47 protein-coding genes and 4 pseudogenes (1 of these 51 cut by a window edge) are annotated in these 55,841 nt (G+C 72.7%); 24 read left to right on the top strand and 27 right to left on the bottom strand.

Going from position 1 to position 55,841, the window contains the following annotated elements; all coding sequences use genetic code 11:
- Nucleotides 1-1,337 carry the 5' portion of a dihydrolipoyl dehydrogenase family protein gene (locus tag SSQG_RS34645; RefSeq protein ID WP_003994649.1) on the bottom strand. Its footprint begins 94 nt before the window's first position, so the window shows 1,337 of its 1,431 coding nt (coding positions 1-1,337); it begins with the start codon at nt 1,335-1,337; its stop codon lies beyond the left edge, outside the window.
- 118 nt (nt 1,338-1,455) lie between these two features.
- On the opposite strand from SSQG_RS34645, the gene trxA reads away from it, so the two are divergent.
- Nucleotides 1,456-1,842, top strand: coding sequence for a thioredoxin (gene trxA / locus SSQG_RS34640; protein ID WP_003994648.1), 387 nt, complete (start codon nt 1,456-1,458; stop codon nt 1,840-1,842).
- 36 nt (nt 1,843-1,878) lie between these two features.
- Here trxA and SSQG_RS34635 read toward each other — a convergent pair whose 3' ends face one another.
- The 3 genes and pseudogenes from SSQG_RS34635 to SSQG_RS34625 all read right to left on the bottom strand — a co-directional run bounded on the left by SSQG_RS34635 (nt 1,879) and on the right by SSQG_RS34625 (nt 5,392).
- Complete coding sequence (locus tag SSQG_RS34635) at nt 1,879-3,315, bottom strand: benzaldehyde dehydrogenase (RefSeq protein ID WP_003994647.1); 1,437 nt, start codon at nt 3,313-3,315, stop codon at nt 1,879-1,881.
- A gap of 275 nt (nt 3,316-3,590) precedes the next feature.
- A pseudogene (locus tag SSQG_RS34630) lies at nt 3,591-4,629 on the bottom strand (LacI family DNA-binding transcriptional regulator).
- Nucleotides 4,630-4,723: 94 nt separating this feature from the next.
- Nucleotides 4,724-5,392 carry a TetR/AcrR family transcriptional regulator gene (locus tag SSQG_RS34625; RefSeq protein ID WP_039935642.1) on the bottom strand — a complete coding sequence of 223 codons (669 nt, stop codon included), beginning with the start codon at nt 5,390-5,392 and terminating at the stop codon, nt 4,724-4,726.
- A 131-nt stretch (nt 5,393-5,523) separates the two neighbouring features.
- On the opposite strand from SSQG_RS34625, the gene SSQG_RS34620 reads away from it, so the two are divergent.
- The gene (locus SSQG_RS34620; RefSeq protein WP_003994643.1) at nt 5,524-6,087 is read left to right on the top strand and encodes an NAD(P)H-dependent oxidoreductase; all 564 of its coding nucleotides are present in this window, start codon (nt 5,524-5,526) and stop codon (nt 6,085-6,087) included.
- Between the two features lie 120 nt (nt 6,088-6,207).
- Here the strand turns inward: SSQG_RS34620 and SSQG_RS34615 are convergent, their stop codons facing one another.
- Genes SSQG_RS34615 through SSQG_RS34600 form a run of 4 tightly spaced genes read right to left on the bottom strand, consistent with a single transcriptional unit; the run spans nt 6,208 to nt 10,979 of the window.
- Nucleotides 6,208-7,344 carry an XdhC family protein gene (locus SSQG_RS34615; protein WP_003994642.1) on the bottom strand — a complete coding sequence of 379 codons (1,137 nt, stop codon included), beginning with the start codon at nt 7,342-7,344 and terminating at the stop codon, nt 6,208-6,210.
- A complete protein-coding gene (locus SSQG_RS34610) occupies nt 7,337-9,451 on the bottom strand; it encodes a xanthine dehydrogenase family protein molybdopterin-binding subunit (RefSeq protein ID WP_003994641.1) in 2,115 nt (704 codons plus the stop codon). Before SSQG_RS34610 ends, SSQG_RS34615 begins: the two co-directional genes overlap by 8 nt.
- Complete coding sequence (locus SSQG_RS34605; protein ID WP_003994640.1) at nt 9,448-10,440, bottom strand: FAD binding domain-containing protein; 993 nt, start codon at nt 10,438-10,440, stop codon at nt 9,448-9,450. Before SSQG_RS34605 ends, SSQG_RS34610 begins: the two co-directional genes overlap by 4 nt.
- Nucleotides 10,437-10,979: a (2Fe-2S)-binding protein gene (locus SSQG_RS34600; protein WP_039934255.1), complete on the bottom strand. Its 543-nt coding sequence runs from the start codon at nt 10,977-10,979 to the stop codon at nt 10,437-10,439. Before SSQG_RS34600 ends, SSQG_RS34605 begins: the two co-directional genes overlap by 4 nt.
- 238 nt (nt 10,980-11,217) lie before the next feature.
- Between SSQG_RS34600 and SSQG_RS34595 the strand changes: the two genes are divergently transcribed.
- Complete coding sequence (locus SSQG_RS34595) at nt 11,218-11,796, top strand: TetR/AcrR family transcriptional regulator (RefSeq protein ID WP_003994638.1); 579 nt, start codon at nt 11,218-11,220, stop codon at nt 11,794-11,796.
- 55 nt (nt 11,797-11,851) lie between these two features.
- On the opposite strand, the gene SSQG_RS34590 is transcribed toward SSQG_RS34595, so the two are convergent.
- Nucleotides 11,852-12,757, bottom strand: coding sequence for a LysR family transcriptional regulator (locus SSQG_RS34590; RefSeq protein ID WP_003994637.1), 906 nt, complete (start codon nt 12,755-12,757; stop codon nt 11,852-11,854).
- 117 nt (nt 12,758-12,874) lie between these two features.
- On the opposite strand from SSQG_RS34590, the gene SSQG_RS34585 reads away from it, so the two are divergent.
- The 3 genes and pseudogenes from SSQG_RS34585 (at nt 12,875) to SSQG_RS34575 (ending at nt 15,235) form a co-directional block, all read left to right on the top strand.
- On the top strand, nt 12,875-13,114 hold the full coding sequence (locus SSQG_RS34585; RefSeq protein WP_052310386.1) for a hypothetical protein: 240 nt from the start codon (nt 12,875-12,877) through the stop codon (nt 13,112-13,114).
- A gap of 601 nt (nt 13,115-13,715) precedes the next feature.
- Nucleotides 13,716-13,940, top strand: a pseudogene (locus SSQG_RS34580) (helix-turn-helix domain-containing protein); the annotation flags it as partial.
- A 104-nt stretch (nt 13,941-14,044) separates the two neighbouring features.
- On the top strand, nt 14,045-15,235 hold the full coding sequence (locus SSQG_RS34575; protein WP_003994633.1) for a CaiB/BaiF CoA transferase family protein: 1,191 nt from the start codon (nt 14,045-14,047) through the stop codon (nt 15,233-15,235).
- A 69-nt stretch (nt 15,236-15,304) separates the two neighbouring features.
- Here the strand turns inward: SSQG_RS34575 and SSQG_RS34570 are convergent, their stop codons facing one another.
- The gene (locus tag SSQG_RS34570) at nt 15,305-15,949 is read right to left on the bottom strand and encodes a phosphoribosyltransferase (protein ID WP_039935638.1); all 645 of its coding nucleotides are present in this window, start codon (nt 15,947-15,949) and stop codon (nt 15,305-15,307) included.
- A 32-nt stretch (nt 15,950-15,981) separates the two neighbouring features.
- Entirely contained in the window at nt 15,982-16,638 is a 657-nt protein-coding gene (locus tag SSQG_RS34565) for a dienelactone hydrolase family protein (RefSeq protein WP_039934250.1), read from the bottom strand.
- Nucleotides 16,639-16,784: 146 nt separating this feature from the next.
- On the opposite strand from SSQG_RS34565, the pseudogene SSQG_RS34560 reads away from it, so the two are divergent.
- From SSQG_RS34560 to SSQG_RS34545, 4 genes and pseudogenes are all read left to right on the top strand, one after another.
- A pseudogene (locus SSQG_RS34560) lies at nt 16,785-17,817 on the top strand (GlxA family transcriptional regulator).
- Nucleotides 17,814-18,416, top strand: coding sequence for a DJ-1/PfpI family protein (locus tag SSQG_RS34555; protein WP_003994629.1), 603 nt, complete (start codon nt 17,814-17,816; stop codon nt 18,414-18,416). Before SSQG_RS34560 ends, SSQG_RS34555 begins: the two are co-directional and overlap by 4 nt.
- 57 nt (nt 18,417-18,473) lie before the next feature.
- On the top strand, nt 18,474-18,929 hold the full coding sequence (locus SSQG_RS34550; RefSeq protein ID WP_003994628.1) for an archease: 456 nt from the start codon (nt 18,474-18,476) through the stop codon (nt 18,927-18,929).
- 33 nt (nt 18,930-18,962) lie between these two features.
- A complete protein-coding gene (locus SSQG_RS34545) occupies nt 18,963-20,069 on the top strand; it encodes a CapA family protein (protein WP_003994627.1) in 1,107 nt (368 codons plus the stop codon).
- Between the two features lie 43 nt (nt 20,070-20,112).
- Here the strand turns inward: SSQG_RS34545 and SSQG_RS34540 are convergent, their stop codons facing one another.
- On the bottom strand, nt 20,113-21,132 hold the full coding sequence (locus SSQG_RS34540) for a sigma-70 family RNA polymerase sigma factor (RefSeq protein WP_003994626.1): 1,020 nt from the start codon (nt 21,130-21,132) through the stop codon (nt 20,113-20,115).
- 116 nt (nt 21,133-21,248) lie between these two features.
- Here SSQG_RS34540 and SSQG_RS34535 point away from each other — a divergent pair, with 116 nt between their 5' ends.
- Nucleotides 21,249-21,701 carry a YbhB/YbcL family Raf kinase inhibitor-like protein gene (locus SSQG_RS34535; RefSeq protein ID WP_039934248.1) on the top strand — a complete coding sequence of 151 codons (453 nt, stop codon included), beginning with the start codon at nt 21,249-21,251 and terminating at the stop codon, nt 21,699-21,701.
- Nucleotides 21,702-21,928: 227 nt separating this feature from the next.
- Nucleotides 21,929-23,194 carry an MFS transporter gene (locus SSQG_RS34530; RefSeq protein ID WP_003994623.1) on the top strand — a complete coding sequence of 422 codons (1,266 nt, stop codon included), beginning with the start codon at nt 21,929-21,931 and terminating at the stop codon, nt 23,192-23,194.
- Nucleotides 23,195-23,257: 63 nt separating this feature from the next.
- Here the strand turns inward: SSQG_RS34530 and SSQG_RS34525 are convergent, their stop codons facing one another.
- Together SSQG_RS34525 and SSQG_RS34520 are read right to left on the bottom strand one after the other, a co-directional pair.
- Nucleotides 23,258-24,367 (bottom strand): hypothetical protein, encoded by a 1,110-nt coding sequence (locus SSQG_RS34525; RefSeq protein WP_244299351.1) that lies wholly within the window; start codon nt 24,365-24,367, stop codon nt 23,258-23,260.
- A gap of 113 nt (nt 24,368-24,480) precedes the next feature.
- Nucleotides 24,481-24,909 (bottom strand): VOC family protein, encoded by a 429-nt coding sequence (locus tag SSQG_RS34520; RefSeq protein ID WP_003994621.1) that lies wholly within the window; start codon nt 24,907-24,909, stop codon nt 24,481-24,483.
- 261 nt (nt 24,910-25,170) lie between these two features.
- On the opposite strand from SSQG_RS34520, the gene SSQG_RS34515 reads away from it, so the two are divergent.
- Complete coding sequence (locus SSQG_RS34515; RefSeq protein ID WP_003994620.1) at nt 25,171-26,400, top strand: GNAT family N-acetyltransferase; 1,230 nt, start codon at nt 25,171-25,173, stop codon at nt 26,398-26,400.
- Nucleotides 26,401-26,460: 60 nt separating this feature from the next.
- Here the strand turns inward: SSQG_RS34515 and SSQG_RS34510 are convergent, their stop codons facing one another.
- Nucleotides 26,461-27,147 carry a B3/B4 domain-containing protein gene (locus SSQG_RS34510; RefSeq protein WP_003994619.1) on the bottom strand — a complete coding sequence of 229 codons (687 nt, stop codon included), beginning with the start codon at nt 27,145-27,147 and terminating at the stop codon, nt 26,461-26,463.
- Nucleotides 27,148-27,444: 297 nt separating this feature from the next.
- Here SSQG_RS34510 and SSQG_RS34505 point away from each other — a divergent pair, with 297 nt between their 5' ends.
- The 3 genes from SSQG_RS34505 to SSQG_RS34495 all read left to right on the top strand — a co-directional run bounded on the left by SSQG_RS34505 (nt 27,445) and on the right by SSQG_RS34495 (nt 28,933).
- Entirely contained in the window at nt 27,445-28,020 is a 576-nt protein-coding gene (locus SSQG_RS34505; protein WP_039934247.1) for a helix-turn-helix domain-containing protein, read from the top strand.
- A 101-nt stretch (nt 28,021-28,121) separates the two neighbouring features.
- On the top strand, nt 28,122-28,502 hold the full coding sequence (locus tag SSQG_RS34500) for an SH3 domain-containing protein (RefSeq protein WP_003994617.1): 381 nt from the start codon (nt 28,122-28,124) through the stop codon (nt 28,500-28,502).
- A gap of 56 nt (nt 28,503-28,558) precedes the next feature.
- Nucleotides 28,559-28,933 (top strand): peptidase M23, encoded by a 375-nt coding sequence (locus SSQG_RS34495; protein WP_244299348.1) that lies wholly within the window; start codon nt 28,559-28,561, stop codon nt 28,931-28,933.
- Between the two features lie 215 nt (nt 28,934-29,148).
- On the opposite strand, the gene SSQG_RS41590 is transcribed toward SSQG_RS34495, so the two are convergent.
- Nucleotides 29,149-30,069: an SCO2400 family protein gene (locus SSQG_RS41590; RefSeq protein ID WP_003994615.1), complete on the bottom strand. Its 921-nt coding sequence runs from the start codon at nt 30,067-30,069 to the stop codon at nt 29,149-29,151.
- A gap of 354 nt (nt 30,070-30,423) precedes the next feature.
- On the opposite strand from SSQG_RS41590, the gene SSQG_RS34485 reads away from it, so the two are divergent.
- Complete coding sequence (locus SSQG_RS34485; protein WP_039934246.1) at nt 30,424-30,873, top strand: hypothetical protein; 450 nt, start codon at nt 30,424-30,426, stop codon at nt 30,871-30,873.
- A 51-nt stretch (nt 30,874-30,924) separates the two neighbouring features.
- Here the strand turns inward: SSQG_RS34485 and secD are convergent, their stop codons facing one another.
- From secD to SSQG_RS34470, 3 genes are all read right to left on the bottom strand, one after another.
- Nucleotides 30,925-33,201, bottom strand: a complete 2,277-nt coding sequence (gene secD, locus SSQG_RS34480) for a protein translocase subunit SecD (protein WP_003994613.1) — start codon at nt 33,199-33,201, stop codon at nt 30,925-30,927.
- A 502-nt stretch (nt 33,202-33,703) separates the two neighbouring features.
- Complete coding sequence (locus SSQG_RS34475) at nt 33,704-34,369, bottom strand: response regulator (RefSeq protein WP_003994611.1); 666 nt, start codon at nt 34,367-34,369, stop codon at nt 33,704-33,706.
- The gene (locus SSQG_RS34470; protein ID WP_003994609.1) at nt 34,366-35,319 is read right to left on the bottom strand and encodes a HAMP domain-containing sensor histidine kinase; all 954 of its coding nucleotides are present in this window, start codon (nt 35,317-35,319) and stop codon (nt 34,366-34,368) included. Before SSQG_RS34470 ends, SSQG_RS34475 begins: the two co-directional genes overlap by 4 nt.
- A 206-nt stretch (nt 35,320-35,525) precedes the next feature.
- Between SSQG_RS34470 and SSQG_RS34465 the strand changes: the two genes are divergently transcribed.
- Both SSQG_RS34465 and SSQG_RS34460 read left to right on the top strand, forming a co-directional pair.
- Nucleotides 35,526-35,846 carry a TraR/DksA family transcriptional regulator gene (locus SSQG_RS34465; RefSeq protein ID WP_003994608.1) on the top strand — a complete coding sequence of 107 codons (321 nt, stop codon included), beginning with the start codon at nt 35,526-35,528 and terminating at the stop codon, nt 35,844-35,846.
- Between the two features lie 13 nt (nt 35,847-35,859).
- On the top strand, nt 35,860-36,237 hold the full coding sequence (locus SSQG_RS34460) for a TraR/DksA family transcriptional regulator (protein WP_039935634.1): 378 nt from the start codon (nt 35,860-35,862) through the stop codon (nt 36,235-36,237).
- Here the strand turns inward: SSQG_RS34460 and SSQG_RS34455 are convergent.
- The 6 genes and pseudogenes from SSQG_RS34455 to SSQG_RS34430 all read right to left on the bottom strand — a co-directional run bounded on the left by SSQG_RS34455 (nt 36,230) and on the right by SSQG_RS34430 (nt 46,962).
- Nucleotides 36,230-38,704, bottom strand: a complete 2,475-nt coding sequence (locus tag SSQG_RS34455; RefSeq protein ID WP_003994606.1) for a SpoIIE family protein phosphatase — start codon at nt 38,702-38,704, stop codon at nt 36,230-36,232. The genes SSQG_RS34460 and SSQG_RS34455 overlap by 8 nt on opposite strands.
- Before the next feature lie 60 nt (nt 38,705-38,764).
- Nucleotides 38,765-43,039, bottom strand: coding sequence for a HAMP domain-containing protein (locus tag SSQG_RS34450; RefSeq protein ID WP_003994605.1), 4,275 nt, complete (start codon nt 43,037-43,039; stop codon nt 38,765-38,767).
- Nucleotides 43,040-43,239: 200 nt separating this feature from the next.
- Nucleotides 43,240-43,758: a hypothetical protein gene (locus tag SSQG_RS34445; RefSeq protein ID WP_003994604.1), complete on the bottom strand. Its 519-nt coding sequence runs from the start codon at nt 43,756-43,758 to the stop codon at nt 43,240-43,242.
- Nucleotides 43,759-43,871: 113 nt separating this feature from the next.
- Nucleotides 43,872-45,770, bottom strand: a pseudogene (locus SSQG_RS34440) (diguanylate cyclase domain-containing protein); the annotation flags it as partial.
- Between the two features lie 119 nt (nt 45,771-45,889).
- Nucleotides 45,890-46,147, bottom strand: a complete 258-nt coding sequence (locus tag SSQG_RS42265; RefSeq protein ID WP_039934245.1) for a hypothetical protein — start codon at nt 46,145-46,147, stop codon at nt 45,890-45,892.
- A complete protein-coding gene (locus tag SSQG_RS34430) occupies nt 46,144-46,962 on the bottom strand; it encodes a phytanoyl-CoA dioxygenase family protein (RefSeq protein ID WP_003994602.1) in 819 nt (272 codons plus the stop codon). Before SSQG_RS34430 ends, SSQG_RS42265 begins: the two co-directional genes overlap by 4 nt.
- Before the next feature lie 73 nt (nt 46,963-47,035).
- Here SSQG_RS34430 and SSQG_RS34425 point away from each other — a divergent pair, with 73 nt between their 5' ends.
- Complete coding sequence (locus SSQG_RS34425) at nt 47,036-47,815, top strand: helix-turn-helix domain-containing protein (protein ID WP_003994601.1); 780 nt, start codon at nt 47,036-47,038, stop codon at nt 47,813-47,815.
- Nucleotides 47,816-47,825: 10 nt separating this feature from the next.
- On the opposite strand, the gene SSQG_RS34420 is transcribed toward SSQG_RS34425, so the two are convergent.
- Complete coding sequence (locus SSQG_RS34420) at nt 47,826-50,261, bottom strand: SpoIIE family protein phosphatase (protein ID WP_052310385.1); 2,436 nt, start codon at nt 50,259-50,261, stop codon at nt 47,826-47,828.
- 123 nt (nt 50,262-50,384) lie between these two features.
- Entirely contained in the window at nt 50,385-51,773 is a 1,389-nt protein-coding gene (locus SSQG_RS34415; RefSeq protein ID WP_003994599.1) for a glycoside hydrolase family 43 protein, read from the bottom strand.
- Nucleotides 51,774-52,008: 235 nt separating this feature from the next.
- Between SSQG_RS34415 and SSQG_RS34410 the strand changes: the two genes are divergently transcribed.
- The 4 genes from SSQG_RS34410 (at nt 52,009) to SSQG_RS34395 (ending at nt 55,765) form a co-directional block, all read left to right on the top strand.
- On the top strand, nt 52,009-53,433 hold the full coding sequence (locus tag SSQG_RS34410) for an amidase (protein WP_003994598.1): 1,425 nt from the start codon (nt 52,009-52,011) through the stop codon (nt 53,431-53,433).
- Nucleotides 53,434-53,453: 20 nt separating this feature from the next.
- A complete protein-coding gene (locus tag SSQG_RS34405) occupies nt 53,454-53,672 on the top strand; it encodes a hypothetical protein (RefSeq protein ID WP_244299344.1) in 219 nt (72 codons plus the stop codon).
- Between the two features lie 133 nt (nt 53,673-53,805).
- Complete coding sequence (locus SSQG_RS34400) at nt 53,806-55,275, top strand: SPFH domain-containing protein (protein ID WP_052310384.1); 1,470 nt, start codon at nt 53,806-53,808, stop codon at nt 55,273-55,275.
- Nucleotides 55,276-55,327: 52 nt separating this feature from the next.
- Nucleotides 55,328-55,765, top strand: coding sequence for a type II toxin-antitoxin system PemK/MazF family toxin (locus SSQG_RS34395; RefSeq protein WP_425315025.1), 438 nt, complete (start codon nt 55,328-55,330; stop codon nt 55,763-55,765).
- Nucleotides 55,766-55,841 lie beyond the last annotated feature (76 nt).

The raw sequence follows: 55,841 nt of genomic DNA, 5'->3' as shown, positions 1-55,841 counted from the left end.
TGGCCGGCGACGGCGATGGTCGCGGAGTGGATGAGTTCGCTCACGCCCGGGCCGACGAGGGTCACGCCGCGCAGGATCTCGTCCTCGAGGTCGACGACCATGCGGGCACGGCCCTTGTAGCCGTCGGCGTACAGGCCCGCGCCGGAGACGGCGGACAGATCGACGTCGACGGCCCGCACCCGGTGCCCCGCCTGTTCCGCTTCGGCCAGGGACAGGCCCACCGCGGCCGCCTCGGGGTCGGTGAAGACGACCTGGGGGACGGCTGCCCGGTCGGCGGTGGCGGCATGGGCACCCCACGGCTCGGCCAGGAGGGTCTCCCCGGTGGCCCGGGCGGCGATGGCGGCGCCCGCGATGCGGGCCTGGTATTTGCCCTGGTGGGTGAGCAGGGCGCGGTGGTTGACGTCGCCGACGGCGTAGAGCCAGTCGTGGCCGGTGACGCGGAGGCTGTCGTCGACCGGCAGCCAGGAGCCGGGGTCGAGGCCGATCGTCTCCAGGCCGATGTCGTCGGTGCGCGGCGCGCGGCCGGTGGCGAAGAGGATCTCGTCGCCCTCGACACGGTCGCCCTTGTCCGTGACGGCGACGACCGTGCCGTTCTCACGGGTCACCGACTCCACCGAGGTGCCGGTACGGACGTCCGCGCCCGCCCCGGTGAGCGCCTCGGCGACGAGTTCTCCGGCGAACGGCTCCATCCGGGGAAGCAGGCCCTTGCCCCGGACCAGCACGGTGACCTGCGCGCCGAGGGCCTGCCAGACGGTGGCCATCTCGGTGGCGACGACACCGCCGCCGACCACGATCAGCCGACCGGGCACGCTCCCCGAGCTGGTGGCCTCCCGGCTGGTCCACGGCTTGACGGTGTCGAGTCCGGGCAGGCCGGGCAGGGCCGCGCGGCTGCCGGTGCAGACGGCGACGGCGTGCCGGGCGGTCAGGACGCGCTCGCCGCCGTCCGGGCCGGTGACCGTCACGGTGCGGGGCCCGGTGAGGCGTCCGTGGCCGCGGTACAGGTCGGCGCCGATGGAGTCGAGCCACCCGACCTGGCCGTCGTCCTTCCAGTGGGAGGTGTAGTAGTCGCGGTGGGCGAGGACCGCGGAGGCGTCGAGGGGGCCCTGCACCGACTGGCTCAGGCCGGGCACGCGGCGGGCGTCGGCGCGGGCGATGACCGGCCGCAGCAGGGCCTTGCTGGGAATGCACGCCCAGTAGGAGCACTCGCCGCCGACCAGTTCGCTCTCCACGACCGCGGTGGTCAGGCCGGCCGCGCGGGTGCGGTCGGCGACGTTCTCCCCCACGGGCCCGGCCCCGAGCACCACGACGTCGTACGCGTTGGTTTCCGTTTCCGTCATGAGGTCAGTCTGGTGGGTGGTGTGCGCCCTGGCCACACGGGTAGGGGCGCGGAATACCTACCAGGTCGGCCGTGTTGTGCCGACGGCTTGACCCACACCAGGAAGAGGGATTTACGCCATGAGCAGCACCGTGGAGCTCACCAAGGAGAACTTCGACCAGACGGTCACGGACAACGAGTTCGTCCTGATCGACTTCTGGGCGGACTGGTGCGGGCCGTGCAAGCAGTTCGCACCGGTTTACGAGAAGGCGGCGGAGGAGAACCCGGACCTGGTGTTCGGCAAGGTGGACACCGAGGCGCAGCCGGAGCTGGCCGCGGCCTTCGGTATCCAGTCGATTCCCACGCTGATGATCGTCCGCGACCAGGTCGCCGTGTTCGCCCAGCCGGGCGCCCTGCCCGAGGCCGCCCTGACGGACGTCATCGGGCAGGCCCGGAATCTGGACATGGACGACGTCCGCAAGGCGATCGCCGAGCAGCAGGCCCAGCAGCCGCAGCAGAGCGAGTGACCCGCCCAGGGGCACCAGGTGCCCCTGCGGACCTCCTCAGAACGGATACGGGGCCACGTCTCCGCGTACCGTCGTCCAGCGCAGCTCGGTGAAGGCCTCGAGGTTGGCCTCGCCGCCGAAGCGGGCGCCGGTGCCGGAGGCGGCCACTCCGCCGAAGGGCGCCACGGCCTCGTCGTTCACGGTCTGGTCGTTGATGTGGACGATGCCGGTGGGGATGCGTTCGGCGAGGTCCAGGCCGCGGGCCGGGTCCCTGGTGACGATGCCCAGGGAGAGGCCGTAGGGACTCCGCGCGGCCAGGGCCGCCGCCTCGTCTGCGGTGGTGAAGGAGCGTACCGGGGCCACGGGGCCGAAGACCTCCTCCGTGTACGCGGGGGTGTGGTCGCCGACGTGGGCGAGGACCGTGGGCCGGTAGAAGAGCCGGTCGTACGTGCCGCCCGCGACGACCTTGGCGCCGGCGGCCTTGCTGGACTCGACCAGGCCGTTGATCTTGGCGAGCTGGCCGGAGTCGATGATCGGACCGAGGTGGACATGGCCGCGGTACGGGTCGCCGACCGCGAGCGAGTCGGCCTTGGCGGCCAGCCGCTCGACGTACTCGTCGTACAGCGAGGCGTGCACCAGGTGGCGTCCGGTCGTCATGCAGATCTGGCCCTGGTGGAAGAACGAGCCCCAGGCGGCCGTGGAGATCACCGCGTCGAGGTCGGCGTCCTCCAGCACGATCATGGCCGAGTTGCCGCCCAGTTCCAGGTGGGCCCGCTTCAGGTGACGGCCGGCCGCCTCGCCCACGGCCCGTCCCGCGGCGGTGGAGCCGGTGAAGGAGATGATCGGCACGCGCGGGTCGGCGACGAGGGCCTGTCCGGCGTCGGGGCCGCCGGGGAGCACGTGCAGCAGGTCCTGCGGCAGGCCGGCGGCGGCGAACACCGCGGCGAGGGACAGTCCTCCGCAGACGGCCGTGCGCGGGTCGGGCTTCAGGAGGACCGCGTTGCCGAGGGCCAGGGCCGGGGCGACGGAGCGTATGGACAGGATCAGCGGGGCGTTGAACGGGGAGATCACGCCCACCACGCCGGCCGGTACGCGGCGCGTGTACGACAGGCGCGGCGCCTCGCTGGGCAGGACCTGCCCGGCCGGGCGGGAGGCGAGCGCGGCGGCCTCGTAGCACTCCTGGGCGGCGACGTGCAGTTCGAAGTCGGCCTTGCCGGGGACCGAGCCGGACTCGCGGACGAGCCACTCGCGCAGTTCGGCGGCGTGCGCCGTGAACAGGTCGCCCGCCTTGCGCAGGACGGCTGCCCGGGTGAAGTGCGGGGCGCGTGCCCACTCGCGCTGGGCGGTGGCGGCGCTGCCGGCGGCGGCCGTGACGTCCTCGGGGGTGGCGAGGGTGAGGGGGCCGAGGGCTTGGCCGGTGGCGGGCTCGGTGACGGTGTACCCGGGCCCCGTGAGGGTGCGGGGCTGCCAGGTCCTGGTGTCGAGCAACGGCATGACGGCTCTCCGATCGATCGGTCACCGGCTGACGGGGTGAGCGCAAGTCCCCTGCGTGCGCGGCCGGTTCGGCGGTCACATGGCGGGACGCCCGGCCGGGCGCGGCGGTGTGTGCCGCGGCCGGTGTTCTGACGCGTCCCCATTTTGTTGAGCGTGCAACATCCTAGCCGTGCCGCCGGGTGCCGATCGGAGGGTGTTCCGTCACCGGCCCGCCAGATCCGGTCCTCCGCCGGGGAGTTGTGCCGTGCCGGCTCCCCCGCCCGGCCTCGGAGGGCTCAACTGGACTCGCGGTGCAGCACCGTGGCGCCCATCACCTTGTGCGTCTCGGGCTCGGCGCCGGGCCTGCGTACCGCGCGGTCGACCAGTTCGGCCAGTTCGCGGCCGGAGGGCAGCCGCAGCCGGACCGTGCTCAGCCGCGGCCGCAGCAGCCGGCCGAGCACCAGGTCGTCGGCGCCGATCACGGCCGTCTCCTCGGGGATGCGGATGCCCTCGTCCTGCAGGGCCCGCATCAGCAGCATCGCGTACTCGTCGTTGTAGGTGAACACGGCGTCGAGCCCGAGGGTCCGCCAGCGGGCGGCGAGGCGTGCGGCGTCCTCCTCGTCGTACGCGAGGGGCAGTTCGGTCACGGCGGCGTCGGTGCCCCGCACGGACTGGCGCACTCCGTCCAGCCGGGGCGCGGAGAACGCCTCCAGGCCGGGTTCCTGCGGGACGACGACGCCGATCCGGCGTCTGCCGCGGTCGTAGAGGTGCGCACCCGCGCTGTGGCCGACGACATCGTGGTCCATGAGCAGGGCGTGTGCGCCCTCGATGGTCTCCGGACCGAGGGTGACCACCACCCGTGCCCCCGAGCGCTTGAGCACCGCGACCCCGCGCGGGCCGAGCCCGGAACCGGGCACGAGGACGGCCACGGGCCGCAACTCCGCCCAGGCGCGGGCGGCTTCGTCGCCGTGCGGCGCCGCCGGTGCCGTACTGCACGACCGTGTAGTCCATGCTGCCGAGCGTCGCCTGCAGTCGGTTGAGGATCCCGGCATGGAGCGGGCCGACGGGGAAGGTCGGCGCGGGGATCAGCACCATCCGGCTGTGCCCGGCACGCAGGCCGCGGGCCGCCGCGTGCGGGACGTACCCGAGTTCCTTCGCGGCGTCGTGGACCCGGCGACGGGTGGGCTCGCTGATCCGTACGGCGCTGGTGTTGTTGAGGACGTAGGAGACGGTCGCGCGCGAGACGCCGGCCAGGCGGGCCACATCGGCGCTCGTGGGCACGGAGCGCGACGGTGCGGGGGACGGGGGCGCGGGCGTTTTCGGTATCTGCACCATGACGTACGGCATCTTGGCAGAAGCCTCAATGCGCCCTTCGGGCGGGGGAGTTGTGAGGATGCCGTGAGCGGTCACGGCGATCCGCGCGGTCGCCTCAGCGGGCCGGGGCCTCGCCCGTCACCCGGTCGACCAGGTCGACCCACGCGTCCTCCAGGCGGGCGAGGGGCATCCCGCACTGCTCGGTCAGGTGGTGGATCAGGGCCGGGTCGAGCTGGCCCATCAGGGTGTGCGAGAGGAGCTCGCAGTCCGCTTCGGGGACGGCCTGGCGCAGCAGCATGGCCACGTGATGGCGCAGCACGCGGCGGGGCGGGGCGGTGAAGCGGCGGTTCGCGCCCGGCTCGGCCGCCAGCTGGAGCTCCAGCTCGTCGTGCGACCGGCGCAGCATCGCACGGCCGAACGCACGCAGCCGCTCCACCGGGGGCGCTCCGGGCCCGAGGGGCGGGGGCCCGGCGAGGAAGGCGGCCTGGAACTTCTTCTCGGAGTGGTCGAGCAGCGCCGTCAGCAGGCCGGTACGGTCACCGAACCGGCGGAAGACCGTGCCCTTGCCGACACAGGCCGCGGCGGCCACCGCCTCCATCGTGACGGCGTCCGCGCCGCGCTCCGCCACCAGCCGGGCGGCGGCCTCCAGCAGGCGGGCCCGGTTGCGGGCGGCGTCGGCCCGCAGGCACGGCTCGTCGGCCTCCAGGGCGCTGCCGAGCTGGATCAGCTCGGGGTGGCCGACGGGCTCCTGGGGCGTCGGGAAGGGCGGCGGGGCGGCGGACATGAAGCCAGCGTAAAGCATCGGGAACAAAACTGGACCGCGGTCCGGTTAGAGTGCTAGAAACGTTAAGCGGACCCCGGTCCGGATTGTAACGGCGGTGTTTCGGAGCCGCCCTTCACTACGTGGGAGTCACCATGTCTGTTCGTATCCTCGCCCTCGTCGGCAGCCTCCGCGCCGGTTCGCACAATCGCCAGCTCGCCGAGGCGTCCGTCAAGCTCGCCCCCGAGGGCGCGGAGGTGGAGCTGTTCGAGGGCCTGGCCGAAATCCCCTTCTACAACGAGGACATCGACGTCGAGGGCAGTGTCCCGGCCGTGGCCGCACGGCTGCGCGAGGCCGCGAACGCCGCCGACGGCCTGATCCTCTTCACGCCCGAGTACAACGGCACCATCCCGGCCGTCCTGAAGAACGCCATCGACTGGCTGTCCCGCCCGTACGGCGCCGGTGCTCTCAGCGGCAAGCCGGTCGCCGTGGTCGGCACCGCGTTCGGCCAGTACGGCGGTGTCTGGGCGCACGACGAGACCCGCAAGTCCGTGGGCGTCGCCGGCGGCAAGGTGCTGGAGGACGTCAAGCTGTCCATCCCCGGCTCCATGACCCGCTTCGCCGAGACGCACCCGGCCGACGACGCCGAGGTCGCCGGGCAGCTCACCGAGGTCATCGCCCGCCTGCACGGCTTCGCCACCGAGCCGGCCGCGGCCTGACCCGCGCGCCCGGCGCCCTGAGGACCGCGCTCCCGGACGGATCGCGGTCCCGGTGCCACGGAGGGGCCGCAGCCCGAAACGGCTGCGGCCCCTTCTGCGTGCCGTCGGCGCGACGGCCGCTCAGACGGCCTGGGGCAGCTGACCGGCCTCCCGTCCGGCCCGGTGGATCGGTGTGGCCGAGCCGGTGAGCGGATGCCCCGTACCGCCGTGCCGCGCCGCGATGATCTCCGCCGCTATGGACACCGCGGTCTCCTCGGGCGTACGGGCACCCAGGTCGAGGCCGATCGGCGACCGCAGACGGGCCAGCTCGCGCTCGCTCACACCCGCTTCCCGCAACCGCCGGCCGCGGTCCTCGTGGGTGCGACGCGAGCCCATGGCGCCGACGTAGGCGACCGGCAGCCGCAGGGCCTCGGTCAGCAGCGGCACGTCGAACTTGGCGTCGTGGGTGAGCACGCAGAGCACCGTGCGCCGGTCGGTCTCCGTCCCCCGCAGGTAGCGGTGCGGCCAGTCGACGACGATGTCGTCGGCCTCGGGGAAGCGGGCCCGGGTGGCGAAGACGGGGCGGGCGTCGCACACGGTGACGTGGTAGCCGAGGAACTTGCCCGCCCGGACGAGCGCGGCCGCGAAGTCGATCGCGCCGAAGACGATCATGCGCGGCGCGGGGACGGCCGACTCGACCAGCAGGGTGAGACCGCCCGGGCAGTGCGAGCCGTCCTCGGAGAGCTCGACCGTACGGGTGCGGCCGGCGTCCAGCAGGGCGCGGGCCTGGTCGGTCACCGTGCGGTCCAGTTCGGGGTGACCGCCGAGACCGCCCTCGTGCGAGCCGTCCGGACGGACGAGCACCGCCCGGCCGAGCAGGTCGTCGGGCCCCCGGACCACCCGGGCGAGCGCCACCGGTTCGCCCTGGGCGGCGGCCGACAGTGCGGCCGCCTGGGGTGCCTGCGAGGCGTCGTACGGGGTGACCATGACGTCGATGGTCCCGCCGCAGGTCAGTCCGACCGCGAAGGCGTCCTCGTCGCTGTAGCCGAACCGCTCGACCAGCGGCCCGCCGTCCTGGAGGGCCTGGAGGCACAGGTCGTAGACGGCTCCTTCCACACAGCCGCCGGAGACCGATCCGATCACCGTGCCCTCGCTGTCGACGGCCATCGCGGCGCCGGGTGGGCGCGGGGCGCTGCCGCCGACGGCGACGACCGTGGCGACGGCGAACTCCCGGCCCTCCTCGACCCATGCGCGCAGTTGTCCGGCCAGGTCAAGCATCGCCGCCCGCCATCAGCACACGGTCGGGCCGGATCGGCAGGTTCCGGTGCCGTACGCCCGTCGCGTGCCACACCGCGTTGGCGACCGCCGCCGCGGCCCCCACGATGCCGATCTCGCCGATGCCCTTGATGCCGACCGGGTCGTCCGGGTCGGGGTCGTCGACCCAGTCGGCCTCGATGTGCGGTATGTCGGCGTGCGCCGCCACGTGGTAGCCCGCGAGGTCGGCGCCGTAGAGGCCGCCGGAGGTGCGGTCGCGGACGGCTTCCTCGTGCAGGGCCATGGAGATGCCCCAGATCATGCCGCCGACGAGCTGGTTGCGGGCGGTGAGCGGGTTCACGATCCGGCCGGCCGCGAAGACGCCCAGCATGCGGCGCACCCGGACCTCGCCGGTGGCGGGGTCGACGGCGACCTCGGCGAACTGGGCCCCGAAGGAGTGCCGTTCCTTCTGGGCGAGGGCGCCGACGGCCTCGGCCGTGTTCGACCGTACGGTGATGCCCTCCGCCGGGATGTCGGCGCCCGGCGCGAGGCTCTGGCGCAGTTCGGCGGCGGCGGTCGTGACGGCCCACGCCCAGGAGCGGGTGCCCATCGAGCCGCCGGCGAACATGGCGGGCCCGAGGTCGCTGTCCCCGATCCGCACCCGCACCCGGTCCGTCGGCACCTCGAGCGCGTCGGCGGCGACCACGGTGAGTGCCGTCCTGGCTCCGGTGCCGATGTCCGCGGCGTTGATCCGCACCGTGAAGGTGCCGTCCGCCTCGGCGGTGACGGCCGCCGAGGAGGGCATGGCTCCCGCGGGGAAGGAGGCGGCGGCGGTGCCCGTGCCGAGCAGCCAGCGCCCTTCCCGGCGCACACCGGGACGCGGGTCCCGGTCCGCCCAGCCGAACCTGCGGGCGCCCTCCTGGAAGCAGGCGGCCAGGTTGCGGCTGCTGAACGGCAGCCCCGACACCGGGCCCACCTCGGGCTCGTTGCGCAGGCGCAGCTCGATCGGGTCGATGCCGCACCGCTCGGCGAGTTCGTCGAACGCCGACTCCAGCGCGAACGAGCCGGGCGCCTCCCCCGGTGCGCGCATCCACGTCGGGGTCGGTACGTCGAGCCGCACGATCCGGCTGGCCGTGTGGTGGGCTTCGGCGCCGTACATCGACCGTCCCGCCGCGGCGCTCGGCTCGACGAACTCATGCACGGACGAGGTCTGGTTCAGCGACTGGTGCTCCAGAACGCGCAGCCGCCCGTCCGCGTCGGCGCCGAGCCGGACCCGCTGGGCCGTGGGGCTGCGGTAGCCGGTGAGCGAGAACATCTGCCGGCGGGTCATGACGACCCTGACCGGGCGCTGCAGAACGGTCGCGGCCATCACGGCGGCCACCTGGTGCGCCCGGACACCCTTGCTGCCGAAGCCGCCGCCGACGTGCTCGGACCGCACCCGCACGGACGCCGGGTCGAGGGAGAACAGGTTCGCGAGCTCGCCGGCGATCCAGGTGGTGCCCTGGTTGGAGTCGACGACCTCGAGCCGGCCGCCTTCCCACAGGGCCGTCGCCGCGTGCGGCTCCATCGGGTTGTGGTACTCCTCCGGAGTGGTGTACTCCGCGTCCAGCACGACGGCGGACGCCGCGAGCCGGTCCTCCAGATCGCCCTTCTCGACCACGCCCGGCATGTGGCCGTCCAGCGCGTACGCCTCGGACTGCCGCTCGGCGGAGAACGCGACGTCGTGCGGCTCCTGGTCGTAGTGCACCACGAGGGACTCGGCGGCCTCCCGGGCCTGTTCGGACGTCTCGGCGACGACCAGTGCCACCGGCCAGCCCAGGTGGGCCACCCGCTCCTGCTGGAAGAGGGCGATACTCGGGTCCGGCGACATGCCCATCAGGCCGACGTAGTCGGTGTCGACGCGCGGGGCGTTGCCGTGGTGGAGCACGGCGAGGACACCGGGCATCGCGAGCGCGGCATCGCTCTCGACGGACCGGACGCGCCCACGGGCGACGGTGGACAGCACCAGCCAGCCGTGGGCGAGTTCGGCGAAGGGGATCTCGGCGGCGTACCGGGCCGCGCCGGTGACCTTGTCGCGGCCCTCGACCCGGGTGTGGGCGGTGCCTACGGCACCTCGGGTGACGGTGGTCATCGGGCGGCCTCCTCGGCGAGTTCGCTGAGTACGGCCACGACGAGGTTGCGCATCAGCTTCACCTTGTATCCGTTGTGGGGCAGGGGCCTGGCTGCCGCCAGTTCGGCGTCCGCCGCGGCCGCGAAGGTCTCGGCGTCGGCCGGGGCACCGGTCAGGACGCTCTCGGCCGTACGGGCCCGCCAGGGGCGGGAGGCGACCGCTCCGAAGGCCAGGCGCACGTCGTGCACGACGCCGTCCCGGACGTCGAGCGCGGCGGCGATCGAGCCGATGGCGAAGGCGTACGAGGCCCGCTCGCGCACCTTGCGGTAGCGGGAGCCGGCCGCGACCGGGGCGGGCGGCAGGGTGACGCCGGTGATCAGCGCGCCGGGCGGCAGGGCGGTCTCCAGGTGCGGGGTCTCCCCCACCGGCAGGTAGAAGTCGGCGAGCGGCAACTCGCCCGGCCCGTCGGCCGTCTCGTACGACACGCGCGCGTCGAAGGCGGTCAGTGCCACGCCCATGTCGGACGGGTGGGTGGCCACGCAGTGCTCGGATGCGCCCAGGACGGCGTGGTTGTGGTGCTCGCCCTCGATCGCGGGGCAGCCGCTGCCGGGGTCGCGCTTGTTGCAGGGTGAGGTGACGTCGGCGAAGTAGCCGCAGCGGGTGCGCTGGAGCAGGTTGCCGCCGACGGTGGCCATGTTGCGCAGCTGCCCGGAGGCACCGGCCAGCACGGCCTGCGTCAACGCCGGGTAGCGGCGCCGGACTTCCGGGTGCGCGGCGAGGTCGCTGTTGGTGACGGTCGCCCCGATGCGCAGCCCGCCGTCCTCGGTCGCTTCGATCTGGTTCAGGGGCAGTTCGCGGACGTCGACCAGGCGGGCGGGCCGCTCGACTCCGGTCTTCATCAGGTCGACCAGGTTGGTGCCGCCGCCCAGGAAACGGGCTTCCCCGTCGCCGTCGAGCAGCGCGACCGCGCCGGAGACGTCGTACGCCCGCTGGTAGCCGAACTCCTTCATGCCACCGCACCCTTCTCCTCGGCGGCCCGGGCCACGGCCTGGACGATGGACACGTACGCGCCGCAGCGGCACAGATTGCCGCTCATGCGCTCCCGTATCTCCTCCGGGGTGAGCGGCGGCGGTCCCGCCTCGGGCCGTACGTCGTCGGTCGCGGCGCTGGGCCAGCCGGCCGCGTGCTCCTCGATCACCGCGATCGCTGAGCAGATCTGTCCCGGCGTGCAGTAACCGCACTGGAAACCGTCCAGGTCGAGGAAGGCCTGCTGCACCGGATGCAGCCGCTCCCCCTCGGCCACGCCCTCGATAGTGGTGATCTCACGCCCCTCGGCGGCCACGGCGAGCTGAAGACAGGCCACCGACCGGCGGCCGTCGACCAGGACCGTGCAGGCACCGCACTGGCCCTGGTCGCAGCCCTTCTTCGTACCGGTCAGATCGAGGCGCTCGCGCAGGGCGTCGAGCAGGGTGGTGCGGTGGTCGACGGTCAGCGTGTACTTCTCGCCGTTGACGGACAGGGTGAGGTCGCTGGACGTCGATGGGGGCATGGAAGCCTTCTTTCTCACGTCACGAGATCAGGTGGCGGGGCCGCGGGTGACGATGCCGGTGGGCAATGCGGGGGGTGCGGAGCAGGTGGGCCGTGATCCGGGCCGTGGGGGCTGTCCCTGCGGACGGTCCGCCGATACGATGGAGGCAAGCGGACAGTTGTCCGTTACCCGGTAACGTAGCGGACAACTGTCCGCTTAACAAGGGCCGGGTTTCGGCCAGGGACCGCGAGGAGGACGTGTGCCGCAGAAGAAGGACGCTCCTCTGCGCTCGGACGCGCAACGCAACCGCGAGCGCATCCTGGAAGTGGCCCTGGTCGAGCTGACGCGCTCGGCGGACGCCCCGCTGAGCGCGATCGCCAAGAAGGCGGGGGTCGGACAGGGGACCTTCTACCGCCACTTCCCCAGCCGTGAGGCCCTCGTCCTGGAGATCTACCGCCACGAGATGCAGCAGGTCGCCGACACGGCGGCACCGCTGCTCGAGCACCGGGAACCCGACCGGGCGCTGCGCGAGTGGATGGACCGTCTGGCACAGTTCGCCATGACCAAGGCCGGTCTGGCCGACGCGATCCGCCAGGCCACGAGCGCGCCGGGAGGGCCCGCGAAGCCGGGCCACACCCCGGTGACCGAGGCGGCCGAACTCCTGCTCCGTGCCGCCGAGAAGGCCGGCACCATCCGCCCGGGGGTCACCACGGACGACCTCTTCCTCACCATCGGCGGCCTCTGGACGATCGACCCCCACACCGACTGGCAACCACGCGCCACCCGCCTCCTCGACTTCGTCATGGACGCTCTGCGGGTGGGGGCGCCCGGGCGGTGACCGGCCGGCCGGCGGGCGCGGGTGCGCGTGCGATCGGCCGTGGGGCTCGCGGGGGTCAGGCGACTGTGGTGGGGGCCAGGTCCCGTAGTTCGCGGAGGGCCGCTGTCACCGCTGGACGGGCGTGGCCGGCACCTCGGGTGCAGGTGAGGAGTTTGCGGTGGGGGTTGCCCGCGCAGCGGATGCGCGTGATCGGGAGATGTGGGATCAGGTGGGCCAGGCGGGGGATGAGGGCGACGCCCAGCCCGTGGGCGACGAGGTGGGCGGCTACGTTCCAGTCGAGGGCGTGGTGGACGACGTCGGGGGTGAACCCGGCCGCGCCGCAGGCGGACAGGACATGCGGGCGGCAGGGGCTCTCCTCGACCGGCGCGATCCACGACTCGTGTGCCGCCTCGGCGAGGTCCACCCGGGCCCGCCCTGCCAGCCGGTGCCCGTCGGGAACGACCAGGTCGAACGGGTCGTCGAGCAACGGCCGCTGGTCGAACCGGGTGTCGCTCAGCGGCGGGTTGTGCGGGGTGGACTCGACGATCGCCAGGTCGGTCTCGCCCTCGAAGAGGAGGTCGAAGCTCTCCGGCACCCCCGCCTCGGTGATCCGTACGGACAGCCGCGGGTGCCGCTCCCCCAGCCGGGCCGCCATCGGCGCCAGGAGCACCGAGATGGCCACCGGGAAACCGGTCACGCGCAGCACCCCGGAGGGCGCCCCGTGGTCGGCCCTCAGGTCGAGCTCCGCCTGGTCCCAGCGGGCCTGGATCGCGTCGGCATGCGCGAGCAGGCTCTCGGCGGCAGGCGTGAGGCGGATGCCGCGCCCCTGCGGCTCCAGCAGGTCGACGCCCAGGTCACGCGCGAGCTGCCGGATCTGCTGGGAGGCGGCGGACGGGGTGAAGTGCAGGGCACGGGCGGCCGCGGTGACCGTGCCGTAGTGGGCGACCGCCCTGAGGACATGCAGCCGGCGCAGGTCAATCATGAAGCCCACGCTTCACAATGGTGTCCACAAAGTCAACCTGGACGTGTAGTGAGGCTCCGACGCACCCTGGCTGTGTCGCGACGGTCAACCAGCCACGAGGGACGAGGAGTCAGAGACATGGCCAGCACCACCCGCACCGTCTGCCCGCACTGCGGCTGGCCCGACGGAGGCGAGCCGTTCCAGGTGCTGTCCCGGCACACCACCGCGACAGGGCGCACCGAGTGGACGCGCTGCGGCTGCGGCTCGCTCCAGGTCCGGATCGTCGACGGCTGCGGCACGCGCGTCGTCTCGCGCAGCCGACCGGTGTCCGCTTCGACGGGGTGGGGTACGACGGGGTCGGCCACGGCGGGTCACTGAAGGCCCGCGACCCAGCAGCACGCGCCGTGCGCCGGTACAGGACGCGGTAGCCGTGGGCGGGCACGGGTCGCCAGGCCTGTCGTGTGCGGGACGCGCAGGTGCTGCGACCCAGCGCTCGCGCCCCGCAGCGGAGCGAGGGCAGGGGTCTCCGGGGCTCCGGGTCCGGCGGCTCCGACAAGGCGGCCTCACCCCGGCTCGGACAGGCGAGCGTCAGCGGTTCCTCGGCGCTGACGGGCCGCACTGGGTGGTGCGCCCACAGCGACGGCACCCGGCGCAGCCCCCGCCCGGAGCCGTCCGCGTGATGGCGCCCGCGTGATGGCGCCCGCGCATCCGGTCGATGTGCGGGACACCCTCCTCCCAGCGCACTCGCGGTGCAGGTCCACGAAGAGCAGCCGCGCGGATGCGGGTCGTGCTGGAGGCGGACCTCACTCATCGGGCACGGCAGCCGGCACCGGTGGCGCCCCGGGGGGCCGGGCGCCCTCCCCGGCTGCGGCACCGGTGTGGCCGGTCGCGCAGTTCCCCGCGCCCCTTCCGGGCGCTGCCGAACCGCTGCCCCTGGGCGACTGCGGATGCTGCTGCTCGACGTGGGCATGTTGTCCGGATGGAGACCGCCGCGGCGACCACGCCCTGGCTGTCGAAGACGCTGCACGCGGTCGCGTCCACGGGGAGTCTGCGGGCGGCCGCCGCCGCCATCAACATCCACCACTCCACGCTCCAGGACCGGCTGGCCCACGCCGAACACCTGCTCGGCTGGCCGGTGCGCACCCCGCAGGGGCGGCTCCGGCTGCAACTGGCCCTGGCCATGCGGCACCTCGCCCGGCCGTAGCCCGGTCATAGCCCGGCCGTAGCGGCCCCCTGCGCCGGGCCGTCGCCGTCCCCCTGGGAGACACTGTCCGGGCGCCGTCCGTACGAGGTTCAGGAGCTTGAGGCATGAGCGTGCAGCGGTATCCCCTGTCCGGGGTCACGGTGGTCAGCCTGGAGCAGGCCGTGGCCGCGCCCTACGCCACCCGGCAGCTCGCCGACCTCGGCGCCCGCGTGATCAAGGTGGAGCGGCCGGGCGGCGGGGACTTCGCCCGGCGTTACGACACGACCGTGTACGGCCACTCCAGCTATTTCGTGTGGCTCAACCGCTCCAAGGAGTCGCTCACGCTGGACCTGAAGGACCCGCGGGGCCGCGAAATCCTGCACGAACTCCTCGACGGCGCCGACGTCTTCGTGCAGAACCTCGCCCCGGGCGCCGCCGGCCGGCTCGGTCTGGACGCCGCCACCGTCACCGGCCGCCGCCCCGGTCTGATCCCGTGCACGATATCCGGCTGGGGCACCACCGGCCCCTGGGCCGACCGCAAGGCGTACGACCTGCTCGTGCAGTGCCAGACCGGGCTGGTGTCCCTGACGGGGACTCCGGAGGGGACCGCCCGGACCGGGATCTCCGTCGCCGACATCGCCGCCGGGATGTACGCCTACACCGGCGTCCTCACCGCCCTGTACACCCGTGCCGTCACCGGCGAGGCCCACCCGGTGGAGGTGTCCCTGTTCGAGGCGCTCGCGGAATGGATGAGCCAGCCCGCCTACTACACCCGGCACGGCGGCACCCAGCCGCCGCGCATCGGCACCCAGCACGCCACCATCGCGCCGTACGGGACGTACCCCGCCGCCGACGGCAAGGAGGTGCTGTTCTCCATCCAGAACGAGCGGGAGTGGGCGGCCCTGTGCACCGAGTTCCTCGGCCGGCCGGAGCTGGTCGACGACCCGCGTTTCGCCACCGGCTCCGACCGCGTCGCCCACCGCGAGGAGCTCAACACCGTCGTCGCCGCCCGCTTCGCCCGCTCCGGGTCCGACGAGATCCTCAAGGACCTGGAGGCCATCGGCATCGCCTGCGCCGGGGTCAACGACGTCGCCGCGTTCCTGGACCACCCGGTCCTGGCCGCCCGCGGCCGCTGGACCGAGGTCGCGGTGCCCGGCGCCACCGTGGAGGCGCTGCTCCCGCCGGCGGACCTGGCGGGGCTGCCCGCGCGCATGGATCCCGTGCCGGCGGTGGGAGAGCACACCGAGTCGATCCTCGGCGAGCTGGGCCGCACCGAGGACGAGGTGGCGGCGCTGCGCGCGGAGGGCGTCGTCTGAGCGCCCAGCGGGACTCGGCTGGTGTCCGACGTGGCTGATTTCCGCCACTCCTGCCGGGTGAACCATTGGTCAAAGCTGCACGTGGAGCGCCTCCAGGACGTCCCGGTCCGTCAGCTGTTCGAAGTTCTCGTACCACAGGCCCACGGCCACGAACGCGGCCGGCCGGTGCAGGCAGATCACCTCGTCGGCCTCGGTCCGCATCAGTGCGGCCGCCTCCGGGGAGCAGACCGGCGCGGCCAGCACCACCCTCCCGGGTTCCTGGCGGCGTACGTAGCGCAGCGCGGCCCGGGCCGTGGATCCGGTCGCCAGGCCGTCGTCCACCACGATCACCGTGTGTCCGCGCAGGTCGAGAGCGGGGCGGCCCTGCCGGTAGAGCTGTTCGCGGCGGCGCAGTTCCACACGCTCCCGTTCGATGACGGGGGCCAGGGCGGCCTCCCCGATGCCCAGGTGCCGCAGGGCGTCCTCGTCGAGGAGCGGCACCTCGTCCCCGGCCATCGCGCCGACGCCGAGCTCCTCCTGGAAGGGCGCCCCGATCTTTCGTACGACGAGCACGTCGAGCGGGGCGTCCAGCACCCGGGCGACCTCGCGCCCCACGGCGACCCCACCGCGCGGGAGGGCGAGGACGAGGGGATCGGGCAGGGCCCCCTCGTCCTGCCGGGTGCGCAGGACTTCGGCCAGTTGCCCGCCGGCCTGCCGGCGATCACGGAACTGCATGACGGTCACCTCCGCTTCCCGCACGCCGGCCGTCAGCCCGCCGCGGTCTTCAGCTGCTCGTCGCACCACTGCCGGGCCGCCTCGGTGACCTGGCCGAGTGCGCCCGGCTCTTCGAACAGGTGGGTGGCGCCGGGCACCACGAGGAGGCTGTGCGGGGTGTGCAACCGCCGCGCGGCCTCTTCGTTGAGGCGCAGTACGTGCTGGTCCCGGCCGCCCACGATCAGCAGCACCGGGGCCCGGACGGCGTCCAGGGCGGCGCCCGCGAGGTCGGGCCGACCGCCGCGCGAGACCACCGCCCGTACCCGGTCGGGGCGTTCGGCGGCGGCCACCAGGGCGGCGCCCGCGCCGGTGCTGGCGCCGAACAGGACGACGGGCAGGCCTCGGGTGCCGGGCGACCGTGCCAGCCAGTCGACGGCGGCCACCAGGCGGCGGCCCAGCAGGGGGATGTCGAAGCGGAGTTCGGCGGTGCGCAGGTCCAGCCGTTCCTCGTCCTCGGTGAGCAGGTCGATCAGCAGGGTGCCGAGCCCGGCGGTGCGCAGCCCGGCGGCGACCTCGCGGTTGCGGGGGCTGTGCCGGGAGCTGCCGCTGCCGTGTGCGAACAGCACGACCGCGCGAGCGGCCGGCGGCACGGTCAGATCGCCGGTGAGCGCGGCGCCGGCTGCCTGCACGGTGACGGTCCGGGAGTTCATCGCAGGCCTCCTCTCCCCCGGTTCCCTTCGTACCTCCGGTCCGCCTACCCACGCCACGGGAAGCGTCCCGCGACCTACCCGCCATGGCGCGATCCGTGGGGTGCGTGTCGTTGACGCCACGCCGCCGGCCGGAGGAGCGTGAGGGGGTGACATCGCGCCGCATCGTCTTCGTCGTCTTCGACGGGTTCCAGCCGCTCGACCTCACCGGTCCGCACGAGGTGTTCCACAGCGCGGGCGGGGACTACGCCTGTGAGGTCGTGGCGCCCCGGGCGGGCCCGGTCGGGTCGGTCAGCGGGCTGCTCGTGCACGCCGCACACGGCGTGGCGGACCTGGACCCGGCCGGGATCGACACCCTCGTGGTGGTCGGCGGCCGGGGCGTCGACCGGGCGTGCGGGGACAGCGCGCTGGTGTCCTGGATCGCCGCCGCGGCGGCCGGGGCCCGGCGGGTCGCCTCGGTGTGCAGCGGGGTGTTCCTGCTGGCGGCCGCGGGGGCTGCTGGACGGGCGGCGGGTCACCACGCACTGGGCGAGGGGGCAGCAGTTGGCCCGGGAGCATCCCGGGGTGCGGGTGGACTGCGACCCGATCTTCGTCCGGGACGGGCGGGTGTGGACGTCGGCCGGGGTGACGGCCGGCATGGATCTGGCGCTCGCCCTGGTGGAGGACGACCTGGGCCGGGACGTCGCGCACACGGTGGCCCGCCGGCTGGTGCTGTTCCTGCGCCGGCCGGGCGGCCAGTCGCAGTTCAGTCCGGCGCTGTGGTCGCGGCAGCCGGCGACGGACCCGGTGCGGGCCGCCGTCACCGCGATCCACGCCGACCCGGGTGCCCGGCACGACATCGCCGGCCTCGCCGCGCACGCCGGGCTGAGCCCGCGTCACCTCCAGCGCCGCTTCACGGCGGAACTGGGCGTGCCGCCGGCCGCGTACGTCGAGCGGGTGCGGGTCGAGGCGGCGCAGCGCGCCCTCACCGAGGGGGACGAACCGGTCGAGGCCATCGCCCGCCGCTGCGGCTTCGCCACAGCGGAGACCCTGCGCCGCACGTTCCACCGCCGGCTCGGGGTCGCGCCGTCGGAGTACCGCGCCAGGTTCCGCTCCACGGCGGAGCTGCCCGATGCGGCACCTCCCCCAGCAGCACATCACGCGGGAGCGGCACCTCCCACAGAGGAAGGAAACACCGCATGACCACGTACGGCCTGCTGGTCTTCGAGGACGCCGAGGAGCTCGACTTCGTCGGCCCCTGGGAGGTCTTCACCATGTCGTCCCGGCTCCGCGGCGGCGCGGACAGGGCCGTGCTCGTCGCCGAGCATCCCGGCCCGGTGCGCTGCAACAAGGGCCTGCGCGTGCTGCCCGACCACTCCCTCGACGACCATCCGCCCCTCGACGTGCTGCATGTGCCCGGCGGGCTGGGCGCGCGCGACACCCAGGTGCGCAACACCGTGGTCACCGACTGGATCGGCAGGACGGCGAAGCGTGCCGCGTGGGTGCACGGTGTGTGCACCGGCACGTTCCTGCTGCACGCGGCGGGGCCCGCCCGGGGACGCCGGGTGGCCACCCACTGGAGCCAGGAGGACGCCCTGGAGGCACGGGGCGATGTGACGGTGGTCCGGGACGTGCGCTACGTGGTCGACGGCGGTCTGATCACCAGCCAGGGTGTCTCGGCCGGGATCGACAGCGCGCTCTGGCTCGTCGGCCGGCTGCACGGCCGGGACCACGCGCGGGCCGTGCGGCGCCAGATCCAGTACGACCCGGCACCGCCGTACCTCGCGGACGAGCCCGTCTGACGGACCCGCCGGGGTCAGGCCCTGCATGGGTCGGCCAGCCTCGGGCACGTGATGTAGATGGGTGGTGACACGGGTGACGGCGGGCAGGGACGGCAGGCGGGCGATTGCGGACACCGAGCGGTGCCGCATCCGGGTGACATCCGGATCGAGGCGTGGGCGGCGTGCCGGGAGCACTGTCTGGCGGAGGCCGTCCTCGCGATGGTGGAGTGCTTCGCCGACGTCAGCGGGGTGCGTCCCACCGCCGTGGACCAGGTGTGGCTGGCCGAGGCCAGTGACGACGACCTGCTCGCCTCCCTGCTGGACGAGGTCATCTTCCGGCTGGAGGCGTACGGCCAGGTGCCCGTGGACGTCGAGGCGGATGAGGCCGACGGCGGACTCGACGTACGGCTGGCGGTGACCGGAGTGGCGGACGTGGCGATCACCGGGGCCGTCCCGACAGCGGTGGCGTGGGACGAGCTGCGGATCGGGCCGGATCCCTACGGCTGGTCGTGCGCCGTACGGGTGGACGCCTGATCCCGGCGGTCCCGGTGCGCCTACCGTGGAGGTGTGGGCGACGGCGTCGTGACGCTGTTCCTGTGCGGTGACGTGATGCTCGGGCGCGGTGTCGACCAGATCCTGGCGCACCCCGGTGACCCGGCACTGCGGGAGGCGTACATCGCGGACGCGCGGTCCTACGTCAGGCTGGCGGAGTCGATGCACGGCCCGGTGCCCGCGCCCGTCGGCCCCTCCTGGCCGTGGGGCGGGGCGCTGCGGGTGCTGGAGGAGGCCGCCCCGGACGCGCGGATCGTGAACCTGGAGACGGCGGTGACGTCCGGCGACACGTTCGCCCCGGACAAGGAGATCCACTACCGGATGCACCCGGCCAATCTGCCGGCCCTGGCGGTGGCGCGGCCCGACGTGACCGTCCTCGCCAACAACCATGTCCTGGACTTCGGCCGGTCGGGCCTGCTGGAGACGCTGGACGCGCTGGCCCGGGCGGGTCTGCGCACGCTGGGCGCCGGACGCGACGCCGACCGTGCGTTCGCCCCCGCCGTGGTCACTCTCTCCGGTGGGCGCCGGCTGCTGGTGCTCGCCCTCGGGGCACGCTCCAGCGGCATCCCGTCCGGCTGGGCGGCGACGGCGGAGCGGCCCGGTGTGGCGTATCTGCCCGACCTCTCGCGTGACGCGGCCGATGCCGTGGTGCGGCACCTCCGGCGGGCCGGGCGGGCCGGTGACCTGACCGTCGTCTCCGTGCACTGGGGTTCGAACTGGGGGTTCCACGTGCCCCGCGAGCAGGTCCGCTTCGCGCACGCCCTGGTGGACGGCGGTGTCGACGTCGTCCACGGGCACTCCTCGCACCACCCCCGCCCGCTGGAGGTGTACCGGGACCGGCTGATCCTTTACGGCTGCGGCGACTTCGTCGACGACTACGAGGGCATCTCCGGATACGAGGAGTACCGCGACGATCTGCGGCTCGCGTTCCTCGTGTCGCTCGCCGCCGACAGCGGCCGGCTGGCGGGGCTGCGCATGGTGCCGCTGCGGGCGCGGCGGCTGCGCCTGGAGCCCGCGTCCCGGGCGGACCGGGTGTGGCTGCGCACGACGCTCGACCGGATCAGTTGCGGGGCGGGGGTGACGCTGGAACCCGACGGTTCGCTGGCGCTGACGGGCGCTTGAGCGGCTGTGCGGCGTTCGCCCCGCCGCACCCGGCGGCCCGGGGTCAGCTCGCCCAGCCCAGCAGCCGCTCCCGGTTCTCCGGCTCCCGCAGCCGGGCGAGTGACGCCTTCTCCAGCTGCCGTACCCGCTCGCGGGTCAGGCCGACGCGGCGGGCGACCTCGTCGCGGGTGCGGGTGTGGCCGTCGTGGAGGCCGTAGCGCAGGCTGAGGATCATGGCTTCCCTGGGCCCCAGCGTGCCGACCGCCTCGCGGAGTTCCTCGGCGAGTGCCGTGTACTCGGCGACCTCCGGGGCCTGGAGCACCTCGGTGTCGGGGATCAGGTCGCCGACGACGGTCTCACCGGTGTCGTCGACGGGCGTGTCCAGGCTGACGGCCTGCCGGCCGACCCGGCGCAGCCAGTCGATCCGGTCCTCGGCGAGGCCGCTCTCCCGGGCCACCTCCGCGACGCTCGGTTCGCGTCCCAGGTCGAGTTGCAGACGCCGTTCGACCTTGGCGATCTTCTGGAGCTGCTCCACGACCTGCATCGGCAGCCGTACGGTGCGCGCGTGCGCGGCCAGGCCCCGCTCGATCGACTGACGGATCCACCAGGTCGCGTACGTGGAGAACTTGAAGCCCTTGGTGTGGTCGAACTTCTCCACGGCCCTGATCAGCCCCAGGTTGCCCTCCTGGATGACGTCCAGCAGGGGCAGCCCGCGGTGGGCGTGCCGTCTGGCCATCGAGACCACGAGCCGGAGGTTGGCCCTGACCATGTGGTCCTTGGCCCTCTGCCCGTCGCGGGCGGTCTCCTCCAGTTCACCGCGCCGGCCGGGCGCGAGCCCGTCGTCATCGGCGTCGGACCGGTCCAGCTCTTCCAGCGCCCGCACGCCGGCCTCCATCCGCCGGGCCAGCCGCACCTCGTCCTCCGCGGTGAGCAGCGGCGTCGCCCCGATCTGCGCGAGGTACTGCCCGAGCAGGTCGGGCTCCTCGTCGGGCTCGGGGATGCGGCTGCGCAGCCGTGCGGTGCGACCGGGGGCGCGGCGGTCCTCCCGGGCCCGTGCCGCGGAGCCCTCTGCCAGGGGAGACACGTCGGGTTCCTCCCTCCCCCACCTTCTTTTCCGGCTAGCTCCGGAGGGTTTCCGGGTACCCGAGGCGGTCGGGCCCGAACCGCATGTCCGAGTGCGGTGAGGGTACTCCGGGCCGTATGACCGGCATCGACCTGCGCAGCAACGCGTTCAACGACCACTCCTTCATCGCGCGCCGGTACTCGTACGAGGGACCGAACATCTCTCCGCCGCTGACCTGGAGCGGCGTACCGGACGACGCGACCGAACTGGTGCTGCTCTGCGAGGACCCCGACGCCCCGTCGGGCACCTTCGCACACTGGGTCGTGGTCGGCATCGACCCGCACAGCGACGGCGTCGAGGCCGGGCACTGCCCTCCGGGCGGCACGGAACTCGTCAACAGCTACGGGCAGCACGGCTGGGGCGGGCCGCATCCCCCGCCCGGGGACGACGCGCACCACTACTTCTTCCGGCTCTACGCCCTGTCCGAACCGTGCGTCCTGCCCGACGCACCCGCCGCGAAGCAGGTGCACGAGGAGGTCGAGAAGCGCCGCCTCGCGGACGGGACGCTGGTGGGGCTGTACCAGCGCTGAGGCGGCTCTTCGGCGGCTTGACACCGCGGGTCGCGGGCGTCCACACAGGCCGGTAGGGCTCACGCGTACCGGACGCCGCCGCGGTGGGACCCGTCCGTGTCGTCGTGGCACAACGGGCGGTTGTGCCACGGGTGACGGACGGTTGTTTGCCCGGTCGGGCGGTCCTCGCTTGGATGGCTCACGGTCAACACCGGGTTGTCCGCGAGAGCTGGGAGTGTGCGCCGGGCATGGCGGGCGAAGGGCCGTTGGGGCGGCGGTTCGGGTGGCTGTGGGGCGCGTACGCGGTCAGCACGGCGGGCACGTGGCTCGCGTTCGACGCGTTCGCGCTGATCGCGGTGCTGGTGCTGGACGCCGGGCCGGCCCAGGTGTCGCTGCTGGCGGCGGCCGGTCCGGCGGTCGGCGCGGTGGTGTCGGTGCCGCTCGGGCCGTGGGTGGAGGGCCGCCGCGAACGACCCGTGATGATCGCGGCGGACCTGCTCCGGTGCGTGGCGCTGCTGAGCGTCCCGGCGGCCTTCGCGCTCGGCCGGCTGAGCTTCGGTCAGCTGCTGCTGGTGTCGGTGGCGGTCGCGGCCGCCGACATCACCTTCAACGCCGCGGCCGGGGCGTTCCTGAAGGAACTGGTGCCGGGGCCGGAACTGCTCGTCGCGAACGGACGGTTCGAGGCGACGAACTGGACGGCCAGCATGGTCGGGCCGCCTCTGGGCGGGGCGGCGATCGGGCTGTTCGGCCCGGTGACCACTGTGGTGGCCGACGCGGTGAGCTATCTGCTCTCGGCGCTCGGGATCCGGGCGATCGGTGGCGACGACAAGCGTCCTGGGCGGCCCGTTCCCACGGGGGTCCGGCCCCGGGCGGGCGACCTGCTCGACGGATGGCGGTTCATCCTCGCCGATCCGGGGCTGCGCCCCTTGTTCTTCAACACGGTCCTGAACAACGCCCTGATCATGGCGGCCTCACCGCCCCTCCTGGTGCTGATGGTCGATCATCTGCGCTTCGAGCCCTGGGAGTACGCGCTCGCCTTCGCGGTCCCCTGCACCGGCGGCCTGCTCGGCTCACGTCTGGCACCGGGGCTCGTCGCCCGCTTCGGGCGGCACCGCGTCCTGCTCACCACGGGGGTGCTGCGGGCGTGCTGGTCGCTGGGGTTGGCCTTCGTCGGCCCCGGCACGGCCGGGCTGGTGCTGGTCATGGCCGTCGAGTTCGGGCTGATCGCCTGTTGCGGCGTGTTCAACCCGGTGTTCGCCACGTACCGGCTGGAGCGGACTCCCGCGGACCGGGTCACCCGCACCCTGGCGGCCTGGTCGGCCACCGGCAAGGCCACCACCGCGGCCGTGACCGCCCTGTGGGGGCTGCTGGCGAGTACGACCGGCCCTCGTACGGCCATCGCGCTCGCCGGTGCCCTGCTCCTCGCCACTCCGCTCCTGCTCCCCCACCGGGAGCACACCCCGGTCACCGGCTCCGAGCAGGCTCCCTTGCCGCTCACGGCGGACGGCAGCTGAACCGGGCGTCACGGCCGGGGGCATCCGCCCCGGCCGTGACGGCCCCTCACCCCCGCCCCCCGCTCAGCTGTCGCGCGGCCCGGGCATCTCCCGCCGGGCCGCCGCGAACAGGTCCGGGTAGGAGCCGCCGTAGGTCGTCGCTGCGGCGAACAGCGCGTCGAGGGCCGCCCGCAGCGGGTCCGGCTCCACCGCGGCCCGCAGGGCGGTCAGGGCCTTGGCCTGCTGGGCGAAGTCCACGCGCGGCCCGCCGGTGCGGAGCCAGTCTCCTGCGCGGCCGGGCTCGTCGAACGGCCGAGGCAGGGCCTCTCCCCGCTCCACCGACTCCAGGGCCGTCACGATCCGGTCGACGCCGGTCAGCCCGGCCTTCGCCACGGCCTGCCGCGCGGCCCAGCGGGCCATGCTCCGCTGGACCTCGGGGCCCGCCGCGTCCACCGCGTCGACAAGATCCCGGTCCAGCTCCACGAGTTCCAGGGCGTCGCCGCCGACCCGGCGCAGGCTCGGGCTGGGCGGCCGGCCGCCCCAGAGCAGGGCCTCGGCCTCCTCCCGTGCCGCCCGTGCCACGCTCTCCTGCGCCTCGCGGCGACGGCTCTCCGCCTCGGCCTCCTCCTGCGGTGAGGGAGGCGGCGGCAGACTGCGGGCGTGCCGGTGCCAGTACTCGGCGGTGCGTGACGTCTGCCTGACCACCCGGTCCGGGCCCGGCGGGGCCGGCCAGAACTGCAGCAGGTAGTGGTCGACGGGGTCGCCGCCCTCAAGGACGGAGAGCTCCTCGTCCTGCGCCCGGTCCAGGTCGCGTCCGCAGTAGCGCACGCGGTGGTCGGCCTCGGCCAGACCGAACTCGCACAGGGGCGCGTCCGCCCACGGCCGAATGATCACGGTGGTGGAAGAGGGCCGGAAGGAGACCTCGACGACCTCCTCCCACTGCTCGTCCGGCGGCGGCTCCCCGGTGTGGACCTCGACGGTCAGGTGGACGCGCCCTGTGTGCAGACCGGTGGTCAGAAAGAGGTGGCCGGGGATCGCGGCCCCGCACAGTCCGTTGAGCTGCCCGGCACGGGGGTGCGCCTCCCCGTCGCCCGGACCGCCGGCACTGCTCTCCACGTAGAACTGGCTGTAGTGCACGTGGAGTTCGCCGTGGTACACGGTCCGCATGCCCGAGCCGAGGGTCTGATCCGTCATGACGACGATGCTGCCAGCCACCACTGACAACGGCCTTCGACCGGGCCGCTGTTCGGCCGGGCGGCGGTTTCGGCCGGGGCCGGGGGCGGTGTCGCCCCCGGCCCCGGGTCGGCTCAGACGGCTCCGGGCACGTCCTCCGTGACTCCGTTCATCGGGGACGCGGGATCGGTGCCGTACGCGCGGGTGATGATCTCCAGGCCGTGGCCTGCCGGGTCGAGGAAGTAGACGCCTCGGCCACCGTCGTTGCGGTTGATCCGGCGCGGGTGGTTGCCGTGCGGATCGGCCTGGATGGGGATGCGGGCCGCGACGAGACGGTCGAGGGCCTCGTCGAACTCGTCCTCGGAGACGAGGAAGGCGTAGTGCTGCATCGGGATGTCGGCGTCGATGGTGAGGAAGTCCAGCGTGACACCGTTGGCGGTCGTCACCGGCAGGAAGACTCCGGCCGGGTCCCCGACCTTCAGCCCCAGGATCTCCGCGAGGAAGTGCGCGGACTTCTCCCGGTCGCGGGAGAGAACGATGGTGTGGTTGAACTCGACTGACACGGTTGAATGCCTCCACGGGCATCTCCGCGGCGCCTCCATGCCTCACCCGGCCGGTGACCGGCACGCGATGCCGCGCGGTGGATCGTAGAGGCGGGGGATCGTGGCCGTCGAGCGATTTTCGGCCGTGTCGCGGCGGGCGGGCCCCGACGGGCTTCCGCGCGCCCGGACCCGTAATTCGCTTGCCCTTGCCATGGGTTGACGCTGCACTGTGGCCCCGGACCACGCGTCGTGGTGCGGTTTACCGAGGAGGCAGCAGCCGCGATGGAGATCCGTTCCACGACCGACAAGGATCTCGACGTCTTCGTCGACACAGTCCATGCCGCGTTCGGGCACGTCCCGGAGACCCCGGTCGAGGGCGGCGGGCTCTGGTGGTCCGCGCTGGAAACGGACCGCTGCCTGCTCGCCCTGACGGCGGACGGACGGCCCGTCGGCACCGCCGCCACACACTCCTTCGAGCTCACCCTGCCCGGTGAGGCCCTCGTCCCGGCCGCCGGGGTGACCGCCGTCGGCGTCCTGCCCTCGCACCGGCGCCAGGGCGTGCTCAGCGCGATGATGCGGCATCAACTCACCGAGCTGCGGGCCGGCGGGGAGTTCCTTTCCGTGCTGCTGGCCTCCGAGGCCCCGATCTACGGCAGGTTCGGCTACGGTCCGGCGACCTACACGGCGCAGCTGACGGTGCCGCGCCACAAGGCCGCCCTCGCCGCTCCCCGGGCGCGCGGAACAGTCGACGCACCGGCGGCCGGCTCGGACGACGGCTCGGTCGAGGTCCTGCGTCGGGCCGAGTGCGGCGAGATCCTGGAGGAGGTCTACGACCGGTATCGCCGCGCCCAGCCCGGCGCGCTGTCCCGGCCCCACCGCTGGTGGGCCTTGCGCGCGGGGCAGCCCCCGATCTCTCCGGCGCCGCGCTACATCGCTGTCCACCGGGACCCCGACGGCGTCCCGGACGGGTACGCCAGCTACTCGATCGAGTCCGGCACCCTGACGGTCGACGAGACCATCGCCACCGACGACGCCGTCTTCACGGCCCTGGCCCGGTTCGCACTCGGACACGACCTGGTCTCTCAGGTCGTGTTCAAGCACGTCCCGTCCGACCACCCGCTGCGCTGGCGCTTCGCGGACTTCCGCGCCGGCGAGGTGAGCGGGGACATGGACTGGCTCTACGTGCGGCTGCTGGACGTCCCGCGTGCGCTGACCGCGCGTGGCTGGTTCATGGACGGCGAACTCGTCCTCGACGTCGACGACCCGTTCCTGGGCGAACACGGCCGCTACCTGCTGACCGTCCGGGACGGCAAGGCCGACTGCGTCCCGACGGACCGCAAGCCCGACCTCTCCCTGGACATCAGCGACCTGGGCTCCGTCTACCTCGGCGGCACCGCCCCGAGCACGCTCGTGCGCGCCGGACACATCCGGGCCCACCACCCAGGCGCAGCCACCCTCGCCGACACGCTCTTCCGCACCGACCGCCCCCCGCACTGCCTGCACTGGTTCTGACCAGAGGGACGGCTGGATCTCCGCCGCCCTCCCGTCTGCGCGAGGAGGGGGCGGGGGTTTTCAGGCGTGGAGGTACTGCACAGTGCTCTTCTCGCAGTGCGGTCGGAGCAGGGTCCGCAGGTCGTCGGCCGCGGTCCTGAGCAGGTGCCCGTCGCGACTGGCGGCGACCGTCTCCAGGAGGAAGGCGACGCGGGTGGAGTCTTCGGTGACGCGGGTGCGATGGGCGTCGCGGTGGTTCCAGTGCCGGGTGAGCACGTCGGTGGTGTCGATGTAGATGATCTCGCCGGGCTTGGGGTTCTCGACGGTGCCGGTCTCGCCGAGCGGGGTGAACGTCTCGCTGCCGTCGGCGTGGCGGATCTCGATGTCCCCGGTGACGTGGTCGAGGTCGAAGGCGCCGGCGGGCAGGCCGTGGCGGACGGAGACGGCGTTGTAGGAGTCGACGGCCGGGTTGATCCGGGGCAGGGTGCCCTTCTTGGCGAGGCGCCGGCCCAAGGCGTCGACGCTGGGCCGGATGCGGCGCGGATTGGTGCCGAAGGAACGGTAGGCGGCGTGCCACGCCTCGATGCGCGGGTCGCTCTCGTCGGCCGGCTGCCAGCCGCCGTCGGCGAGTCGCGCCTCCAGTTCGTCCAGGGCGGCGATGGTGGCGGGCCAGGTCTCGTGGCCACGCAGCCCGGTGCCGGTGACGACGGCGATGAGGGTGTCCGGGAAGGCGTCGGCGACGGCGGGGCTGATACGGAAGATGGTCATCAGAGGTTCCGTTCCGGGAGTGCGGCGGGGGGCCAGGGGGCGGGGTCAGGCGGGGGCGAGGAGGCTGACGGCGACGGCGGCGAGGTCGCCGCTGCGGGCGGCGAGCAGGACCGAGACCGCCGAGGACGTCGGCGCATCCATAGGCCGAGGAGCTGCCCAGGGCCGGCAGCAGAGCGATCACGGGTCCGTCCCTTACCATCAGTGGAACGACCACACCGTACAACGCACCGACCGGCCGTCGTCAACCGAACGACCGCACGGTGCAGTGCACTGACCCACTGCCTGAAGGGACAAGCGATGGCCGAGGCCGAGACGGCACTGCGCACGCTCGCACACAACGTCCGCGCGGCCCGCACCCGCGCCGGGCTGTCCCTGGACGAACTCGGCCGCCGTGCCAAGGTCAGCAAGGGCGCCCTGGTCGGACTGGAGAAGGCCCAGGGCAACCCGAACTTCGCGACCCTGGTCCGCCTCGCCGACACCCTCGGCGTCTCCGTCTCCGCCCTGCTGGAAGGCCGCCCCGAAGAACGCGTCCGAGTGGTGAGCGCCGACGCCGTCATGCCTCTGTGGAAGGGTGAGCGCGGCAGCGAGGCCCGGCTCATGCTGACCACCGGCGGCCCGGCGGCCACCGAGGTCTGGCGCTGGACGCTGGAGCCCGGCGAGGAGTATCCGAGCCACCCCCACCAGGCCGGCGTGACCGAGACCGTCAGCGTCACAGCCGGACGGATGGTGCTCGTGGTCGACGGCGCCGAGTACCCGGTCGAGGCGGGGCAGACAGCCACGTTCGACGGCGACGCCGCCCACACCTACCGCGGCTCGGGAAACGGAACCTGCCACCTGATCATGACCGTCCACCTGCCGCCCGGCCCCGCCTAGAAGGCCCCCGTCCAGGACGACCCTGACAATTGTCAGGGACCGCGTCGTCCCAGGTCTCCCTACAGTTCTGAGCGTCGGCACATCATCAGGGGGATCTCGACATGACCACGCGCATCTTCGCCAAGGCGCTCGTCGGCGCCGGGGCGCTCGCCCTACTCGGCCCGCTCGGCCCGCTCACCGCCGGGACCGCCGCCGCGTCCTCGGCGGCCGAGGACGGCACCGCCCGCGTCATGGCCGCACCGTACGCGGTCGTGCCCTACGAGACCGTCAACGTCCGCTCCGGACCGGCCCGTTCGTACGACAAGGTCGGTTCCGTGACGGCCGGCCAGCCGCGCGGCGCCTACTGCTGGACCCGCGGCGAGACCATCAGCGACCACGGATACACCAACAACGTGTGGGTGAAGCTCGTCGAGGGCTACGTCAGCGCCGTCTACCTCAAGGGCAACGAGTACGGCGACCTGCCCGCCTCGGCGACCTGCTGACCGTGGCTCGACCGCAACCCACCACACCATCACCGTCGTCCTACGGGGGAACACACGTGAAGCGACTGATCAGCCGTACCGCCATGGGCCTCGCCGTGGCCGCGCTCGCCGTCGGCGGCCTCGCCACCACCGCCCAGGCCGCTCCGGCCGCCGCCAACAGCGGCGACCCGGCCCTGACCGACGTCTACGTCTGGGCCACCAACGTCAACCTGCGCCAGCAGCCCACCACCGACTCCCCTCGCCTCGCGGTCCGTTCGCAGTGGTGGGCGGACGCCGTGTGCCAGACGCAGGGCCAGACCGTGCGCGACCCCGCCGTCGGCACCAACAACTGGTGGACCGCGGTGCAGGAGTTCGCCGGAAGCGACATCGCCTGGGTGAACAACCTCTACATCCGGGGCGGCGTGAAGATCGCCGGAGTCCCGGACTGCTGACGCACCGTCCTCTCCACACGCCCACACACCCGCGGCGGGTCACCGGTCTCCCGGTGGCCCGCCGCGGCTCGTGACGGTCAGGCGCGCGCCTCCGCTGCCGCTCAGTACCAGCCGGTCGCGACCACAGGTCGTTGCCCATCTGCGACGCGGCCCACGCCGTTGTCGGAACGCTGGAGCACCGCGGCGCAGTTGGCCCGAGCCGGGACTCGCGGGCCTCAGCCGAGGCAGATGACGAGCAGGCAGAGCTCCTTCGGGTCCGAGGGGGACGTCGCGGACGAATCGGGGCTCGTCGCGGGCGGGGGTGTCGCGGGCGACGCCGGCTGCCCGGCGTCCGCGCCGTTGTCGGCGGCGGGCGGTGTCGTCTGCTCGGTCCCCTTCGACGTGGACTTGCCGACGGTGCCGGTGGCCGTGTCGACGGTGCTCGGGACGGTGGACCGCGGCGATGTCGTCCTCGGCAGCTCACGGGGCGTGGCCGCCGCGTCCGTGCGCGGGTCGGACGGTGTGGTGCGGGGAGCGGCGTCCCGGGGCTGCTCGCGGTGCGAGGCGCGGTCGGCGTGCGGCGGGGTGGTGGGCGTGGGCGAGGAGCGCGGGGTGTCCTGCCGGCTCGACGTCGGTTCGGTGTACGTCGGCGCCTCCCCGCCGGTGCCGCCCATGGTCGTGTCCTCCGGCGCCGTGGCCGCCCGCACGCCGTGCGTGGAGTCGCCCTTCATGGCGGCGACGGTCAGACCGCCTCCGACGAGCGCGACGGCGGTCGCCACCACGGCCCGGCGCTGGTTCTTCTTCCAGCGGGCCATCTGCCGGCGCCGCGCGGCGCGTCCCTGCTGCGGGGCCTCGTAGCCGGCGGTCGCCGACGCGGCGGTGTCCGCGGCCCCGTGGCCGTCCGACGGGCCCGCGTCCGGCACCCGGGGACCGGCGGACGACCCGGTGTAGGCGAGAGGGAGCTCCCGCGTGCCGGCGCGGGTCTCCTCCCAGACGCTCCGGTCGTCCCACGCGTTCTCGTCACGCCAGGCGCCCGGGGCGACAGGGCCGCTACGGCCGTCGGAGGCGGCCGGGTCGATGTCCGGGGCGTAGGCGCCGCACCCCGGGCAGACCAAGGCGCCGTTGAGGTGCCGACGGCACGAGGAGCAGTAGTCCATGTCTGGTCTTCCCGATCTGGCCGTGCCGGCGGCTCGCCGGCCGCGGCCTGGTCACTTTCGCACGTGGGATCGAGCCGTAACGCTAACGAGACTTTGAAAGGGGGATGTGCAGTCGGTGTGACACCCCTGAGCAGATCCTCTGGATCTCGCGTGTGCCTCAAGTGACCCGTGAGTAAAAGCGATGCCGTCTGGGCATCCTCGCGCGCCGCCACGGACGGTCCCCGACCGTCCGGAGGATCGCCCGGGCTCCGTCAACTCCCCCGATTTTCCTGCGAAATGACGCACAACCCTTTGGACCGTCCGCGGGTCACACCATGCAGGAGCAACCACCTCGAAGAGCTGCAAGGGGGAAATATGCGATTCACCCGTTCCGTTCTGGCCGCGTCCGCCGTGGCCGCCCTGTCGGTGGGAACCATGACCGCCATGGCGTCGCCCGCGTCGGCCGCGCCGAACACCACTGCGCAGAAGGTCTGCGGAAGCGCGTACAAGACCGTGAACTCGGCGGCCGTCGGCACGCAGGGCACCGTGTACCTGACGTACAACGCCTCCAACGGCAAGAACTGCGTCGCGACCATCCGCAACAACCCGGGCACCGCTCGGCAGATGTCCGCGTGGATCTACGTCCCCGACACCGAGCTGGGGGACTCGGACGAAGGCACGTACACGTCGTACGCCGGACCGACCTACGTCTACGGCAAGGGCCACTGCGTGGACTGGGGCGGCAGCATCGACAACGTGTACGTGCAGGTGTACGGCTCCAACTGTGCCTCCCTGAAGGAGAAGCGGGTCACGTTCACCCGCTGACGCACCCCTGAACCACCCTGGAACACCCCCTGCCGGGCCGTCGCCTTCCCGTCACCGTCGCGTGGGAAGGCGATGGCCCCGTGCCATGTGCTCACGCCTCGCCGGGCGTCCGTGGAGTACGACGGCGAGGGGGGTGGCGGTGAACATCGAGGAGTACGTGCCCACGACGAGGCCGATGAGCAGGGCGACGGCGAAGTCGGTGAGGGAGTCGCCGCCGAAGACGGCCAGGGCGGTGAGGATGAAGGCGGCGCCCGTGCCGGTGTTGACCGTGCGGGGCAGGGTCTGCAGGAGTGCGCGGTCGGCGACGGCCGCGAAGGGCGCCTCACGGTCGCGTCGGCTCAGGTCCCGGAGCCGGTCGAAGACGACGACCGAGTCGTTCACCGAGTAGCCGACGACGGTCAGCAGCGCGGCCAGGAAGACGCCGTCGATCGGTTTGCCGAGCCAGGCGAAGAGGCCGACCAGGATCACCACGTCGTGGGCGAGGGCGGCCACCGCCGATGTGCCGAACAGCCAGCGGAAACGTGCCGCGAGATACACCAGTTGGGCGCCGAGGGCCACGGCGAGCGCGATGAGGGCGCCCCGACGCAGTTCCTTGCCGAGGCTGGGGCCGATGGTCTCGTCGCGGAGCTTGCCGGCGTGGCCGGTCAGGCTGTTGACGGTCTCCGTGACGGTGGCGGCCTGCGCGTCGGTGAGCCGGTCGGTGCGGACGGTGAGCCGGTCGTCCCCGGATGCCTGGACGACGGCGCGGGGGAATCCGGCGTCGGCGAGGGCACTGCGGGCACGGTCGGGGTCGACGGGGGTGCCGGTGGTGTACTCGATGAGGCGGCCCCCGGTGAACTCGACACCGAAGTCCAGGCCGCGCACGGCGATCCCGGAGGCCGCCAGGACCAGGAGCGTGGCGGAGACGGCCAGCCACCGCCTTGGCCGGCGCATCGGACGGAGGCCGGCGCGCGTGAGGCGGTCGCGGAGGGCTCCGGTGTGGGCGATGCCCGTCAGACGGGGCCGAGCGCGCAGCCGGCGCCGCGAGACGGCGAGGTCGGCGAGGGAACGGGTGATGACCAGGGCGCTGAGCATGGAGGCGAGGACGCCGATGCCCAGGGTGACGCCGAAGCCGCGCACGGGTCCGGAGGCGAGGAGGAACAGCAGGCCGGCGGCGATGAGGGTGGTGATGTTGGAGTCGGCGATGGCGCTGAGGGCACCCCGGAACCCCGCGGTCAGCGAGGAGCGCGGGCTGGGCCGGAGACGGGCGGCGTACTCTTCTCGGGCGCGTTCGAAGACGAGGACGTTGGCGTCGACGGCCATCCCGACGGCCAGTACGAACCCGGCGAGACCCGGCAGGGTGAGGGTGGCGCCGAGGGCGGCCAGCGCGGCGTAGGAGATCAGGCCGTAGCAGGCCAGTGCCACGGTGGCCAGAGCACCCATGAGCCGGTACACCACGATGATGAACAGCGCGGTCAGCGCGGTGCCCACGGCGGCGGCCCGGGCGCTGGCCGTGATCGCCTCAGCGCCCAGGGTGGGGCCGACGGTGCGCTGCTCCACCGTCTCCACGGGTACGGGCAGGGCGCCACCGTTGATGAGCAGGGCCAGTTGCCTGGCTTCGTCCGCTCCGAAGGATCCGGTGATCTGTGTGGAGCCGCCGCTGATGCCGGAGCCGCAGCCGACCGCCGGGTCGACCTGCGGTGACGAGATGATCTTGTCGTCCAGGACGATGGCGACCCGCCGGGCCGGGTCCCCCACCGGTTGGCAGGCGGCCCGGCCGGTCAGACGGGCCCAGCCGTCGCGGCCGGACCCCGCGAAGTCGACGGCGACCTGCCATCCGGCGCCGCCCTGCTGGTCGAACCGGGCGGCGGCCTCCTCGACCTCCTTGCCGGTCAGTGAGGCCGCCCCGAGGCGCAGGTGCCGGCCGGACTCGTCTGCGAGCACCCGCTGTCGGGGCCGTTTCGGCAGCGGCTCGGCCGTGTCGTCGCTACCGCCGGCCGTTCCGAGGACCTGGTGGAAGGTGAGCTGGGCGGTGCGGCCGAGCACGTCGGCGGCCTTGGCGGGGTCCTGCACTCCGGGCAGTTCGACGACGATGCGGTCGCTGCCGGAGCGGGCGAGGGTGGGTTCGGCGACGCCGAGCGCGTCGACGCGGCCGCGCAGCACCTCCAGGGTGCGGTCGGTGGCTTCACTGCCGGCGTCCGCGGGGGCGGTGGGGCGGGTCTCCAGCACGATCTGGGTGCCGCCGCGCAGATCGAGTCCGAGGTGGACGGGCACAGTGAGGGCGACGTACAGCGACAGGGCGACGGCGGCGAGGGCGAGCAGCCCTCGGATGCGCTGGGCGCGGGTCAAGAGGGGCCTCCGGCAGGCACACCGCGGCCAGGACAGTGGCCGCGGTCGGGGGAAGGAAGGGAGAGGGGCTCAGGTGCCTGGGGGTGACGGCGGGGCCCGGCCCGGGTGACGGTCAGCCGGGTGCGGAGCAGCGGGCGGGCTCGCCGCCTGCGCGGGCGTGCGTGCGGACGAGGCCGAGCCGGAAGGCGGACAGGGCGAGTCGAGGGCGACCGGGGCCGTGGGGGCAGGACGCTCGCCTGCGCTTCGGACCGGAACGGTGCAGACGGCCGAGTGCCTGTCGTCCGCGTACGGTGTACCGCCGGCCGAGACGGCGGCCGGTACGGAGCCGCCACTGAGGTCGCCGCCGCCCTGCGCCGATGACAGCAGCGCAGCGAGGACGGCGACCAGAACGGCGATCGCCACCGCTGGGCCGGATCCGCCGGAGCGGGGGACGGCCGACAGGGAGCGTGCCATGCGCCATCCCCTTCCTCTGAGCGGAACGAGCACGTCAGGGACGAGCACGTCAGGGTTCGATGAGGCCGGCGCGGATCGCGTACCGGGTGAGTTCCAGACGGTCGCGCAGTCCGAGCTTGTGCAGCAGGTTCGCCCGGTGCCGGTGGACGGTCTTGATGCTGATGAAGAGCATCTCGGCGATCTCCTTGGAGGAGTGGCCCTCGGCGACGAGCTTGAGCACCTCCTCCTCCCGGGGCGTGAGGATCTGCTCGGGCGGCTCCTCGCCGTGGCGGACCCGGTCGAGGTAGTTGCGGATGAGGGCGGTGACGGCCCCCGGGTACAGGAACGGCTCGTCACGCATGGCGGCCCGGCAGGCGGCGACCAGGTCCCGGTCGGCCACGGACTTCAGCACGTATCCGCTGGCCCCGGCCTTCAGCGACTGGAAGAAGTACTGCTCGTTGTCGTGCATGGTCAGGATCAGCACGCGCAGGTCCGGCCTCAGCGCGGTCAGTTCGCGGGCGGCCTGGATGCCGGTCATCCGGGGCATGGCGATGTCCAGCACCGCGAGGTCGACCTCCGTGCCGCGGGCCAGGGCGATGGCCTCGGCACCGTCTCCGGCCTCGGCGACGACCTCAAGATCCGGCTCCCGGTCGAGGATGAGCCGCACTCCGCGCCGCACCAGCGCGTGGTCGTCGGCGAGGAGGATACGGATCACGGGCATGTCGGTCGTGGTCATGACTGCTTCCTGGGGACGGGCACGGTCAGCCGGACCTGCGTACCGGTGTGCGGCTGGGAGGTGACGTCCAGCGTGGCCCCGAGGAGCAGGGCGCGTTCGCGCATCCCCCGGATTCCCGCGCCTTCCCGCGCGATCCCGGTACCGCGGCCGTCGTCCGCGACGGCCAGCACCACCGTGCCGTCGGTGTGGCGCAGGCTCACCTCGACCCGGCCGGCCTCGGCGTGGCGGGCCGCGTTGGTCAGAGCCTCCTGGGCGACGCGGTACAGCACCAGTTCGCTCTGCTCGTCCAGCGCGGGCAGACCGGAGTCGAAGCGGCGCACCAGGCGCAGTTCGGTGTGGGTGGCGAACTCGGTGGTCAGCGAGGTCAGGGCGCTGACCAGGCCGAGGTCGTCCAGCACGCCCGGCCGCAGCCGGCGCACCAGGCGGCGCACCTCGTCCAGGCTCTCCCGGGTGATCTCCTGGGCCTGGTGCAGCTCACCCCGCAGCGGCTCCTCCGCCTCGTCCGCCGCCCGTTTCAGCCCGAGCAGGATCGCCGTCATGCTCTGGCCGACCTCGTCGTGGAGCTCCTGGGCGATGCGGCGCCGTTCGGCCTCCTGCGCGAGCAGCACGCGGGCGCTGCTGGAGGCCCGCTCGTGCTCCAGCCTCTCCAGCATGGCGTTGAAGGTGCGGATCAGCTCGGCGATCCCGCCGCTGCCGTGCTCCGGCAGCCGCTGCCCGGGGCGCAGCAGGTCGACGGTGGTCATCAGCTTCGTGAGCCGGGCCAGGGGGGCCAGCCCGATCCGCAGCAGGGCCGCGTTGGCGATCAGCATGACCGCCAGGCCGGCCACCAGGATGACCGCCTCGGTCAGCAGGACCGGCACGGAGACGGTCACGGGAGCCCACAGCAGCAGCGCGGTCGCGGCCCCCAGCACCACCGCGTTCAGAGCGAAGATCCGCCAGAACAGGGACACCGGGACGACACCTTCCTCTTCGTGATGAGCCGCGGCCGCGACTGCGGACCGGCCTGACCCCAGCCTGCCGCGCCCCACCGGCCGCGTCGATGGGCTCCAATGCCCATTTCCGCCCCTGACCTGCCCCTGACCGGCAGGCCCCGCCGGGCCGAAGATGGGTATCGCGCCCGATGGGTTTTCCCCGGCGCATCGGCCACGGTGAAGACATGAACGCACCCCGCACCGAGGCCCGGACCGCCCGCCTCACGGCACACGAGGCCCACCAGCGCCTGGAACACGAACGCAGCACCCGGCTGACCCAGCTGAAGGCCATCGACGAGGCCGGGCCGGACGAGGCCGAGCAGCTGATGTCGGCGCAGAGGGACACCATCGAGCGGGTCCTCAAGGAGATCGACGCCGCCTTCGCCCGCGTCCAGGACCGCAGCTACGGCGTCTGCCAGGGCTGCTCCACACGCATCCCCGTCGAGCGCCTGGAGATCCTGCCCTACACGCGGTTCTGCGTACCCTGCCAGCGCAACACCGCCTGACCGAGGGGTGACCGTGGTGAACCAGATCACCGGCGACCGCGACGCGGCGCTGTCGGCCGAGGACCTCGCGGCGCTGCGCGAGAACCTGCACGAGCAGCGCCTGTTCCGCCGGGAACAGCTCCAGCAGCTGACGGCCGCCGCGGCGCCCCGCACCCAGGCGCTGCTCGACCGGCAGGCCACCTCCCAGACCGAGGTGCGTGTCCAGCTCGCCGCCTCGGCCCGGATGGTCCTCGCCGACGTCGAAGCCGCCCTGGCCCGCATGGACCGGGGAGACTACGGCGCCTGCGAGCTGTGCCGGGGGCCCATCGACCGCGCCCGGCTGATGATCGTGCCGCAGGCCCGCTACTGCGCGCGCTGCCAGCACGTCCGGCAGACCGGGACGCTCACATGACTTCGATGCTGATGATGCAGGTGTCGTCGTCGGTGTCGGACTTGCTGTAGGTGAGCAGGTGGTCGAGCCGCTGGTCGAGGGTGGTCTTCGTGGCACTCGCGGTCACCAGGAGATGGTTCAGGGACTCCTCCATGGAGCGGTCCCTGCGCTCCACCAGTCCGTCGGTGTACATCAGCAGGGTGTCGCCCAGCTCCAGCTGCATGTCCGCCTCCTCGTAGGTGACGTCCGAGACCGCTCCGAGCAGCAGCCCCTTGAGCAGCGGCATGGTCGTCGCCTGCCCCTCGCGCACCAGCACCGGCGGCAGGTGCCCGGCGCGGGCCCAGCGCAGGACGCGGCGCGAGGGGTCGTACAGCGCGCAGACCGCGGTGGCGGTCACCGACTCGGAGAGGTGGTGGGCGACGTTGTTCAGCCAGGACAGCAGCTGGGCCGGGCCCGCTCCGGTGACGGCCAGCCCCCGCAGGGCGTTGCGCAGCACGACCATGCTGGTGGCCGCCTCGATGCCGTGTCCGGCGACGTCGCCCACGCTCAGCAGGATGTGCTTCGAGGGCAGGACCACGGCGTCGTACCAGTCGCCGCCCACCAGGTGATCGGTCTCCGCGGGCCGGTAGCGCACGGCCGTGCGCAGTCCCGGCGCGTCCAGGGGTGCCGCCGTGACCGGCATGATGGCCTGTTGCAGTTGCAGGGTCAGCCGGTTGCGCTCGGCGGCCTGCTGCTCGGAGTAGGCGAGCTGGTCGCGGGTGGCGGCGAGGGCGACCTCCGTCCAGTGCTGCGCCGACACGTCCTGGTAGGCGCCGCGCACCGCGAGCAGGCTCTCGTCGACGTCCACGACCGGTTCGGCCACCACGCGCATGTGCCGGGTCACCCCGTCGGGCCGCTGCAGGCGGAAGGCCGCCGACGCCGGCTTGCGGTGGTGCAGCACGGTCCGCAGGAAGCGGCCGATGGTGACGGCGTCGTCCGGGTGGGCGTGGGCCCGCAGTTCCTCGACGGGGACGGGCCCGGCGGTCTCCTCCCGGCCGTAGAGGGCGAACAGCTGGCTGTTCCAGGTGATTTCGCCGGTGACGAAGTTCTCCTCGAAACCACCGATGCGGCCGAGGCGTTGCGCGTGTTCGAGCAGGTTGGCCAGGCGGGCCACCTCGTCCTCGATCCGCCAGATCAGCAGCACGCTGTTGCCGTGCCGGGTGATGCTGACCTCGGCGACGGACGACAGCGGCACCTGGTCCACCAGCGCGGTGAGGGTCATACGGCCGGCCCGGAACGGCTCACCCGTGGCGTAGACCCGCTCCACGTGGTGGAACAGGCCGCTCTCGTCGGCCGCCATCGGGTACGCCTCCAGCAGCAGCGCCCCGTTGACGGCGCTGCGGGAGCGCCCGGCGGGGTCGCGGAAGCGATGGTTGGCGTGGTGGATGCGGAAGTCGGTGAGATGCCCGGAGCCGTCCACCTGGGGCAGGAGCACCAGCGCGGGGTCGTACAGCGCGTCGGCCAGGTCCACCAGTTCCGACAGCGCGTTCGTCACGGCGGGGCCGTCGAGCGACGAGGGGACGGAGGACGAGTGGATCTCCAGGGTGTGCGCGCACAGTTCCGCGAGCGCTTCCAACTGGCGTACGACGGCGGGCGGCTGGGTGGTCAGCGGCCCCGGCCAGCAGATCTCCAGGACGCCGTGGATCCGCCCGCCGACGCCGGTGGGGACGGCCACCCGTCCACCGTCGGGGTGGTGGGTGCCGCCGATGGACGGCGGGCCCTCCACCGCCAGGGACTGGATCCACTCCGGCCTGCGCTCGGTCAGCGCGGTGCGGGCGACGGTCGCCACACCCGGCGGCACATAGCGCCAGCGCCCCGCCTCGCCCGCGGGGAACCCGGAGCTGCCCGCGAGGGTCAGGGAGCCGTCGGCACCGGCCGCCCAGATCGCGACTCCGGTCGCCCCCAGTGGTTTCAGGGCGTGCTCCAGCAGGGAGTCGGCGACCGCCTGGGTGTCCCCGGCGGCCAGGGCGCCGCTCTCCGCCGTACGCAGCCGTACGGCGGCGGACGCGGCCTGTTCGGTGGTGGGTGAGGTGCCGTGGACGGTCGTCACGAAGTCGACTGCGACGTCGGTCAGGCGGTCGCGTGCCGCCTGGTTGATGATGTCGGCGGCCAGCTCGAGCGGAGTCATGGCCGACTGGTCCGAGAGTTCGGCGAGTTGCCGGGCCGCTTCGGCGGGCCCGCAGTGCAGGCGCTCGACGAGCACGCCCTTGGCGAGGTCGATCAGAGCGCGCCCGTCGGCCGCGGCCTGCGCCGCCTGTACCTCGTGGCGCAGGCGGTCCACGGTGGCGGCCAGCCGGCCGACCGGGGACGTCGGCGGTCGGCCGGGCGTCCTCGCGGCCGGTATGCCGTCGCCCCCGGCGGGAGCGGCGGGCGACAACTCCGCCCCGGTGGTGCGCCGTCGCGACTCGCCCTCCTGGTCGGGCTCGCCGGGCAGGTCAGTGGTGCTCACGTGGGCACAGCTCCTTCTGGCCCGGGCAACGGGCGGGAGACGGTGTGATGGCTGCCGGCCTCACGAGGACAACCAGCGGCGCACGCAGGCGATGAGGTCGCCCGCGTCGACGGGCTTGGTCACGTAGTCGCTCGCGCCGGACGCCAGGCTCTTCTCCCGGTCGCCCGGCATGGCCTTGGCGGTGACCGCGACGATCGGCAGATCGTGGTACTCGGGCATCTTCCTGATCTCGGCGGTCGCGGCGTACCCGTCCATCTCGGGCATCATCACGTCCATCAGCACGAGGCGGATCTCGGGATGCGCGGTGAGGATGTCGATGCCCTTGCGGCCGTTCTCCGCGTGCAGCACGCGCAGGCCGTGCAGTTCGAGGATGCCGCTGAGGGCGAACAGGTTGCGGGCGTCGTCGTCGACGGCGAGCACCGTGTGCCCGGCCAGGGCGCTGTCGACCTCCGGCGCCGCGCTCAGGCTCTCCTCCATCCGCACGAGCGGCACCACGTCGCCGGGTTGTTCGGCCGACAGGTGCAGGGTGATCCGTTCCTTGAGTTCGTCCAGGCTGGACAGCACTTCCAGCGACCGGTTCTCCGCCCGCGCCTGCAGGGCGGCCTCCTGTGCCGCGCTCGGGCGGTGGTTGTTGTGGACGAGGAGCGGAACGGTGGCCAGAGCGGCGTCCCCGTCGACCGCCTCCAGCAGCCGTGGGCCTTCGCCGTCGGGCAGGTCCAGGCTGAGGACGACGCAGTGGCACGGCCCGGCGGCCAGGGCGGAGGCCGCCTCCTGGGCGTTCATGGCGGTGACGATCTCCACGGTGTCGCGCGGATCCCGTACGGCGCGGCTGTGGTCCAGGTCCGCGACGGCGCTCTCGGCGACCACGGACAGCAGCCCCCGGACGCGTTCCTCGACGACCAGCAGTCGCCGCTTGTGCTGCGGTGCGGCCGAGGCCGTACCCGGGCGCTGTCCTTCTGCCGGGGACAGGGCGCGGGCGTCGCTCTGCGACTCCTCCGCCCGTGGTGCGGCGGTGAGGTCCTCGAAGTCGGAGCGGGTCACCGGAAGGTAGAGCGTGAAGGTGCTGCCCTGCCCCGGGGTGCTGTCCACGGTGACCGCCCCGCCCAGCAGGTGCGCGATCTCCCGGGTGATGGACAGGCCGAGGCCGGTTCCCCCGTACTTGCGGCTCGTGGTGCCGTCCGCCTGCTGGAAGGCGCCGAAGATGGTCTCCAGTTGCTGCTCGGGGATGCCGATGCCGGTGTCCTCGACCCGGAAGGCCACCACGGGGCCGCCGCGGTGCACGGGCTCGGGCACTTCGGCGTCGGACGCCGGCTCGATGAGCAGTGTGACGCCGCCCCGCTCGGTGAACTTCACGGCGTTGGACAGCAGGTTGCGCAGGACCTGACGCAGCCGTGCGTCGTCGGTGACGAGATCGGCGGGCGCGCCCGGGGCGCTGGTGATGGCGAAGGTCAGGCCCTTCTGGGTGGTCATCGGCCGGAAGGTGGCCTCGACGTAGTCCAGGAGGCGGCGCAGCGGCACGCGTTCGGGGGCGACGTCCATCTTCCCCGCCTCGACCTTCGACAGGTCGAGGATGTCGTTGATGAGTTGCAGCAGGTCCGAGCCGGCGGAGTGGATGATCCCCGCGTACTCCACCTGCTTCGGCGTCAGGTTCCGGGAGGGGTTCTGGGCGAGCAGCTGGGCGAGGATGAGCAGGCTGTTCAGGGGCGTGCGCAGCTCGTGGCTCATGTTGGCCAGGAACTCCGACTTGTACTTCGAGGCCGACGACAGCTGCTTGGCGCGGTCCTCCAGCTCCTGCCGGGCCTGCTCGATCTGCAGGTTCTTCGCCTCGATGTCCCGGTTCTGCGTCGCCAGCAGGGTGGCCTTCTCCTCCAGCTCGGCGTTCGACCGCTGCAGTTCCTCCTGACGGACCTGGAGTTCCTCCGAGCGGACGCGCAGTTCGTCGGCGAGCCGCTGCGACTCGCCGAGCAGTTCGTCGGTCCGGGCGTTGGCGAGGATGGTGTTGACGTTGACGCCGATGGTCTCCGTCAGCTGGCCCAGGAAGTCCTGGTGGATCTGGGTGAAGCGGCTGACCGAGGCGAGCTCGATGACGCCGAGCACCTGTTCCTCGACGGTGATGGGCAGCACCACGAGTGAGGTGGGGGCGGTGCGGCCGAGCCCGGAGGAGATGGTCACGTAGTCGGCGGGGAGTTCGTCCACCGTGATGGTGCGGCGGCTGCGTGCCGCCTGGCCGATCAGCGTGTGGCCGACGGGGATGCGTTCCTGCCGGTCGCCGTCGGCGGGATAGCCGTAGGAGCCGATGAGCCGCAGCTCGACGCCCGTACCGGCCTCCTCGGCCAGGTAGAACGCCCCGTACTGCGCGGAGACCAGCGGCGTCAGCTCGTCCATGATGAGTTCGGCGACGACGTCCAGGTCCCGGTGGCCCTGCATGAGGGAGGAGACGCGAGCCAGGTTGGACTTCAGCCAGTCCTGCTCCTGGTTCGCCTGGGTGGTCTCCCGCAGGGACTCCACCATCGCGTTGATGTTGTCCTTGAGTTCGGCCACCTCTCCGGAGGCGTCCACGGTGATCGAGCGGGTGAGGTCGCCCTCGGCGACGGCGCTGGCCACCTCGGCGATCGCCCGCACCTGCCGGGTCAGGTTGCCGGCCAGCTCGTTGACGTTCTCGGTGAGGCGCTTCCAGGTGCCCGAGACACCCTCGACCTCGGCCTGGCCACCGAGGCGGCCCTCGCTGCCCACCTCCCGCGCGACTCGGGTGACTTCCGCCGCGAACGAGGACAGCTGGTCCACCATCGTGTTGATCGTGGTCTTGAGCTCCAGGATCTCGCCGCGCGCGTCGACGTCGATCTTCTTGGACAGATCGCCGTTGGCGACGGCCGTGGTGACCAGCGCGATGTTGCGGACCTGGCCGGTCAGGTTGGAGGCCATCACGTTGACGTTGTCGGTGAGGTCCTTCCAGGTGCCGGCGACGTTCGGCACGTGTGCCTGCCCGCCGAGGCGTCCCTCGGTGCCGACCTCGCGGGCCACGCGGGTGACCTCGTCCGCGAAGGCGGACAGGGTGTCGACCATCGTGTTGATGGTTCCCGCCAGGGCGGCCACCTCGCCCTTGGCCTCGACGGTGATCTTCTGCGACAGGTCGCCCCGGGCCACGGCGGTGGCGACCTGGGCGATGGAGCGGACCTGGCCGGTCAGGTTGGAGGCCATCACGTTGACGTTGTCGGTGAGGTCCTTCCAGGTGCCCGAGACACCGCGCACATGCGCCTGGCCGCCGAGGTTGCCCTCGGTGCCGACCTCGCGGGACACCCTGGTGACCTCGTCCGCGAAGGACGACAGCTGGTCGACCATCGTGTTGATGGTCTCCTTCAGCTCCAGGATCTCGCCCCGGGCGTCCACGCGGATCTTCTGCGACAGGTCGCCCTGAGCCACGGCCGTGGTCACCTCGGCGATGGAGCGGACCTGCGCGGTCAGGTTGTCGGCCATGATGTTGACCGACTCCGTCAGCGCCTTCCACGTACCGGAGACGCCCTTGACGTCGGCCTGGCCGCCGAGCCGCCCCTCGGTGCCGACCTCCCGCGCCACCCGCGTGACCTCGTCCGCGAACGCCGACAGCTGGTCGACCATGGTGTTGATGGTGTTCTTCAGCTCCAGGATCTCGCCCCGGGCGTCGACGGTGATCTTCTGCGACAGGTCGCCCTTGGCGACGGCGGTGGCCACCTGGGCGATGGACCGCACCTGACCGGTCAGGTTGCCGGCCATGAAGTTCACCGAGTCGGTCAGGTCGCGCCAGGTGCCCCGGACGCCCTTGACGTCGGCCTGCCCGCCGAGCCGCCCCTCGGTGCCGACCTCCCGCGCCACGCGGGTCACCTCGTCCGCGAAGCCCGACAGCTGGTCGACCATCGTGTTGATGGTGTTCTTCAGCTCCAGGATCTCGCCCCGGGCGTCCACGTCGATCTTCTGCGACAGGTCGCCCTTGGCCACCGCGGTGGCGACCTGGGCGATGTCACGGACCTGCGTGGTCAGGTTGCCGGCCATGGCGTTGACCGAGTCGGTCAGGTCGGCCCAGGTGCCGGACACTCCGGGCACCTTGGCCTGGCCGCCCAGGGTGCCTTCGGTGCCGACCTCGCGCGCCACCCGGGTCACCTCGGAGGTGAAGAGCGACAACTGGTCGACCATGCCGTTGAACACGGAGGCGATCTCGCCGAGCAGGCCGCCCGCCTCTTCCGGCAGCCGGGTGCCGAAGTCGCCGTCGCGCACCGCCGTCAGCCCGGCCAGCAACCGCCGCAGCTCCGGCTCACCCGGTACCTGGCCCGGCCCCTCGATCACGGTACCCGCGCTGTCCATGCTCTCCCTCTCCCCACGCCTCACCGGCGTTCACTCGGACGCCCGTCTCGTCGCCGAGTCCGGCACGCCGCCCCCACCCACTGCACAGAAGCTCCATCATATGGCCACTCGGTGCCCGGGATTGACTCCGGCAAGTATTGCCGGAAAGCAACATTCCATGTCGGGACGGTGAGGCGAGGACGGACTCAGCGCCGTAGGTGTCACGGCACGGGGGGAGGCTGGGCCTGCTGGGCCGCGCTGGTCGCGCTTCTCATGCCCAGGGCCACGGCCTGCATGTCGCCGGGGTCGCTGCGGCGCAGGGTGTAGAGCTTGGCCATGGCCAGGAGACTGGGGCCCCAGAGGAAGAGGGAGAGCCACCACATGTCCCTGGCCACGTAGACGCCGGCGACGAGCATGGCGAAGCTCACTCCGGCGCCGAGGCAGAGGCCCGTCATCCGCAGTGCGTGCTGGCGCTTCTGCTGCGCCAGTCGCACCATGCGTTCCGCCGTCTCCCTGGCGTTGTCCTCGGCACGGGCGGTGGCCTCCCGCTGCATGTCGAGCTGTCTGAGGCGGATCTGGTGCTCCCGCTTCAGCTGGGGTTCCAGGGCTTCGAAGGCGATCTTCAGTTTCTCCGGTCCGCCGAGGGCGGCGCCCCAGCGCATGGCGATGTCCAGACCCGCCGAGACGACGGGGTCGTCCTGTGGGAGGGGCAGAGCACCGCTGTTCTCTTCCGTACTCACTGCCGGGCGCCTCCGTCGCCGTTTCCTGCTGGGGCGTATTCGAGTGCCGTCGGTTCGGGAGGCGGCCCGAGACGTACGAGGAGCCGGGCGAGGGTGTGCTCCAGCGTCTCACCGGCCGCCCTGGCCACCGCGGGGGTCTCGTCCTGCATGTGCGGGGCGTACAGCTCGACCCGGTCCTTCCCCCAGGCTTTGGCGCGGTACGTGGCCAGGTCGGCGTTGCGCAGCAACTCGCCCGCCGCGATCTCCGGCTCGGCGAAGGCGATTCCGATGGACGCGGTGACCTTGATGTCGCTGCCTTCGATGGTGCAGGGCTGGGACAGGGTGATGCGCAGCCGGTGGGCGAGTTCCAGGAGGTGTTCCTCGCGGGTCGAGTCGTCGCGGGCGCCGTCGTCCACGACGAGGGCGGCGAACTCGTCGCCGCCGAGGCGGGCCGCGGTGTCGTTCCGTACGGTCTGCTTGAGCCGGTGGGCGGTGCGGACCAGGAGTTCGTCGCCCGTCTGATGGCCGTAGCGATCGTTGACGGCCTTGAAGTCGTCGAGGTCGACGAAGAGCACCGCGATGGCACGGTCGTCGTTGCCGCCGCGGTCGGCGAGGGCCTGCTCGACCCGCTGGGTGAACAGCGCGCGGTTGGGCAGGTCGGTGAGTGGATCGTGTTCGGCGCTGTGCCGCAGCTGCGCCTGCAGGCGGGCCCGGTCGGTCACGTCCCGGGTGTTGAAGACGAGGCCGCCCTGGTGGCGCTTGACGGTCGACTCGACGTGCAGCCAGCCGCCGTCGCCCGACCGGAAGCGGCACTCGATGCGGGTGGTGGGTTCCTCGGCGGGGCCGGCGCCGAGGAAGCGGCGCACCTCGTGCACGACCCGTCCCAGGTCCTCGGGGTGGACGAGCGTGCCGAGGTCGCTGCCGATCAGCTCGTCGGCGTCGCGGCCGAGGACGTCGCGCGCGGACGGGGACACGTAGCGCAGGACTCCGCTGGGAGCGGCGATCATGATGACGTCGCTGAAGCCCTGCACCAGGGAGCGGAAGTGATTCTCCCTCTGCACCAGTTCCTGGGTGAGGGTGATGTTGTCGAGCAGCATGATGCCCTGGCGCACGACGAGCGCGAGCACGACCGTGCCGCCGGTCAGGAGCACAACGTGGTCCACGCTGCGACCGTCGAGGACGTTGTAGAGGATTCCGAGGGTGCAGACGCCGGCGGCCAGATAGGGGGTGAGGGCCGCCAGTGAGGACCCCACCCTTCTCCGGGCGTCCGGGCGACCGGCTGCCTCCGGTTGCCGGTTCCGGGACGGGACCCAGGGGGCGTACGCGAGGAGGAGGGAGCCGGCGAACCAGCCCGCGTCCAGGAGTTGGCCGGGTCGGTGGTCGCCGCGCAGCAGGGGTGAGGTGAACAGGGCGTCTGTCAGCACGGTGAGGGCGAGGGCGCCGATCGCGGTGCCGACCGCGGCGCGGTGTGCCCCGGAGCGTCTGAAGTGCAGGGCGACCACCATGCTGACCAGGGCGATGTCGAGCAACGGATAAGCCAGCGCCAGCGCGGTACGGGCCACGCCCGCCTCGTGCGGATCCGCGGCCTGGTCGAGGGCGAGGCTCCAGGCCAGGGTGAGCAGCGAGCCGCCGATCAGCCAGGCGTCCAGCCCGAGGCAGACCCAGCCCGCTCGCGTCACCGGCCGTTTCGCGAAGACCAGCAGACCGAGGACGGCCGGCGGCGCGAACCCCAGGAAGAACACGTCGGCACAGCTGGGACTCGGCACGGGCAGCTTCAGAACGACCTCGTACCACCCCCGGACAAAATGGCCGAGGGCCGCCATCGCCGAGGAGACGGCGAACAGCAGCCAGGCGGGGCTGAAGCGGGTGCGGCGGGTGCGGGAGTAGCGGAAGCAGGACACGGCGGCGGCCCCGGCCGCGGCGCCGAGCCCGAAGTTCCCCATGATCGCGGCGGCTTGGGCCGAGCCCCAGCCGAGCGCGGAACCGACGGCGTATCCCGCGCACAGCAGGGCCAGGACGAGCTGGTGACGCATGCCCACAGCGCTCCGGTTGCCTCGTGACGTTCCGTCGGTGATGTCGCGGTCGAAGCTACGCGGTGCGGCCCGCGCTCGGGACGGCCCGGGCCGTTTACGACCCGATGGAGTGAATACGGCTACAGCTTTTCGAAGAAGAACTCGTGCTTGAGGAACGAGGTGTCGTACTCGTGGCCGGGGTGGGGCGGCAGCAACTGGGAGGCCTGGAAGAGACGCCAGCCGTCGGCCAGCGCGGCCAGACCCGTCGGGTAGGGCGGCTCGTCGCTGTCCCCGGTCGTGGGGCGCGTCCGGCCCGTGCCGTCGTAACGGGACCATCCCACGACGGGCGAGTCGAGGGCGGACGAGGCCAGGTAGAGCACGAGGACTTGCTGTTTCATGCGTGGCTCCTCAGGGCGGGCCGGTTGCTGACGCGTGTGACCCAGTGGTCGATGTCGAACGTGTCGTCTCCGGTCAGCGCGCGCCACAGCAGCACCCGGTTGTGGATCTCCAGGCGGGCGGTGGCCTGCTCGTACCACGGGAAGGAGGCGCCGAGTTCCGCGGTGACGGCGGGGTCGTGCAGGTCGGAGGTGTCCCAGAGCCGGACCTGGGGCACGGTCGGGTTGAAGCGGATCTTGTACATGTAGCGCCGCCGCGCGGTGTCGTTGCGCCGGCCGCCGTGCCAGATCCCGTGGTGCACCAGGACGACGGTGCCGGCCGGGCAGGTCAGCCGGGTCTGCCCGCGCAGGTTCTGCACCCGGCCGATGTCGGTCTCGTTGACGTGGCGCAGATGGCTGCCGGGCACGCTCAGCGTCCCGCCCATGTCGGGGGTCACCTCGTGGGGGTAGTACATGAGCTGGACGTCGAAGGCGTCCGGCCGCACGTCGATGATCGCGTCCGCGTGGAGGTCCTGCGCGCTGCCCTCGTGCGGTTCGCGTACGTGCACCGCGTGGTGGTCGACCGTCGGGTCCGGCCCCACCAGGCTCTCCAGGGCACCGGCCACGGCGGGGACGGTGAGCAGGCGGGGGATGAAGGTGTTCTGCGGGAAGGCCTCGGCCAGCGGAGTGCCGTAGGGGACCGCCGGTATCCCGGTGGACAGGGTCGCGATGGCCTCCTCGTTCAGTTCCGGGGGCACGACGCCGTCCAGACGCAGGAAACCCCGCGCGACGAAGCGTGCCAGCTCGACCGAGGTGAGCAGGTGTTTGGTGGTTGGCATACGACGAACGTAGGGCGTGCGGAGCGGGGTGTCGTGGGGTGCAATCGCCCGATGCTGGTAAATTCTCACCCTCATGGAGAGCGTCTCTTTGTGTCTGGATGTTCCGCCCGAGGTGGTGAACGCGGGGGTCGGTGTGCATGGTGTCTCCACCGCGCACGAGGTCTTCCGGCTGCCCGACCTGTGGCAACTGCACCTGTACAGCTATGTGGGCCGGCTGTCCGTCCTCGGCACCGCGCATGCCATCCGGCCCGGACACGTCAGCCTGATCCCGCCGGACACCGAGGCGCACTTCCACTACCGCGGCAGATCGGAGCATCTCTACGCCCATCTGCGGCTTCCGGGGACCGGCGCCGGGCACCGGGTTCCGCTCATGCAGGACGCACAGGCAGAAGGGCCGCTGCTGGCCGGCCTGCTGAGACACGCCGTCGCCGCCATGCCCGGCTCCTCGGCACGTGCCTCCGCCGAGGTCTGGACGGTGCTCTGGCACGTCGCCGAACTGGCCCGGCCCGGCTCCGAGGATCCGGGGCGGCAGCATCCCGTCGTGGCCGCCGCGCAGGCGTACGTCGAGGAGCATCTCGCCGACCCCCTGCCCGTACCGGTCATCGCCCGCTCGGCCGGCGTCTCGCACACCCATCTGACCCGCCTGTTCCGCGCCGAGACCGGTCTGACGGTCGTCGCCTACGTCCGCCGCCGAAGGTTGGAGCGCGCCCGCCACCTGCTCCAGGCGTCCACGCTTCCCATCCCCGCCGTCGCCGCGGCGGTGGGCATCGCCGACCTGCAGGCGTTCAACAAGGCATGCCACCGCGAGCTGGGCACGGGACCACGGGCCGTACGCGCCGCGCGGGTCCGCTGAGTCGCGGTCGTCAGTCCGCGGGCAGGGCGTGTTCCGCCCAGATCGTCTTGCCCCGGTACGTGTGACGGGTGCCCCACCGCTGGCACAACTGGGCGACCAGCAACAGACCGCGCCCGCCTTCGTCATAGACCCGGGCCCGGCGCATGTGCGGGGCGGTGCTGCTGGCGTCGGAGACCTCGCAGATGAGGTTGCGGTCGAGGATCAGGCGCAGCTGGATGGGCGGTTCGCCGTACCGGATGGCGTTGGTGACCAGCTCGCTCACGACCAGTTCGGTGACGAACGCCGCCTCGGCCAGGCCCCATTGCTCCAGCTGACGGTTCACCCGGTCCCGGATGTCGGCCACCGCGGAGGGGTGCGGCGGCACGTCCCAGGAGGCCACGTGGGCCGAGTCCAGGGCACGTGTACGGGCCATGAGCAGCGCCACGTCATCGTCGGGCCGGGTCGGGAGCACGTCCCTCACCACAGCGTCGCAGATGTCCTCCAGAGCCGGCCCCGAGCGGTCCAGCGCCCGCAACAGCAGGCCGATGCCGTCGTCGATGTCGCGGCCCCGGGCCTCGATGAGGCCGTCGGTGTGGAGCACGAGCAGGCTGCCCGGGGGCAGCTCGACCTCGACCGCTTCGAAGGGCAGGCCGCCCAGTCCCAGCGGGGGCCCGGCGGGGAGCTCGAGGACGCGGGCCGCTCCGCCCGGGCGGAGCAGTACCGGCTCCGGATGGCCCGCGCGGGCCAGGGTGCAGCGCCGCGAGACCGGGTCGTAGACGGCGTACAGGCAGGTCGCGCCGATGTCGGCGATGCCCGACGTGTCGTCGTTCTCGGCCGAGAGCCGGTTGACCAGGTCGTCGAGGTGGGTCAGCAGCTCGTCGGGCGACAGGTCGACGTCGGCCAGGGTGCGGACGGCCGTGCGCAGTCGCCCCATGGACGCGGAAGCCTGGATTCCGTGCCCCACGACGTCTCCGACGACCAGGGCGACCCGGGCGCCGGAGAGCGGAATGACGTCGAACCAGTCGCCGCCCACACCCACCTGGGCGTCGGCCGGCAGATAGCGGGAGGCGACCTCGACGGCGGACTGCCGGGGCAGCCGCTGTGGCAGGAGGCTGCTCTGCAGGGTCAGCGAGGTGTCGCGCTCGCGGGTGTAGCGCCGTGCGTTGTCGATGCTCAGGGCGGCCCGGGCGGTGATCTCCCGGGCCAGCAGCAGGTCGTCCTGCTCGAAGGGTTCGGGGCGCCGGTGCCGGGAGAAGGTGGCCACGCCGAGGGTGACCCCGCGGGCACGCATGGGTACCGCGAGGACGGAGTGGAAGCCGAAGCGCTGCATGCGTTCCGCCCGGTCCGGTGCCTGGGAGGCCCACCGGTCGACCACGGTCGGGGTGACCTGCTGGATCAACGGCTGTCCGGATGCCAGGCACTCGGCGGCCGGAGAGGACCGCGGGTACACGGCGACCGAGCCCAGCGGGACCACGGCCTCGGGGCACCCGGGCAGCACTGACTGGTTGGCCACGCGGCGCAGTTCGACCGGGCGGGGCATCGTCGTCGCGCGCGGTTCCTGGTCGTCGTCGATGTCGGGGAGCAGGTCGACGGTGACGAAGTCGGCCAGCTCCCCCACGGCCACGTCGGCCATTTCCCGGGCGGTACGGGCCAGGTCGAGCGTGGTGCCGATGCGCACGCCGGCCTCGGCGACCAGGGCGAGTCGCTGCCGGGCCCGGTGCTGGTCGGTCATGTCGTGCGCGGACAGCAGGACCCCGCGCACCGTTCCCCGAGGGTCGCGCACGGGAGCGAGAGACACCGACCAGACGCTCTCGTGCGCATCGCCGGCCAGTTGCAGGGCGGCCTGCAGGTGCTGCTGTTCGCCGGTCGCGACGACCCTCCGCATCAGCTCCTCGGTGCGTTCGCCCTGCGGGTCGAGCACGATCTCCGACACCCTGAGTCCGCGCATCTCCGCCTCGGAGAGCCCCATCACGCGTTCCATGTCCGCATTGGCCCGGAGCAGCCGCAGCCCCGTGTCGTAGAGGGCCATGGTGCACGGGGACTGGATCAGCGACCAGCCGATCAGTACGTCCTCGTCGGGCTGCGGCTGGTCACGGGAGACCGGCGCGACCAGGAGCCATTCGTGGGCCTCGCCGTCGACGCCCGAGTCCAGGTCACGGCGGTGGGCCAGCAAGGTCACCGGGAGGATGCGGCCGTCGCGGTGCCGCAGGGTCGCCGTGCCGTTCCACCGCTGCACCCCGTCGAGGGATCGCAGCGTCCCCGTGGGCGGGTCACCGGCGAGCAGCACGGCCGCCGGCCTGCCGATGACCGCCGAGGCCGGATGGCCCACCAGGCGCTGCGCGCCTTCGCTCCACCCGGTCACCGTGCCGTGGGCATCCACGACGGCACGGGCTGTGGCCGCCTCGTCAAGGGGCGGCACCGGCCGCAGTGCCGCCCCTTCGTCTCCGGTGGTTCCCGGTGGCGTCATATCGCTCATCCGCCTCCAGAAACTAACTGCCCAGAACGCCGTCAATTCATTCTAATAGCGTGAAATGACAATAATTGCTCGCCGTGGCCGCCGAAAGGGGCGGCCTCACCCTGTCCGTGCAGGTCAGGCCCAGGCTGTGACCGGTACGAACGAACTGTCCTGCCGGAACAGGTCGGTTCCGTCGGAGCGCTCCACCCGGAGCTGGTAGGCGTAGTGGCGCAGGTAGTACCCCGGGCAGTTGTACGACTCGAAGCGGACGGCACCCGAGGCCGCGCCGGCCCTGAGGAAGAACGTGGCGTCCTTGGCGGACGTGCTCGTGCCGTCGTTCGGGTCGAAGCGGGCGCGGAAGTCCCAGTGGCGCAGATAGCCGCCGGCCGCGTCACGGAAGGAGTAGCCGCCGGCGTCGGCCAGCCCTGCGACGACCGTGAAGGAGGCGGCCTGCTTCTCGGCGGTGGTGCTGGAGCCGCTGACCACGGGCAGGTCGAGGAGCGCGGACCGCTGCTGCCAGTAGCGGGTCGAGTAGTTGGCCGACCGGAAGGAGCGGGTGACGCCGCGGGCCAGGCTCGGGCCGCCGGAGACCGTCTCCTTGACCACCGTGAAGTGCCGCGCGGTGCCGGAGATCCCGGGCAGCGCGGCCGGGGCGGACCAGGTGGCGAAGGTGTCGTGACTGTCGCTGTAGTAGTAGTTCCCGTCGCCGTAGCCGTCGAAGAGGATCCGCCAGCCGCCGTTGTCGAGCTGCACCAGCGCGGGGCCCTCGCGGTAGCTGCCCCAGCCCGCCCAGTCGCCGGTCCTGCGGATCGTGTACGGGCCGCCCAGGTTCGATGCGGTCGCGTACTCGATGTACTTCGTCGTCTCGTTCTTCGGGAAGGCGTGGTACGTCGAGCCGATCTTCACGATGAACGTGTCGATGTGGTTGGCGCCGATGCCCGACAGTGCGACCGGTGAGCTCCACGCCGTGAGGGCGGAGTTCGTGGCCCTCAGCCGGTACGGCGTGAAGATCCACTCGTCGTTCGTGGTGGAGCAGGACACGATCACGTTGACGCTGCCGTCGCTGTCGACGAACCACTCGGGCGCCCAGGCGCGCGAGAGGTTCGCGATCGGGACGGTGTAGTCGTAGAGGAACGTCCAGGTGACGCGGTCGGAGCTGCGGGCGAAGCCGATCGTCGTACTGGGGTCCTGCCAGGTGTGCGTGGTGTAGGTGACGTAGTAGTAGCCGTCGGTGTGTCTGAGGATGCTCGCGTCGCGGATCCGGCCCGCCGGGGGCGCGTAGGCGGAGGAGCGCAGCAGCCGGAAGTCGGTGGCGTCGTCCGACTGGTACACGTTGACCGTGCCGTCGTCGCTGTTGAGGAACGGCACGATCGTGTAGCGGGTGGCCGAGCCGTTCGGGGGTGCGGCGGCCAGGGAGCTGCCGAGCAGCCCGGGCGCTTCGCCGAGCAGCGCCGCCGAGGCGGGCAGGGCGGCCAGGGCGCGCAGCAGGGTGCGGCGGGGCGGGGTGGCGGGGTGTGGGGTCACGGCGTCTCCCTGAGACACGCGGGATCGATATACCGAACAAGGTTCGGAAACTCGATCAGCTGTGGGGGCTCAGAAGGTAAGGGTGCGCCGGAGGTGCGTCAATGGTTTGGACGAGCGCGGATGGGCCCAGTGGGGAATAAGTGACCTGTGGGTGAATTTCACTCGTGCCGTCGGCGTTCCGTCGCCGGCCACCGGACGTTACCGTTCGGTAGACAATTGATCCGGAGGTGTCCGTATGACGCTCGACCGTGCCGAAGGTCTGGCGGAGACCGCCCGTGCGCTGGCCGCCGGGGAGGTGACGTCCCGGGGGCTGGTCGAGCGGACCCTGGCGCGGATCGAGGCGGCGCAGGGGAGCATCAACGCCTTCCGGATCGTCCGGGCGGAGGCGGCGCTCGCCGAGGCCGAGGCGGCCGACCGGGACCTGGCCGCGGGGATGCGCAAGCCGCTGCTGGGGGTGCCCGTGGCGGTGAAGGACGACATGGACGTGGCCGGTGAGCCGACCGCGTTCGGCTGCTGCGGGGAGTTCCCGCCGGTCATCGAGGACGGCGAGGCGGTGCGGCGACTGCGCGCGGCCGGCGCCGTGATCGTCGGCAAGACCAACACCTGCGAGTTCGGCCAGTGGCCCTTCACCGAGGGGCCCGCGTTCGGCGCGACCCGCAATCCGTGGAACACGGAGCACACGCCCGGCGGTTCCTCGGGCGGTTCGGCCGCCGCGGTCGCCGCCGGTCTGGTGCCCGCCGCGCTCGGCTCGGACGGGGCCGGATCGGTGCGGATCCCGGCCGCGTGGACCCATCTGGTCGGCATCAAGCCGCAGCGCGGCCGGATCTCCACCTGGCCGCGCGGCGAGTCCTTCCAGGGCATCACCGTCAACGGCACCCTGGCCCGTACGGTCGCCGACGCGGCCCTGCTGCTGGACGCGGCGAGCGGCAACCACCCGGAGGATCCGCACCGGCCCCCGGCGGTCGACGTGCTGTCGGCCGTCGGCCGCGACCCCGGGCGGCTGCGCATCGCGCTCTCCCTCAAGCCGCCCTTCACGGCCGTACCCGCCCGGCTCCGGCCGGAGGTGCGGACCCGGGTCGTCGCGCTCGCCGAGCGGCTGGCGGCACTGGGGCACACGGTCGAGGAGGCGGATCCGCCGTACGGGCAGATCGGTCTGACTTTCGTGCCGCGCGCGACGGCCGGGATCGCCGAGCGGGTGGACGAGGCGCCGTTCCCGGCGCTGCTGGACCGGCGCACCCGGGACGCGGCCCGGCTGGGCCGGCTGCTCGGCGGGGCGCCGCTACGGGCGGCCCGGCGGGCGGAGACCGTGCTGCACCGCCGTATCGGCGGATTCTTCACCTCGTACGACGTGGTCCTCGCGCCCACGACCGCCGCTCCCCCGCCCCGTATCGGCGCCCTGCTCGAACTCAGCGGTTTCGCCACCGACCGTGCGATGATCGCGGCCTGCCCGTACGCCTGGCCGTGGAACGTGCTGGGCTGGCCGGGCGTCAACGTGCCCGCCGGTTTCACCGCGGACGGTCTGCCGGTCGGCGCGCAGTTGCTCGGCCCGGCCGACAGCGAACCGCTCCTGGTCCAGGTGGCGGCGCAGTTGGAGGCGGAGCTGCGCTGGTCCGAGAAGTGGCCCGAGCCGCCGGTCACGGCCCGTTCCGCCGTCGCCTGAGCGACCGTACGCTGTCCTCCATGGCGGACGCGTCGATGGTCGGGCTCATGGGGCGGGTCACCGGAACGATCGGGCCCGGGCTGGTCGGTGAGGTGATCGTCCGGGTGCGCGGCGGGGCCGAGCACTTCCTCGCCCACCCCGCCATCGCGACGGACCGGATCGAGCCGGGCACGGTCGTGATGGTGGTCGAGTACCTGCCGCCACGGACCGTCTACGTCACGGCGGCGTACGACAGTTGAGCCCGCTGCGGCGCAGGTGAGACCGTGCGTGTCAAGGTTTGGGCAAGGATGCCCCGGTGTCTGTACCCGGGCTCGGCACAGGAGCACACTCCCCTTCGTTCGGTGCCGAGAGGGCACCATGTCAAGGGGGCGAATGCCGATGGTCGTCGGCGTCGTAGCGGGGGCGGCCGTTGCCGCGGTCCTCGTTCTGATCGGTCTGTTCAAGCTCATGTGGCGGGTCGCCGAGCCCAACGAGGCTCTGATCATCTCGGGTTCCAAGCACCGCACGGAGGGCCTCGAGGAGGGCATGGGGTTCCGTATCGTCACCGGACGCGACACGCTCGTGCTGCCCGGTGTGCAGGCGGTGCGCAAGCTGTCGCTCGACCTGAACGAGACCGAACTCCAGGTGGACTGCGTGACGCACCAGGGCATTCCGCTCAAGGTGCGGGGCGTGGTCATCTTCAAGGTGGGCGACGACTTCGTGTCGATCGCCAACGCCGCCCGCCGATTCCTCGACCAGCAGAAGCTGATGTCGGAGCGGGTGCACAACGTCTTCGCCGGTCATCTGCGGTCCATCGTGGGCGGGTTGACGGTGGAGGACATGATCCGGGACCGGGAGAAGCTCACCGGGCAGACGCGGGCCGCGTGCGGCACCGAGATGGAGAAACTGGGCCTGATCGTGGACTCGTTGCAGATCCACGAGATCGAGGACCCGACCGGGTACATCCAGAACCTGGCCATGCCACACGCGGCGGCCGTGCAGCGGGACGCGCGGATCGCCCAGGCGGAGGCGAACCGGCTGGCCACCGAGGCGGAGCAGCAGTCGTTCGCCCGGATGGCGGAGGCGACGCGGGACAGCGAGATCCTCCAGGCCGGCTACCAGGCCGAGCGCGACAAGGCCGCCGCCAAGGCCCGGCAGGCCGGACCGCTCGCCGAGGCCGGCGCCCGGCAGGAGGTCGTCGTCCAGGAGACCCGGGTGGCGGAGCTGGAGGCGCACCGGCGCGAGCAGCAGCTCCAGGCGGACGTCCGCAAACCCGCCGACGCGGCGGCCTACGAGAAGCGCACGCTGGCCGAGGCCGATCGCGACGCACGGATCTCGGCGGCCGAGGCCCGGGCGAAGGAGACGGAACTGGCGGCGGCCGCCGAGGCGACCCGGGTCAAGACGGCCGCCGGGGCCGAGGCCGAGGCGACGACCGCACGGGGCACCGCGGCGGCGCAGGCCACCCGCGCCACGGGTGAGGCCGAGGCGGCGGCCGCGCAGGCCAGGGGACTGGCCGAGGCCGAGGCGGCCAGGGCCAAGGGGCTCGCGGCGGCGGAGGCCATCAAGGCCCGGGCCGCCGCCCTCGCCGAGAACCAGGAGGCCGTCGTCGCCCAGCAACTCGCCGAGAACTGGCCGGAGATCGTCAAGGCCGGCGCGTCCGCGTTCGGCAACGTCGACAACATGGTGCTGCTCAACGGCGCCGACGGCATGGCCGAGATGTTCACCAAGGCCCTCACCATGGGGGGCACGGGGCTGGGCCTCGCCCGCCAGTTGCTCGCGTCGATGGACCGGAACGGGCAGCCGCCGAAGGAGACCTCGGCGGTCAACGGGCTGGCCCAGAAGGTGCCGATGGACGACAAGTGACCCTTCACGCGCAGCTCACGGGGGCGGCCTCTAGGGTGCCCCCGTGAGCACGATGACCGATGGACACGTCCCGGGCCGGCACGGCCCCACCGCCACCACCGAGGCCGACCCCCGCGCGGTCGGCAGGGTGCGCACCGAGTACTCCCCCGCCCGTGACGGCGACCCCGACCCCGGGGAGATCGTCTGGACGTGGGTGCCCTACGAGGAGAACGACGGACGGGGCAAGGACCGTCCCGTGCTCGTGGTCGCCCGGGAGGCCGCCGGGACGTTCCTCGCGGTGCAGCTCTCCAGCAAGGCGCACGACGGGGACCGCGAGTGGGTGGCCATCGGCAGCGGGCCCTGGGACCGGTCGGGCCGCGACTCCTGGGTCGCGGTGGACCGCGTCCTGCGCCTGCACGAGCAGGGCATGCGCCGGGAGGCCTGCGCCCTGGACCAGGGCCGGTTCAACCTGGTCAGGCACCGGCTGCACGAGCGCTACGGCTGGACCTGACCACCTGCTCGGGATCGTCGCGAACGCCGCATCCCGAGGCGTCCGGCACCGGAGGCCGGCAGCCGTGAGCCCCTGG

Source organism: Streptomyces viridochromogenes DSM 40736 (assembly GCF_000158955.1).
In the GTDB taxonomy this organism is placed as follows: domain Bacteria; phylum Actinomycetota; class Actinomycetes; order Streptomycetales; family Streptomycetaceae; genus Streptomyces; species Streptomyces venetus.
This window is presented reverse-complemented; position numbering and strand designations above follow the sequence as displayed.

What these genes read in the sequence shown, in the direction of transcription:
- trxA (WP_003994648.1), top strand. Translation starts at nt 1,456, where the DNA reads ATGAGCAGCACCGTGGAGCTCACCAAGGAGAACTTCGACCAGACGGTC.
- SSQG_RS34635 (WP_003994647.1), bottom strand. Translation starts at nt 3,315, where the DNA reads ATGCCGTTGCTCGACACCAGGACCTGGCAGCCCCGCACCCTCACGGGG.
- SSQG_RS34625 (WP_039935642.1), bottom strand. Translation starts at nt 5,392, where the DNA reads ATGTCCGCCGCCCCGCCGCCCTTCCCGACGCCCCAGGAGCCCGTCGGC.
- SSQG_RS34620 (WP_003994643.1), top strand. Translation starts at nt 5,524, where the DNA reads ATGTCTGTTCGTATCCTCGCCCTCGTCGGCAGCCTCCGCGCCGGTTCG.
- SSQG_RS34615 (WP_003994642.1), bottom strand. Translation starts at nt 7,344, where the DNA reads ATGCTTGACCTGGCCGGACAACTGCGCGCATGGGTCGAGGAGGGCCGG.
- SSQG_RS34610 (WP_003994641.1), bottom strand. Translation starts at nt 9,451, where the DNA reads ATGACCACCGTCACCCGAGGTGCCGTAGGCACCGCCCACACCCGGGTC.
- SSQG_RS34605 (WP_003994640.1), bottom strand. Translation starts at nt 10,440, where the DNA reads ATGAAGGAGTTCGGCTACCAGCGGGCGTACGACGTCTCCGGCGCGGTC.
- SSQG_RS34600 (WP_039934255.1), bottom strand. Translation starts at nt 10,979, where the DNA reads ATGCCCCCATCGACGTCCAGCGACCTCACCCTGTCCGTCAACGGCGAG.
- SSQG_RS34590 (WP_003994637.1), bottom strand. Translation starts at nt 12,757, where the DNA reads ATGATTGACCTGCGCCGGCTGCATGTCCTCAGGGCGGTCGCCCACTAC.
- SSQG_RS34585 (WP_052310386.1), top strand. Translation starts at nt 12,875, where the DNA reads ATGGCCAGCACCACCCGCACCGTCTGCCCGCACTGCGGCTGGCCCGAC.
- SSQG_RS34575 (WP_003994633.1), top strand. Translation starts at nt 14,045, where the DNA reads ATGAGCGTGCAGCGGTATCCCCTGTCCGGGGTCACGGTGGTCAGCCTG.
- SSQG_RS34570 (WP_039935638.1), bottom strand. Translation starts at nt 15,949, where the DNA reads ATGCAGTTCCGTGATCGCCGGCAGGCCGGCGGGCAACTGGCCGAAGTC.
- SSQG_RS34565 (WP_039934250.1), bottom strand. Translation starts at nt 16,638, where the DNA reads ATGAACTCCCGGACCGTCACCGTGCAGGCAGCCGGCGCCGCGCTCACC.
- SSQG_RS34555 (WP_003994629.1), top strand. Translation starts at nt 17,814, where the DNA reads ATGACCACGTACGGCCTGCTGGTCTTCGAGGACGCCGAGGAGCTCGAC.
- SSQG_RS34550 (WP_003994628.1), top strand. Translation starts at nt 18,474, where the DNA reads ATGGGTGGTGACACGGGTGACGGCGGGCAGGGACGGCAGGCGGGCGAT.
- SSQG_RS34535 (WP_039934248.1), top strand. Translation starts at nt 21,249, where the DNA reads ATGACCGGCATCGACCTGCGCAGCAACGCGTTCAACGACCACTCCTTC.
- SSQG_RS34530 (WP_003994623.1), top strand. Translation starts at nt 21,929, where the DNA reads ATGGCGGGCGAAGGGCCGTTGGGGCGGCGGTTCGGGTGGCTGTGGGGC.
- SSQG_RS34525 (WP_244299351.1), bottom strand. Translation starts at nt 24,367, where the DNA reads ATGACGGATCAGACCCTCGGCTCGGGCATGCGGACCGTGTACCACGGC.
- SSQG_RS34515 (WP_003994620.1), top strand. Translation starts at nt 25,171, where the DNA reads ATGGAGATCCGTTCCACGACCGACAAGGATCTCGACGTCTTCGTCGAC.
- SSQG_RS34510 (WP_003994619.1), bottom strand. Translation starts at nt 27,147, where the DNA reads ATGACCATCTTCCGTATCAGCCCCGCCGTCGCCGACGCCTTCCCGGAC.
- SSQG_RS34505 (WP_039934247.1), top strand. Translation starts at nt 27,445, where the DNA reads ATGGCCGAGGCCGAGACGGCACTGCGCACGCTCGCACACAACGTCCGC.
- SSQG_RS34500 (WP_003994617.1), top strand. Translation starts at nt 28,122, where the DNA reads ATGACCACGCGCATCTTCGCCAAGGCGCTCGTCGGCGCCGGGGCGCTC.
- SSQG_RS41590 (WP_003994615.1), bottom strand. Translation starts at nt 30,069, where the DNA reads ATGGACTACTGCTCCTCGTGCCGTCGGCACCTCAACGGCGCCTTGGTC.
- SSQG_RS34485 (WP_039934246.1), top strand. Translation starts at nt 30,424, where the DNA reads ATGCGATTCACCCGTTCCGTTCTGGCCGCGTCCGCCGTGGCCGCCCTG.
- SSQG_RS34475 (WP_003994611.1), bottom strand. Translation starts at nt 34,369, where the DNA reads ATGACCACGACCGACATGCCCGTGATCCGTATCCTCCTCGCCGACGAC.
- SSQG_RS34465 (WP_003994608.1), top strand. Translation starts at nt 35,526, where the DNA reads ATGAACGCACCCCGCACCGAGGCCCGGACCGCCCGCCTCACGGCACAC.
- SSQG_RS34450 (WP_003994605.1), bottom strand. Translation starts at nt 43,039, where the DNA reads ATGGACAGCGCGGGTACCGTGATCGAGGGGCCGGGCCAGGTACCGGGT.
- SSQG_RS42265 (WP_039934245.1), bottom strand. Translation starts at nt 46,147, where the DNA reads ATGAAACAGCAAGTCCTCGTGCTCTACCTGGCCTCGTCCGCCCTCGAC.
- SSQG_RS34430 (WP_003994602.1), bottom strand. Translation starts at nt 46,962, where the DNA reads ATGCCAACCACCAAACACCTGCTCACCTCGGTCGAGCTGGCACGCTTC.
- SSQG_RS34425 (WP_003994601.1), top strand. Translation starts at nt 47,036, where the DNA reads ATGGAGAGCGTCTCTTTGTGTCTGGATGTTCCGCCCGAGGTGGTGAAC.
- SSQG_RS34420 (WP_052310385.1), bottom strand. Translation starts at nt 50,261, where the DNA reads ATGACGCCACCGGGAACCACCGGAGACGAAGGGGCGGCACTGCGGCCG.
- SSQG_RS34410 (WP_003994598.1), top strand. Translation starts at nt 52,009, where the DNA reads ATGACGCTCGACCGTGCCGAAGGTCTGGCGGAGACCGCCCGTGCGCTG.
- SSQG_RS34405 (WP_244299344.1), top strand. Translation starts at nt 53,454, where the DNA reads ATGGCGGACGCGTCGATGGTCGGGCTCATGGGGCGGGTCACCGGAACG.
- SSQG_RS34400 (WP_052310384.1), top strand. Translation starts at nt 53,806, where the DNA reads ATGCCGATGGTCGTCGGCGTCGTAGCGGGGGCGGCCGTTGCCGCGGTC.
- SSQG_RS34395 (WP_425315025.1), top strand. Translation starts at nt 55,328, where the DNA reads ATGACCGATGGACACGTCCCGGGCCGGCACGGCCCCACCGCCACCACC.